Genomic DNA, 56,641 nt, shown 5'->3' on the forward strand with positions numbered 1-56,641 from the left:
TGATCCGCACCAATGATCCCGTCCTTCTCTCCTTCGCCGAGAGCCTGATGAAGGATGCCGGGATTCATTGCTTCGTGGCGGATCAGGCCATGAGCATTCTCGAGGGATCGCTCGGCATGCTGCCGCGCCGCTTCCTGGTCGAGGAGGATCGTGCCGATCAGGCCCGGCGCATCCTCATTGATGCCGGTCTCGGCGACGAATTGCGCCCGGCGCGCGGCTGAGGTTTACCATGGCCGGCCATTCCTCCGAAACCATCGATGCTTTCCATCGCGGCGCGTTTCACATCGTTCAGCCGAAGGGCAGGGGCCATCGGGCCGGCATGGACGCCATGCTGCTGGCGGCGCTGGTGGCAGACGAGCGTGGCATCCGCGTGGCCGATCTCGGCGCCGGCGCCGGCGCGGCCGGGCTTGCCGTGGCTTCGCGGCTGGAGCGTGCCGAGGTGGTGCTGTTCGAACGATCGGCGGAGATGGCGGAATTTGCTCGCAAGAGCCTCGCCCTTGCCGAGAACGAGCGCTTCTCACGGCGCGTTTCCGTCATCGAGGCGGATGTGACCCTGATCGGCAAGGAGCGCAACGCCGCCGGTCTGATGGACGACAGTTTCCACCATGTCATCATGAACCCGCCCTTCAACGATGCCAGCGACAGGCTGACGCCGGATGCCTTGAAAGCGCAGGCGCATGCGATGACCGATGGCTTGTTCGAAAGCTGGGTGAGAACGGCGGGCGCGATCATGATCCCCGGCGGCCAGCTGTCGCTGATCGCCCGGCCGCAATCGATCGCCGAGATCATCGCCGCCTGCGGCCGCCGTTTCGGCGGTCTCGAGATCACGCCGGTCCATCCGCGCGAGGGCGAAAACGCCGTGCGCATCCTGGTGACGGCGATCAAGGGTTCCAGGGCGCGGTTGGCGTTGCGCGCGCCTCTGGTGATGCATGGCGAGGGGACGCACAAGTTCTCCGACTTCGTCGACGATCTGAACAATGGCAGGGCGGCCTATCCGCGGAAGTGACCCGTGTCGCGGCGCCCGCCGCTGACGGCGCGACTCGCCCGCCGCAGGAATAACCCTCTCCGTTGTCATTCACTGCGACCGGCAGCTTTGGTATAATCCGCGATAACGGAGGAATATCCGCGATAGCGAAGATTGGCCGATATCGAGCGGACAGGTTTCCATTCTGTTGGAGGAAAGAATATTGGAACAATTTTTTATGTTGAACCGTATTTTTAGTCGCTCTAACTCAATTCTCATTGGGAGCCGAAATAAGGCTGAACACTGGAGATGACCGAGATGAACCCCGCCATGAACATGATGCCGATGATGAACCCGATGATGGGTGGAATGATGAACCCGATGATGAACGGCATGATGATGCCGATGATGAATCCCATGATGGGCGGCATGATGAACCCGATGATGGGTCAGATGCCGATGAATGGCATGATGATGCCCATGATGCAGATGATGATGAGCAAGATGACCTGCAAGATGACCCCGAAGGGCATGGTCTGCGAAATGATGCCGATGGAAGGCATGGACAAGGACATGTTCATGGAATGCTGCAAGCGCATGATGTCCATGATGTCGTCCGGCATGCCGATGATGATGATGTGCGGCAACATGATGATGTGCTGCATGATGGAAGCTGCCTGATTTCGTCAGGCAGCTGTCCGCTGGATAACAAGCAGACCTCCATCCGTCTCCGGCCGCCCTGCAAGGGGCGGCTTTTTGCTGCCGCAGGCTGGCGCCTCAGCCGCGGACTTCCTCGACATAGGTGGTGACGAGATAGAGCACGGCCTCGCTGCTGGTCATGTTGCGGTAGCTGTGCGCGACGTCGGCATCGAAGATCGCGGCGTCGCCCTCGCCGAGGATCTGCGCCGGATGCCTGCCGGCGACGATTTCCACCGTCCCGCGCGAGACGACGAGGTTCTCGATCGTGCCGTGGTGGTGCGCCTCGGCAAGCTCGGTATGATAGGGCGCGATGCGCAATTCGTAGAATTCGACCTTGCGCTCGCTTTCATAGGGAAAGAGCGCCCGCGTCTGGAACTTGCCTTCGGAGGCGGAGAGCACCTTGGCCTTGGCATGGGTCAGCACCTGCAGGGACGCGTCGTGCGGCTGCGCGATCAGCGAGCCGCAGGGAACGTCGAGGGCGGCGGCAATCTTCCAGAGAATGCTGATGGTCGGGCTGCTCTTGCCGGTTTCGATCTGGCCGAGCATGGCACGGCTGACGCCGGAGATCTTTGCCAGCCGATCCAGGGAATAGCCGCGGCGGGTACGCAGGCGCCGGAGGTTCTGGCCCGTCAGCGCCGAAATCTCGTCGACCGACTCGGGCCTCGGGGCCGCATGGAACGCCGCGACGGAATCAAGCGCCATAGTTCGGAATGCCGAGCGGCATCACCGGCACGAAGCCCATGAAGGGAACCCACATCAGAAAGGGCTGCTGCGGCCATGCGGATGCAGGAACGTGTTCCGACGGCGCGCTCCTGGCGCGGGCGTCACGGTAGGCCTGGAAATCGATGACATTGGCAGCCTGGCTGGACATGCGATGCTCCTGCAATTCGATGCCCTAACTCTATTTTTTTGATCGACTATTGTAGAGGGAGCAGGACCCAAACTTGGTGCATGAGGCGAAATGTTTTTTCGAGGCGGGGCACCAGGGGCGAAAGCTCATCCCCCGCTTTCACGATGAAAAAAACACGCCGGTCGGCGGGATAGGGCCATGAAAATGCAATGATCCATGTTGCGTTTGCCGTTTCCATGCATACATCACCGGCACAAACATCATGATTCAGGGACGACGAATGGCTGGTTTTTTCAGGCGCATGCTTCCGAAGCGGTTTCGCAAGGAAAGGGTGGTCGTTCCCGTGGTCCGGCTGAGCGGCGTCATCGCGTCCGGCGGCGGGCCGCTTAGGCAATCGCTCAACCTCGCCGGCGTGTCGCAGGCGCTGGAAAAGGCCTTCGACATGAAGGACGCGCCGGCCGTCGCGCTCGTCATCAATTCGCCCGGCGGTTCGCCGGTGCAGTCGCGAATGATCTATAACCGCATCCGCGATCTCGCCCAGGAAAAGCGGAAGAAGGTGCTGGTCTTTGTCGAGGATGTCGCGGCATCCGGCGGCTATATGATCGCGCTGGCCGGCGACGAGATCTTCGCCGACGCCACCTCCATCGTCGGTTCGATCGGCGTCGTCTCCGGCGGTTTCGGCTTTCCGGAGCTGTTGAAGAAGCTCGGCGTCGAGCGCCGCGTCTATACCGCTGGCGAAAACAAGGTGATCCTCGATCCGTTCCAGCCGGAAAAGGAAAAGGATATCGAATATCTGAAGAGCCTGCAGCTGGAGATCCACAAGGTCTTCATCGACATGGTGCGCGAGCGCCGGGCGGGGAAACTGGCCGCCGACGAGACGGTATTCTCGGGCCTTTTCTGGACGGGCGGACGCGGTCTCGAACTCGGCCTGATCGACGGGCTCGCCGATATGCGCCAGGAGCTGAAGAAGCGCTTCGGCGACAAGACCAAACTCGAACTGGTCACCGCGCCGCGCAGCCTCTTCGGCCGCCGCGCTCCCGGCATTTCGCTGCCGGGTATCGACAATGTCGGCGCCGGCCTGGCGGCCGGGCTTGCGGAAGCGGCGGAGGAAAAGGCATTGTGGGGACGGTACGGATTGTAATCGGGAGCGCTGCGTGATGCCGCAGATCATCTTCTTCGCCGTCGCCATCGGCGGTATCTGGTGGCTTTACCGCCGCTTCGTGCGCGACGCTCAAAGACTTGCCGAGAAATCCCGCCGCGCCGAGACGGAAAGACGAACAGGGGCGATCGGGACTTTGGTGAAGGACCCGAAGACCGGGGAATACCGGGTGAAGCGCGAGGATGAGTGACTATGGATAAGTCGGAACGGCGCAGTCAGGCCTTGGAGAAGCTGAAATCATTCGGACTGAAGCTTCCCGCCGATTGGAAATTCGATCGCGATGAAGCCAATGTGCGTAGCGACGGCACGGATATCAGCGTCGCTCCTTTACCCGAGACGTCCAGTCCGCGCCTGCGTAGCTGATGCAGATAATACGGACGACCTTGGTCGCATCGTCCACAGTGAAGCACACGACCGCTTTTTCTGAAGCGGGAATTGCCCTCAATGTTGGCCCCATGTCGGTGCGTATCGTGCCTATGTGCGGAAAGTCGCTAAGCCTATCGATGAATTCCGTGATTTCATCGGCCTTGGCTAGCCCAACGTCGATGCCTGCATAGTTGGAAATGAAATCGACGATGTCGAAGAGATCGTGTTCGACAAGCGGATGCTTGGTGATCGCATAGCGCATGAGCTAACTTATTTGGCGTATTTCTGGCGCAGCTTGTCTTTCACCCTGGAGGCCGTTTCCTTGCCATCCCAGGGCAGCCATTGATCCTCCGGCAATTCCATGCGCCGACGAATTTCATCCGCCATGCCGGACACCACGTCATCCGTGGTGCTATCATGATGTGTCGTCTGGTCAATCTGCTCGATCGCCGCTTCAACCAGGCTGGAAATTGACGGAAATACACCTTCCTCGACCATCTTCTCCGCAAGGCGGAGATGGTGTTCGGACAAGGTGATTTCGGTCTTGACGTTCATGATCTTGCTCCAAGGCGGCGCGGAGACGCATGGCCATATCTATACGTCATCTCTTGACCCTTGTCTTCCATCGTGGCACCTGTCGCGCCAACGTACACCAAGCAGATAGTAGCTGATCTCCATGACCGCCACCGTGCCCGACAACATGAACCCGAAGCGCTCCTTCCAGGCGTTGATCCTGACCCTGCACAATTACTGGGCCGACAAGGGTTGCGCGGTTCTCCAGCCTTACGACATGGAAGTCGGCGCCGGTACGTTCCATCCGGCGACCACGCTGCGCGCGCTCGGGCCGAAGCCCTGGAAGGCCGCCTATGTGCAGCCGTCGCGCCGTCCCTCGGATGGCCGCTATGGCGAAAACCCGAACCGTATGCAGCACTACTACCAGTATCAGGTGATCCTGAAGCCCAATCCGCCGAACCTGCAGGAGCTCTATCTCGGCTCGCTGAAGGCGATCGGCCTCGATCCGCTGGTGCATGACATCCGTTTCGTCGAGGACGATTGGGAAAGCCCGACGCTCGGCGCCTGGGGGCTGGGATGGGAATGCTGGTGCGACGGCATGGAAGTGTCGCAGTTCACCTATTTCCAGCAGGTCTGCGGCATCGAATGCGCGCCAGTCGCCGGCGAGCTGACCTATGGCCTCGAGCGTCTTGCGACCTACGTCCAGGGCGTCGACAGCGTCTACGACCTGAATTTCAACGGCCTCGAAGGCGACGAGAAGATCACCTACGGCGATGTCTTCCTGCAGGCCGAGCAGGAATATTCCAGGCATAATTTCGAATATGCCAATACCGAGATGCTGCATCGCCACTTCATCGATGCCGAGAAGGAGTGCCTGGCGCTTCTGGCCGCCGGCGCCCCCGGCGACAGCGACAATCAGCGTCTGCACAAATGCGTCTTCCCGGCCTATGACCAGTGCATCAAGGCCAGCCACGTCTTCAATCTGCTGGACGCGCGCGGCGTGATCTCGGTCACCGAGCGCCAGAGCTATATTCTGCGCGTGCGCACGCTCGCCAAGGCCTGCGGCGAAGCCTTCCTGCTGACGGATGCCGGCGGGGTGAACTGGGTCAATCAGGCGGCCTGAGCCGTGTCACCATAGCAAAATCGGGTGACAAGGGCCGCGAAGCTGCATAGTGTCCCCTCGGTTGCAATCGCAACGGGGGAATCGCGATGCTTATTATCCTGGCCATCATCGTCCTGGCCGCGCTCTATGCCGTTTTGGTCTATAACGGCCTCGTCCGTGCCCGCCAGGTGGCGGAGGAGGCCTGGTCCGGCATCGACGTGCAGTTGAAGCGCCGCGCCGATCTGATCCCCAATCTGGTCGAGACGGTCAAAGGCTATGCCGGACATGAGAACCAGACGCTGCGCGAGGTCATCCAGGCGCGCAATTCGGTTCAGGCCGTGCCCGCTGGCGATATTGCCGGTCGCGCCGCCGCCGAAGGTGTCCTCAGCCAGGCGCTGGGCCGTCTGATGGTTGTTTCCGAGGCCTATCCCGACCTGAAGGCCAATACGAATTTCGTCGAATTGCAGCGCACGCTGGAAAGCCTCGAGGGCGAGATCCAGATGTCGCGCCGTTATTACAACGGCGCCGCCCGCGATCTGAACGTCAAGGTCGAGAGCTTCCCCTCCAATCTCATCGCCGGCCCCTTCGGCTTTGCCAAGCGCGCCTATTTCGAGATCACCAACGAAGCCGATCGCGCCGTTCCCACCGTGAAGTTCTGAGATTCCGGCTATCGGTTTTTCGAGCAAGGCGGTAAAGGAGGCGACCGCAGGCCATCGGCCGCCTTCCTGACTGACCAAAGAGAATGATGATGGGTAGAGCCAAACTCACGATTATCCCGCCGGGCAAACCGCTTGTCGGCCGCGCCATGCCGCCGGGATCGAAGTCGATCACCAACCGCGCGCTGCTGCTCGCCGGCCTCGCCAAGGGCATCAGCCGGCTGACCGGCGCGCTGAAGAGCGATGACACCCGCTATATGGCCGAAGCGCTGCGCGCCATGGGCGTCACCATCGACGAACCGGACGATACCACCTTCATCGTCACCGGCAGCGGCAAGCTGCAGCCGCCGGCCGCGCCGCTGTTTCTCGGCAATGCCGGCACCGCGACCCGCTTCCTGACGGCCGCCGCCGCGCTGGTCGACGGCAAGGTCGTCGTCGACGGCGATGCCCATATGCGCAAACGGCCGATCGGCCCGCTGGTGGACGCGCTGCGCTCGCTCGGTATTGATGCCTCGGCAGAAACCGGCTGCCCGCCCGTCACCGTCAATGGCACCGGCCGCTTCGAGGCAAGCCGGGTCGAGATCGATGGCGGCCTCTCCAGCCAGTATGTCTCGGCTTTGCTGATGATGGCCGCCGGCGGTGACCGGCCCGTCGACGTCGAGTTGTTGGGCGAGGATATCGGCGCTCTCGGCTATATCGATCTGACGGTCGCCGCCATGCGCGCTTTCGGCGCCAGGGTCGAGCGCGTCAGCCCGGTCGCCTGGCGGGTGGAGCCGACCGGTTATCGCGCGGCGGACTTCCTCATCGAACCGGACGCCTCGGCCGCGACCTATCTCTGGGCGGCGGAAGTGCTGACCGGTGGCAAGATCGATCTCGGCACGCCGGCAAGCGAATTCTCGCAGCCGGATGCCCGCGCCTATGAGATGATTTCGCAGTTTCCGCATCTGCCCGCCGTCATCGACGGATCGCAGATGCAGGACGCCATTCCGACGCTTGCCGTTCTCGCCGCCTTCAACGAGACGCCGGTGCGCTTCGTCGGCATCGCCAATCTCCGCGTCAAGGAATGCGACCGCGTCCGGGCGCTGTCGAGTGGCCTGTCGCGCATCGTGCCCGGCCTCGGCACGGAAGAGGGGGATGATCTGATCGTCGCCTCCGATCCGAGCCTTGCCGGCAAGCTGCTGCCGGCCGAGATCGACAGTTTCGCCGATCATCGCATTGCCATGAGCTTCGCGCTTGCCGGCCTGAAGATCGGCGGCATCACCATTCTCGACCCCGATTGCGTCGCCAAGACCTTCCCCTCCTATTGGCGGGTTCTGGCATCGCTGGGCGTCGCCTACGACGAATAGTGCCACGCTCCCCAAGGGGCGTGGATTTACGGTCACGCTATGCGGCGCCTTCCATCGAGGGCGCCGCGGGGTTGCTTGGGGGTGTGATGACGCGCTGGCTTTCCGGGCTTTTGCCGGCCCTGCTTCTGCTTTTCTCGGCAATGGCGGCATCGGCGGCCGAACTCATCACGGCCTTCGATCAGGCGATTGCCCTCAGCCGCGACGGCTCGATGCGCGTCACCGAGACGATTGCGGTCAATGCCGAAGGCCGCGCCATCCGCCGCGGCATCTTCCGTGATTTTCCGCTGACCTTCCTCGATGCCGCCGGTCGCAGCGCCCTGGTGGATTTCGACGTCGTCTCCGTCGAGCGCGACGGCCAGCCGGAGGAGTGGCGACTTGAGCGGGTCGAGGGCGGAGAGCGCATCTATATCGGCCGCGCGGATCAGGATGGCAGGCAGTTCCTGCTGACTCCCGGCCCGCATGTTTTCCGGATCACCTACACCACGAACCGGCAGATCCGCTATTTCGACGATCACGACGAGCTCTACTGGAACGTCACCGGCAATGGCTGGCAATTCCCCATCCTGCGCGCTTCGGCAACCGTTACGCTGCCGGATGGCGTTAAGCCGCTGCAGCTTGCCTATTACACCGGCCCCCTCGGAGCCTCGGGCCGCAATGCAAGCGCCAGCGAACAGGGCGGCAAGGTCAGCTTCGTCACGACGCGGTCCCTGGCGCCGGCAGAAGGCCTGACGATCGCCATCAAGCTCGCCAAGGGCGCAATCCTGCCGCCGAGCAGCGGCCAGCAATGGCGCTGGTTCCTCGCCGATCATCTCGACGCGATCATCGCCATCGGCGGCCTGATCCTGCTGTTTTTCTATTATCTTAGGAGCTGGATCGCCGTTGGGCGCGATCCGCCGGCGGGCGTCATGGTCCCGCGCTGGGACCCGCCGGATGGCATCTCGCCGGCGCTGGTCAACTATATCGACAATCGCGGCTTTTCCGGCGCCGGATGGACGGCACTGTCGGCGACGGCGATCGATCTTGCCGTGCGCGGCTATGTCATTCTCGACGATCTCAAGAACAAGCTCGTCATCAAGGCGACCGGCAAGTCGGCCGGCCGCGATCTGGGCAGCGCCGAGAAGGTGCTGTTCGGCGCGCTCGGCCCCTTCACGCCGCTGGTGATCGACGCGGCGAATGGCGCGACGGTGCAGCGGATCGGCCAGCAGTTCCGCAGCGCCATCGAGCGCGACCATCGCGACGAATATTATAGGGCGAACCGGCTCTATGTCGTCATCGGCGTCGTATTGTCGCTGCTCATCCTGGCGGCCATCGTCATTTTCGGGCGCCTGCATGAAAACGCGCTGCCGTTGATCGTCTTCCCCGGTTTTCTCTCCATCGTCGTCACCGTCCTCGCCGGCGCCATAGGCCGGACCTTCCTGCGCCGGGACGCCGGTCTGGGGCGGCGAATTTTTTCCGTGCTGGTCTTTGCCTTCATCGGCTTCGTCATGGTTTCCGCCATCGCCGGCACCTTCGCCGCCGTCGTGGTGCCGCTGCTGCAGGCGGGTGAGCTGCCGCTGCTGGTCGGCGTCGTCGGCATCTTCGCGCTCAACGTCCTCTTCTTTTTCCTGATGGGCGCGCCGACGCCGATCGGGCGCAGGATGATGGATGGCATCGCTGGTCTCAGGCAATATCTGACGCTCGCCGAACGCGACCGCATGAACATGCAGGGCGTGCCGCAAATGTCGCCGCAGCATTTCGAGACGCTGCTGCCCTATGCGGTCGCGCTCGGCGTCGAAAAGCCCTGGTCGCACGCCTTCGAGGCATGGCTGGCGACGGCCGCCGGCGCGGCGGTTGCCGCAAGCTACGCCCCCGGCTGGTACATCGGCAGTTTCTCCGGCGGCAATCTTGGCGGCACGATCGGCGATTTTTCCTCCTCCATGGCCTCGACCATCGCCTCCACCATCCCCGCACCGACCTCCAGCTCCTCATCCGGCTTCGGCAGCGGCAGTGGCGGCGGTTTTTCGGGTGGAGGAGGATTCTCCGGCGGTGGTGGCGGTGGTGGAGGTGGAGGGGGCTGGTAGTGGTAATTGACACCTCCCCCTAGAGGGGGGAGGTCGCCGCGAAGCGGCGGGTGGGGGTGACAATTGGCTGGCCGAGGAGGTCGCCGCAATCACCCCACCCCGGCCTTCGGCCGACCCTCCCCCTCAAGGGGAGGGTGTTTGCGACGATGTTGGGTCTTGCTATTTCAAGAGGTTGGAAATCCTTTCATGCCCAAAAAGCCCTCCAAGCTCGATCGCTTCAAAATCGCCAACAGCCGGCGCCTGCGCGCTGGTTCAACCGACGCTGAAACCAAGCTTTGGAAGCATTTGTGGCGCATCCCCATCGAAGGCACCCATTTTCGACGACAGGTCCCCATCGGGCGCTATTTCGCGGATTTCGTTTGCCATCAGATAGGCCTCATTATCGAGCTTGACGGCAGCCAGCATGCGGAAGATGCGGCAAGGTGCTATGATGCCGAGCGCACGGCATTTCTCGAAAGTCAGGGCTATCACGTCGTCCGGTTTTGGAATGCCGAGGTAACAGACGAGATCGAGGCTGTTCTGGATACGATATTTGCCATTGTGCAGCAGCGACAAATTTTGCTAGCAGAGGCCGACCGTTTTCACCACACTCCGGCACACCGTGCCGACCCTCTCTCTCAAGGAGGGGGTGAGGAACCTTGACATGCCCGATCTCCTTCTCGAACTCCGCTCCGAGGAAATTCCCGCCCGTATGCAGCGCAAGGCTGCCGGCGACCTGAAGAAGCTGGTGACCGACGCGCTGGTCGAGGCTGGTCTGTCCTATGAGGGCGCCAGGGAATATTGGACGCCGCGGCGTCTCACGCTCGACATTCGCGGGCTGACGGCGCGCTCCGCCGACGTGCGCGAGGAGCGCAAGGGTCCGCGCACCGATGCCAATGAAAAGGCGATCGAAGGCTTCCTGCGCGGCGCCGGCCTGTCCTCCATTGCCGAGGCACAGGTGCAAAGCGACCCGAAGAAGGGCGATTTCTACGTTGCGGTGATTTCCAAGCCCGGCCGCGCCGCGGAAGAGATTGTCGCTTCCGTGATGCCCGATATCATCCGCAACTTCCCCTGGCCGAAATCGATGCGCTGGGGCAAGGCCTCCGTAAAGCCCGGCTCGCTGCGCTGGGTGCGCCCGCTGCAATCGATCGTCTGCGTCTACGGCACCGAGCATGAGGAAACCGTCGTCATCCCCTTCGAGATCGACGGCATCGTCGCCTCGAACGTGACCTATGGTCATCGCTTCCACGCGCCCGATGCGATCACCGTCAAGCGCTTCGACGATTATGTCGCGAGCCTGGAAAAGGCTTACGTGGTCCTGGATGCGGAGCGCCGCAAGGACATCATCCTGCATGATGCCCGCGACATCGCCTTTGCCAACGGCCTGGAACTGGTCGAGGACGAAGGCCTGCTGGAGGAAGTCTCCGGTCTCGTCGAGTGGCCGCAGGTGCTGATGGGCTCCTTCGAAGAAGACTATCTGTCAATCCCGTCGGAAATCATCCGTCTCACAATCAAGACCAACCAGAAATGCTTCGTCACCCGGCCGCAGGCCGGCGAGACGCTGTCCAACCGCTTCATCCTCGTCGCCAATATCCAGGCGACGGATGGCGGCAAGGAGATCATCCACGGCAACGGTAAGGTCGTGCGCGCCCGTCTGTCCGACGCGCTGCACTTCTGGAAGCGCGACCAGGGCGATCTGCCCGATCTCGAAACGCTGGAAGCCTCCGCTAAAAAATTCGGCCTCGATCTGAAGAAGCCGCTCGATCAGCGCATGGCCAAGCTCGACGCGCTCAATGTTACCTTCCATGCCAAGCTTGGCAGCCAGGGCGAGCGTGTTGCCCGCATCCGCGCGCTCGCCGCCGACCTTGCCAAGATCACCGGCGCCGATGCCGCCCTGGTCGACCGCGCCGTCGTGCTGGCCAAGGCGGACCTGCGCACCGAAGCCGTCGGCGAATTCCCCGAGCTGCAGGGCGTCATGGGCCGCAAATATGCTTCCCTGCAGGGCGAGAACGGCTCCGTGGCGACGGCCATCGAGGATCACTACAAGCCACAAGGCCCGTCCGACCGCGTGCCCGAAGACAAGGTTGCGATCACAGTTGCGCTCGCCGACAAGCTGGATACGCTCGTCGGCTTCTGGAAGATCGACGAGAAGCCCACGGGTTCGAAGGACCCTTACGCGTTGCGCCGCGCCGCCCTCGGCGTTGTCCGCATCCTGCTGGAGCGCGGCGTGCGCCTGCCGCTGCTTGCGACCACTGGGGATGCCGACCTGCTTGCCTTCTTCCATGACCGTCTCAAGGTCTATCTGCGCGATCTCGGCGCCCGCCATGACCTGATCGATGCCGTGCTGACGCCGGAGGCCGACGATCTCTTGATGGTCGCCCGCCGTGTCGAAGCGCTGACCGCCTTCATCACCTCCGAGGATGGCAAGAACCTGCTGGCCGGCACCAAGCGCGCCACGCAGCTTCTGGCGGCCGAGGAAAAGAAGGGCACCGTCGTCGCTGACGGCGTTTCGGAAGCACTCCTCAAGCTGGATGCGGAAAAGGACCTCTTCGCCGCCGTCAAGGCTGCTTCGGCCGAGGCTTCCGCCGCGATCGCCAAGGAAGACTTCCGCTCGGCCATGGCAGCCCTTTCCAAGCTGCGCGCGCCCGTCGACCGCTTCTTCGAGGATGTACTGGTCAACGACGAAGATGCCGCCATCCGCGCCAATCGCCTGGCGCTGCTGCGGCTGATCCGCGAGGCAACCGGCACCGTCGCCGACTTCTCCAAGATCGCGGGATAGGAAAGGGAGGCGCGATGACCGGAAAAATCCTCGTCAGCGCCTGCCTCATGGGCCACGCCGTCCGCTATGACGGCCGTGCCAAGCCGCTTCATCACCCGGCCATCGATCGCTGGCGTGAAGAAGGTCGGCTGGTGACCATTTGTCCGGAACTATCGGCCGGCATGGTCGTGCCGCGACCGCCGGCGGAAATTGCCGATGGCGCGGGTGGCGAGGACGTGCTTGCCGGCACCGCGCGCGTGATGGAGATCAGCGGCGGCGATGTGACCGAGGCCTTCCGTCAGGCTGCGGACAATGCCCTGGCGCTCGCGGAACAGACCGGCTGCCGCTACGCGCTGCTGATCGACGGCAGCCCATCCTGTGGGTCCGGCTTCATCTATGACGGTACATTTTCCGGCGGCCGGCATGCGGGCCATGGCGTCACCGCCGCCTTGCTGAAGCGGGCGGGGATCGAGGTCTATTCCGATCGTGAGATCGACCGGCTGGTCGAGCGAATTGCCGCAGCCGGGTGAGCCTCTTCGACATTTGCAAAAGGAAAAACCGCCGGGCGATCCCGGCGGTTTGTCGTTGTTCGTCGTGACGCGGCTCAGGCGGCGCGGCGATGATGGTCCATTGTCGAGCGGCCGTCGCTGACGCGGAAATCGCGGATCAGGCCGAGCAGGTCCTCGGTGTCGGCGGCGAGCGTTTCTGCCGATGCCGTCGTCTCCTCGGCCATGGCGGCGTTCTGCTGCGTGGCGGCGTCGAGCTGGTTCATCGACGATGAGATCGAGCGCAGCGTCGTATCCTGTTCCGAGGCGCTGTAGGCAATCTTCGAAACGATCTCGTTGGCTGCCTTGATCTGGCCGGAGATGCGCTTCAGCGCTTCGCCGGCCTCGCCGACGAGGCGGACGCCCTGGTCGACCTGGTCGGACGAGCGGGCGATCTGATCCTTGATCTCCTTGGCCGCCGCGGCGGAGCGCTGCGCCAGCTCGCGCACTTCCTGGGCAACGACGGCAAAGCCCTTGCCGGATTCGCCGGCGCGCGCCGCCTCGACGCCGGCATTGAGCGCCAGCAGGTTGGTCTGGAAGGCGATCTCGTCGATGACGCCGATGATCTTGCCGATCTCCTCGGACGACTTTTCGATGCCGCTCATCGCCTCGATCGCCTGGGCGACGACGGCATCGCTGCGCGAGGCTTCGGTGCTGACGGCATGAACCCGCTTGCTAGCCTCATGCGCGCCTTCCGCGGTCTGGCGGACGGCAACGGTCAGCTCGTCGAGCGCGGCCGAAGTCTCTTCCAGGCTGGCGGCCTGGCGCTCGGTGCGCTGCGACAGCTCGTTGGAAGCGCGGCGGATTTCTTCCTTGCTGATGCCGATGTCATTGCCCTTGGCATTGACCCGCGCCATGGCTGCCTCGAGATGGGAGAGCGCCTCGTTGAAATTGTTGCGCAGGCCGGCATAGCTGATGCCGAGATCGCCGCAGCGCACGGTCAGGTCGCCGCGTGCAAGCTGCTCCAGCGCTCTGCCGATGGTCGCGACGACGCGGGCCTGTTCCTCGGCCTCGTCCTGCTGCTGACGCAGGTTCTGTTGGCGCTCGCTGTTGATTTCCTCTTCCTGCGCGATCTGGCGTTCGGCCAGGGCATGGCGCTCGCGGATCTTTTCCTGCAGCGCAAGCGTGGCCCTGGCCATCAGGCCGATCTCGTTGCGCATGGCGGCATGCGGTATCGCGATGCTCACATCCTCGTCGGCAACCGCCTTGAGTGCGGCGTGAACCTCGGTGAGCGGCTTGGTAATGCCGCGGATGACGAAAAAGGCGGCAACGAGGACCATCGCGAAGAGCGCGAGGGCCGACCACAAGGTCGTCCAGATCTTCGCCTCGACCTGTGCGTCGAGATCGTCCATGTAGACGCCGGTCACGATAACGATCTTCCAGGGTTCGAAGGCGCGGGCATAAGCGGTCTTGCGGAAAGTCGCGTCGGCCGGTTGGCCAGGCTTATTGGCGTAGAAGTCGGAGAGGCCGCCGCCCTGCTGGCCGAGCTTGACCAATTCCTCACGATAATAGTGGCCCTTCGAGTCGGGCTGTCCCTTCAGGTTCACGCCCACTTTCGACTTGTCGTAGTGGAAGACCATGTTGACGTCGTAATCATAGCCGAAGAGATAGCCGTCCGGCGTATATTTCATGCTGCCGACGGTGGCATAGGCCTGAGCCTTGGCCTGTTCTTCCGTGAGCTTTCCCGCCTGCTCCTGAGAATAATAGAAATTCATGACGGAAATGCCGGATTCGACCTGCGTGCGCAGCATTTCATAGCGCTCGCTATAGATCGCCTCGGCCGATGAGCGGATTTGCAGATAGGTCGCCATGGCGAAAACGGCCATAAGCACGCCCAGGAGGGCGAAGAGCTGACGTGCGATCTTGAGATTCTTCATACATGCCTCGCAACAGGGTAGGGTAAGTACCGGCGCGGTTTCCTACCGCCTATGCGATCGCCTGAGAAAGTCCCAATACGCTTGCCGCTGCTCGAAAAGACATGCTGCTGTCCGGTCAAAGTAAAATCGCGGCTTATGTCTAAGAAAGCTTTAATCAAAACAGCGTGATGGGGAACTAAGTGGCTTTGGGTGCCAGATATGTTGCCGCGCGCCCGTCAATACTGGTCGAATTTCACCCTTATCTTGAGTCTCGGGCGAAGCTTCCGCAGGTCATCAATCAAAAACGAATGCGCCCCTGCTTCTCCCAGGGGCGCATTGGTCCGCCTTGCGACGGACCCCGTCGACCGAAACATTGGCCGGGCGGGGCAGGGAACGGGATGCCGACGCTATTGGCGGAGCTGGAAGCCGGAGAGCTCGAGCGGCGCGGGCGCCGGCGTCTTGACGGATTGGGGCAGGGCGGCGGTCGTTGCGGTCATGTCGATGCCGTCGGGCGCCGTGTTCGCGGCGGCCAGGGCCTCGGGCGTCGGCTTGGACATGAAGACGACCGGCGAGCCGCCCATCCACGCCTCGGTGCGCACCACCTTCTTCTGGCCGTCGACGTCGCGAATGACGATGGTCTGGGTGCCGGGCTTCAGCTCCGGTACGATATAGTCCTTCTTGACTTCCGGCGGCTTGATGGACGGGCAGTCGGTGCAGGCTCTGTCGATGATGCTGCCGGCGCTGACCTCGGTCTTGCTGTCGATCGGCTGGATCGACGATGCCAGGGCCGAGCCGGCGGCCAGCGCGAAAGTCAAGGTCAGGAAGAAGGCACGCATAACGACAACTCCATCTAAGATAGTGGAGAGATTAGCGTGTCTTTGTTTCCATCCCGTCAGGAGATTAGGTAAAAGTTTAGTGGAGGACGGATTTCGGGACAGTCGTTGCGTAAAACAAAAAGTTAGAGCGTTTCAGGCCCGTTCCCGCTCGATCGCCTGCCAGCCTATGTCGCTGCGGCTGAAGCCGTTTTCCCACTCTACCTTGCCGACAAGGGCATAGGCGCGCTTCTGCGCCTCGCCGACGGTCTTGCCGGTCGCGGTGACGTTCAGCACCCGGCCGCCGGTTGCGACCAGCGCGCCGTCCTTCAGGGCCGTGCCGGCATGAAACACCTTGGCGCCGTCGCTGTCGGCGGGCAGGGCGCCGATCGGCGTGTTCTTGGCGTAGGCGCCGGGATAGCCCTTCGAGGCCATGACCACGGTCAGCGCCACATCGTCGCTCCATTCGGCGCTGACCTGATCCAGCGTGCCGTTGGCACAGGCGAGAAGCAGCGGCAGCAGGTCGCTCTTCAGCCGCATCATCAACACCTGGCATTCCGGATCGCCGAAGCGGACATTGTATTCGATCAGCTCCGGTCCCTTGGCGGTGATCATCAGTCCGGCGAAGAACAGGCCGGAGAAGGGATAGCCGCTTTCGGCCATGCCGCGCATCGTCGGCTCGATGATGTCCTTCATCGTCCGCTCGACCATCTCCGCCGTCATGACCGGGGCGGGGGAATAGGCGCCCATGCCGCCGGTGTTCGGGCCGGTATCGCCGTCGCCGACGCGCTTGTGATCCTGAGCGGTGGCGAGCGCCAGCGCGTGCTTGCCGTCGCAAAGGCAGAAGAAGCTTGCTTCCTCGCCGTCGAGATAGGCCTCGATCACCACCTCGGCGCCGGCCTCGCCGAAGGCGCCTTCGAAGCAGTCATCGACGGCGGCAAGCGCCTCGTCGACCGTCATGGCGACCGTGACGCCCTTGCCGGCGGCAAGCCCATCGGCCTTGACGACGATCGGAGCGCCCTGTTCGCGGATATAGGCTTTCGCTTTCGGCGCATTGTTGAAGCGTTGATAGGCGCCGGTCGGGATATTGTAGCGGGCGCAGATATCCTTGGTGAAACCCTTGGAGCCTTCAAGCTGGGCGGCTGCGGCGGATGGGCCGAACACGGCAATGCCTGCGGCGCGCAGGTGGTCGGCAATGCCGGCGACGAGCGGTGCCTCCGGGCCGACGACGACGAAGTCGATGGCCTTTTCCTTGCAGAAGGCAACGACCGCGTCATGGTTCTCGATGTCGAGGGGGACAAGCGTCGCGTGGTCGGCAATACCCGGATTGCCGGGCGCGGCATAGAATTCCGTCATCAGCGGCGATTGTGCCAGTTTCCAGGCCAGCGCATGCTCGCGTCCGCCCGATCCGATCAACAGAACTTTCATGGCTTGCCCTCGTTCTTTGCGTTCATGTGCGCGGTTAAGGGGGGAGCGCCCAAAGGTCAAGCGGCAAATCCTGTGGAGGCCGGGGTTGCAACATTGCCATGCCTTTTTATGTCGCTAAAGCCTGATGCTGGTTTCGCGTGGTGATCCGTCTTCCGTTGCCCTGATTGGGGCGATCTCGCCGGAAACCGCTTCGTACTTTCCGGGATCGCGCCTATGGTCCCGTCATCGAGTTCAGTTCAGAGAGACATATGGCCGCCGACATTCGCTCCCTTGCCGCAACCATCGCCACCGAGATCAATTCGCGCCCGGATCAGGCCAAGGCCGCGATCGAGCTTCTCGACGAAGGTGCCACCGTGCCCTTCATCGCCCGCTACCGCAAGGAAGTGACCGGCGGTCTCGATGACGGGCAGCTGCGGACGCTGGCCGAACGCCTCGTCTATCTGCGCGAGCTGGAAGCCCGCCGCGCCGCGATCGTCGAATCGATCGTCGGCCAGGGCAAGATGACCGACGAGCTGATGGGCAAGATCGCCGTGGTCGCCACCAAGGCCGAGCTCGAAGATCTCTATCTGCCCTATAAGCCGAAGCGCCGCACGCGCGCCGAAATCGCCAGGGAGCGCGGTCTTGGCCCGCTCGCCGACACGATCCTGACCGATCGCTCCCGGGAACCGGCGGCGCTGGCCGAGGGCTTCCTCACCGCTGACGTGCCCGATGTGAAGACGGCGCTCGAGGGCGCGCGTGACATCATCGCCGAAGGGATCGCCGAAAATGCCGACCTGCTCGGCAAGCTGCGCACCTACATGAAGGCGAATGCCGCCCTGAAGGCCAAGGTGGTGGACGGCAAGCAGGAGGCCGGCGCGAAATTCTCCGATTATTTCGACCATCAGGAGCGCTGGGCGACCGCCCCCGGCCATCGCGCGCTCGCCATGCTGCGTGGCTGGAACGAGGAGGTTCTGACGCTGACCATCGAGGTCGATGTCGATGCCGTCTCACCGAACAAGCCGGTCGAACGGATGATCGCCACCGCTTACGAGATCGGCGCGAGCCGCCCCGGCGACCGCTGGCTGACGGAGGTTGCGAGCTGGACTTGGCGCGTCAAGCTCTCCATGTCGCTGTCGCTCGATCTGATGCGCGATCTGCGCGAGCGCGCCGAGGAGGAGGCGATCCATGTCTTCGCCCGCAATCTGAAGGATCTGCTGCTGGCAGCGCCCGCCGGTTCGCGCGCCACCATGGGCCTCGATCCGGGCATCCGCACCGGCGTCAAGGTCGCCGTGGTCGACGGCACCGGCAAGCTCCTGGAGACGACCACGGTCTATCCTTTCCCGCCGAAGAACGATGTGCGCGGCACGCAGGCGACCTTGGCGGCGCTCATCCGCAAGCACAAGGTCGAGCTGATCTCCATCGGCAACGGCACCGGCAGCCGCGAGACAGAGAAGCTCGTGACCGACATGCTGGCCGATCTGCCGGCGCCGAAGCCGACCAAGGTCATCGTCTCGGAAGCGGGCGCATCCGTCTATTCGGCCTCCGAAACCGCGGCGCTGGAGTTTCCGGGTCTCGACGTCTCGCTGCGCGGCGCCGTCTCCATCGCCCGTCGCCTGCAGGACCCTCTGGCCGAGCTGGTGAAGATCGAGCCGAAGTCGATCGGCGTCGGTCAATATCAGCACGATGTCGACCAGCAGAAGCTGTCGCGCTCGCTCGATGCCGTGGTGGAAGATGCGGTGAATGCCGTCGGCGTCGATCTGAATACCGCGTCGGCGCCGCTCTTGGCCCGCGTCTCCGGCCTCGGCCCGTCGATCGCCGATGCGATCGTCAAGCACCGCGACGGCGAGGGCCGCTTCGAGACCCGCCGCGATCTGCTGAAGGTCGCCCGTCTCGGACAGCGCACCTTCGAGCAATGCGCCGGCTTCCTGCGTATTCCCGACGGCAAGGAGCCTCTGGATGCCTCCTCGGTGCATCCGGAAGCCTATGGCGTCGCCAAGAAGATCGTTGCCGCCTGCGGCCGCGACCTGCGCAGCCTGATGGGCGACACGGCGATGCTGAAGGCCGTCGATCCGCGCAAGTTCATCGATGAGAAATTCGGCCTTCCGACGGTGCGCGACATCATCGCCGAGCTGGAAAAGCCGGGCCGCGATCCGCGCCCGAGCTTCAAGACCGCGACCTTCGCGGAGGGGATCAACGAGATCAGCGATCTCAAGCCCGGCATGGCTCTGGAAGGCACGGTGACCAACGTCGCCGCCTTCGGTGCCTTCGTCGACATCGGCGTTCACCAGGACGGGCTCGTGCATGTCTCGCAGCTGGCCGATCGCTTCGTGAAGGACCCCCATGAAGTCGTCAAGGCGGGCGACGTCGTGAAAGTGAGGGTTGTGGAAGTCGACGCCAAACGGAAACGAATCAGTCTCACAATGCGCAAAGATGGCGGCACTGTGGCGGGCGCATCCGGACGTGAGTCGCGCGAGCAAGGCAGTGTGCGCAACGCTGGCGATAGGAACAACAGTCGTCCGAATGCGCCGCAACAGGGTAGTTTCGGCGCGGCCCTGGCGGACGCATTCAAGCGAAAATAAGCACTTAGCGGGAGATTGTGCAAGAATGTCACACTCTGGCAGCGTTGTTGCCGGAGCGCTAAAGAGTGCGAAAAGGTGCGCTTGCCACAATGTTGTAAGGCGTTAGAGTCTGCTTCATTGTCATGTCATAACATTCGAGGCGTCCATGGCGTCGGCACTGTTCTCTCTTGTCAAGAAACTCGTCCGCAAAGGCTCCCTGAAACTTACGCTTGCTTCCGGCGAGACGCATATGATCGGCGATGGCTCCGGCGAAATGGTCGCCGTCCGTATTGCCGACCAGCAGGCGGAAGACGCGATCGCGCGCGATCCGACCCTGAAGCTCGGCGAAATGTACATGGAAGGACGCTTCATTCTGGAGCAGGGGGATATCTACGAATTCCTCTCCATGGTGAAGCAGAACACCACCAACGAAATCTTCGATCTGCGCATGGCCGCATTGCTGGTCGGCCGCATCGCCTGGCAGCAGATCAAGAGCCGCTCGCCGATCAACCGCAACAAGTACAATGTTGCGCATCATTACGACCTGTCGGCCAAGCTCTTCGATCTCTTCCTCGATGAGGACTGGCAATATTCCTGCGCCTATTTCAACCCGCCCGGCATCAGCCTGGACGAGGCGCAGGTGGCAAAGAAGCGGCATATCGCCGCCAAGCTGCTCGTCGAGCCCGGCCAGCGCGTTCTGGAAATCGGCTCCGGCTGGGGCGGCATGGGCATGTATCTTGCCGAAGCCAATCCAGGCCTCGATTTCACCGGCATCACGCTGAGCGAGGAGCAGCTCAAGGTCTCGCGCGAACGCGCCGCCAAGCGCGGCCTGTCCGATCGCGTCCGTTTCGAGCTGCAGGACTATCGCTATCTGACCGGCAAGAAGTTTGATCGCATCGTCTCGGTCGGCATGTTCGAACATGTCGGCATCGGCGACTACGGAAAGTTCTTCCGCAAGGTTTCCGAGCTTCTCGACGACAATGGCGTCATGCTGCTGCACTCGATCGCCCGCCCGAAACCGAGCTTTGCGACCAACGCCTTCATCGAGAAGTATATTTTCCCGGGCGGCTACATCCCCTCGATCGGGGAGACGACGCCGCCGCTGGAAAAGGCCGGACTGCTGGTCAAGGATATCGAAGTCCTGCCGATGCATTACGCCTATACGCTGCGTCACTGGCGTAACCGCTTCGTGGCGCGCAAGGCGGAAGCCGTCGCGCTTTACGACGAGAATTTCTTCCGCATGTGGGAGTTCTATCTCGCTGGCTCGGAAATGGGCTTCCGCTGGGATGAGCTCTTCATCATGCAGATCCAGATCGCCAAGAACCAGTTCGCCGTGCCCGACAACCGCAATTATATTGCCGAGCGCGAGGCGAAGCTCAGGGAGTTCGAGGCGAGCCGGGCGCCGCTGGAGAAGGTGACGTTCTAGGCATTTGCCCTTGTTTGGAAGGTTGCCGGCCCTGAAAAATCATGGGGCCGGCGTTTTGTCTCTGCGTGGTCAAACATCGGGGTGCTATTTGACCACCTTGATCGCAATATCAGTCGTTAGTCCTGATATGTGAAAGGTTGCCCGGTCGGTGCCGATGAACCCTGGATCGGAGCGATAGAAGACAGCGGCGCCTTGAACCGATTTGTTGCTACACACTCGATTGAAGCCCTCTTTAATTGTGTCGGCGCGACCGGAGCGTACTTCAAAACTGACGTTACCATGCTCCGGGTATCTGACGGTTTCCGGATAGGTGTAGGATACAAATTTACAGTCCTTGGTTCCCTGGAACATCATGAGAAGTGATGTTTTCTTACCGGAGACAGCTGTTACCGCACGTCGCTCTTGTCTCCCTCCGCCGAGCGGCCCGCTGGCACAGCTTGAAAGCGCGGCGGCGATAACGGCGAGCAAGATACCGCCGCGGATCAGATAGCTGTTTTGCATTTCGCCCCTTTCAAAATCGCACCGGACCATGGCCCATGATTCGGTGTTTGATTTTCGGCCTCGCCGTCGCCTCTTGACTGCGGATGCGATGCGACGATGGCCCGGTTATTTGCCGACATGAATCACGAATGTTCTGTCTTGCACCGTGCCGTCCGTATTCAGCCCTGTGAGACGTGCCGTGAATTGATCGGTTCCGACGAAGCCGGGGTTGGAGGTGTAGAAGATATTGTTCCCCTGGACGGATTTGCCGCTACAAAAATACGCGTTGCTGCCCTTGGGGAACTTCGCTGCAACCGGACCATGCTCGATATCGATCCTGCCATGGGCAGGTTGCTTGATGATGCCGGTGTAAGGAAAACCCGCAAAGGTACAATCCGGCTTCACCAGCGAGGCGCCTGTGATCCGTGTCTTCTTGCCGGGTGCAGCCCTGCCTGAAAACTGGCTCTGCTTGGCGCCGCCGATTGGCGCGGACACGCAGCCTGAAAGCGCCATGCCGGCGCTGAGGAAAGCGCTGAGATAAATCAAAGATCTGGGCTTCATTCCACTCTCTCGTTTAATTTTTATATTGGAAATTCATTGTCTATGCCTGAGCCCTGGGGCGCGTTTTGATTGAGTAGCGCATGCCGGAATTAAATCGCTGCGACAGATCGGCGCAAGCCGGTTACCAACGCAGGTCCCATCGAAAATTTTGCCGCCAGCCCTCGATCCGATCACGCTTGGTTAAGAGAGCGGTAATGCGATCCGGATAATTTGAAGCAACTCTCGGGGTGCGTGTATGGCTCCGTTGTATTGCGTATGATGGAGTTGCCTGTGTTTGCGAAGTCGCGTCTGTTTTTCACTTTCGGCTTGTTCGTTGCGTCCGCCGGTGCGGCTTCGGCCGGGGATGGCCAGTACCTCTGGTCGGGCAACTGGTATCTAAGCGTCGGCGCGGCCGGTTTCTCGGCGCCGAAGTTTGAAGGCAGCAAGCACAATAAACTGCAGTGGTCGCCGCTGATCTCCGTCGGCAGGCAGGGTCCAGGCCCGCGCTTCTCCTCGCGCAACGACAATCCATCCTTTGCCTTGGTCGAGAGCGACGCCTTCCGCGCCGGTATCGTTGGCAAGTTCGTGCCGAGCCGCGATAGCGGCGACGGTCACGAGCTGAAGGGCCTGAAGAAGGTAAAGTGGGGCGTCGAGGCCGGCGGCTTTGCCGAGGCCTATCCGACCGACTGGCTGCGCGCCCGCGTCGAAGTTCGCCAGGGCATTCGTGCCCATAGCGGCATCGTGGCCGATGCCGCCGTCGACGCCTTCACCGACATCACCCCGGAACTGCGCCTGTCCGGTGGCCCGCGCATGACGCTCGCCTCCAACGATTATTTCAACACCTACTACGGCGTGAATGCCCGCGAGGCGGCGGCATCCGGCCTCAGCCGCTACAATCCGGGCGGTGGGGTGAAATCCGTCGGTGCCGGCGGTGCGTTGACGTGGAAGCCGACCGAGAACTGGACCACCAGTACCTTCGTGGAATATACGCGCCTGACCGGCCCGGCCGGCGACAGCAGTCTCGTGCGTGAACGCGGCGACCGCAACCAGCTCCTGGTCGGTGTTTCCGCCAGCTACAAGTTCAACTTCACGATGAACTGAGAAAAGCGTGGGGCTCCGGCTCCATTGCTTGACCACGGACGCCGGATGTCACTACTACTCACTCATGCAAAAGACAGGCGACATCAACGGGCGCGTCGCTGACGCGCCGTCCGGCAACTGGGTTTACCGCATCCTGCCTCCGGGGCTCTGGCCCTATGCGCAGCTGGCGCGCTGGGACAGGCCGATCGGCTGGGAACTGCTGATGTGGCCGTGTTTCTGGTCGGCCGCACTGGCCGCCAATGCCGCTGCCGCAGCGGGCCAGTCGCCCGGCTTCCTGCTGATCTATCACCTTTTTCTCTATTTCATCGGCTCGGTCGCCATGCGCGGCGCCGGCTGCACCTATAATGATCTGGTCGATCACGATATCGACATGGAAGTGGCCCGCACGCGCTCGCGTCCGCTGCCTTCCGGCCGCGTGACCCGGCGTCAGGCCAAGATCTTCATGGCGCTGCAGGCGCTGGTCGGATTGCTGGTGCTGCTGCAGTTCAACGGGTTCGCCATCGTTCTCGGCGTGCTGTCGCTCGGTATCGTCGCGCTTTATCCCTTCGCAAAGCGCTTCACCGACTGGCCGCAATTCTTCCTGGGCCTTGCCTTCTCCTGGGGCGCGCTCATGGGCTGGGCCGGCCTGTTCGGCGGCCTGTCGCTCGCTTCCGTCTTGCTCTATGCCGCCGCCATCCTCTGGACGATCGGCTACGACACGATCTATGCCCATCAGGACAAGGAGGACGACGAACTCGTCGGCGTACGCTCCACCGCCCGGCTCTTCGGCGACAAGACCCGCCTCTGGCTGGTCGGCCTTTATGGCGCGGCGCTGGTGCTGATGCTGCTATCCTTCGCGCTGGCCGGAGCCGGCTGGCTTTCCTATATCGGCCTTCTCATCGCCGGCGGCATGTTCGCCTATCAGATCGCCGTGCTCGACATCAACGATGCGCAGCAATGCCTGGCCCTGTTCAGGTTCAACGGCAAGGTCGGCCTCATCATCTTTTCCGGCCTCTTCCTGTCGTTCCTGTTGCTTGTCGTCTGAGCAAACGGAAAACCCGGCGTGGGGCGCCGGGTTCGATCCAATGAAAGTGGCCGATCTCAATGCCGCGCGATGATCTCGCGGCCTTCGATCTTCATCTTGATGCCGAGCTTGCCGGTCGAACGGCGTACCAGGAAGCGCGGGCGGCGCTCGGCGAAATAGGAATGGCGGCGGCGCGGCTGGGCGTCGCGGGCGGCAACCCCGCCCAGATGCTCTTCCAGCGGACGGGCAACGCCATCGGCTTCGATCATCAGCATGGGGATGCGGAAGGCTTCCGACCACGAGCGCCAGTCGGCGGCGATGTCGCTCAGGTCATGGGCAACGAGAAGGGGGATGCAGAGATCCGGATCGGAATGATGCAGCTCCAGCGTCACGGTGACTTCGCCGTCGCCATGGTCGATGGCGCGGGCGGCGACGCCCTTGAAGGCGCGCTTCGGCAGGGCGACCGACAGCGGCAGGCCGCTGGACGGCAGGATCTTGCGCAGCACGGCGCCGCGCTCGTCGATCGTGATGGTGACGTCACCCTCGGCACCCCGCATGGCATAGCTGACCTGTTGCGGAAAGCGCGCCGGATCAAGCCGCAGTGTGTTTCCAGCCCAATCGGGCTTCAGGACGGTATTTGTCATCTAATCTCTACCCTTGCTTTACCTGAGAGCCGGTTTTCCGGTCTTCTTACGGAGAACGTCATGTCCTCTCGTTGGGTTCAGATTAGGCGGCGTCCCTTCCAGACAGCTTAAAAATCGCGGTTAAGAAAACTTTGCATCCTCAAATGGTTAGCAAAACTGAATCGATCAGGGTTTCCATAAAATGAACGCACGGCCAAAGCGGTCGTGCCGATCCGGCACACGCAATGGCTGAAGTATTGTAAGTCTCGGGTAAGGTTTCAGTGCAATACTATCGAGAGATTCGCTCGGTTTATATTAGAGATTTATTGGGAATCGCACTGATGGTATCCACCTATGTTGGTTACACGACCGCTACCAGAAGCATGGCGACGTCGCTCAATCAGGTGGCATCCCAGTCGCAGAACAAGCGTCAGATCGATTATTACAATGCCAATATCGGCAAGGTGAAAACCGTCGACGACTTCATGGACGACTACCAGCTCTATAGTTATGCCATGGAAGCCTACGGCCTGTCGGACATGACCTATGCCAAGGCCTTTATGAAACAGGTCTTGACCAGCGATCTCAGCGATTCCAGCAGTTTTGCCAACAAACTGACCGACCCGCGCTACAAGGAAATCGCCGCGGCGTTCAATTTTGGCACGAGCAGCTCCTCGGCGGCGCAAACCAGCACCCAGGAAGACGATCTGATCGGCCTCTACAAGCAATCCTTCACGACGGAGGAAACCGCTGCCCAGACCGAAACCAGCTATTACAACCTGCATATCAGCGATGTTAAGACCGTCGACGACCTGCTCGGCAACAGCCGCCTCAGAGACTATGTGCTGAAAGCTTACGGCCTCGACCCGACCTATACGTCGAATTCCTATCTGAAACAGGTTCTGACGAGCGATGTCAGCGATCCCGACAGCTTCGTCAATCAGAATGGCAGCACGGCGACCAAGGCGCTGGCCGCCGAATTCAATTTCAATGCCGACGGAACGGTGAAGACGTCGACGTCGGATGACGACACAGCCTATTACGAAAGCCAGATCGGCTCGATCACCTCCGTGGATGAGCTGACCTCCAATCCCCGGCTGTTCGAATATGTCAAAACCGCCTTTGACATCCCGACCTATATTACCGCCAGCCAGTTCAACGCCGCCGCCGAGAACGCGACCACCGCCGAAGCGAAGGGGCTGACCGATGTCATGGCGCAGTTCAATTTCCAGAGCGACGGCACCGTCGCCGATGGCGAAGAGGCGCAGACCTCTGCCCAGATAAGCGCGACGACGGATGGCTATACCGCCAACTACAAGGGTGGCCCGCAGACGCTTGGTCAGATGACCGATGTCACCAGCGCCTATAACGGCACGGTCCCGTCCTTCACGACGACGGTCGGCGCGACCGACAACGATCTCTATTACAAGGATCATATCGGCTCCATCACCTCGGTCGACGAACTGACCTCGGACAGCCGTCTCCTGAATTACATCAAGACCGCCTACGGCATTGCCGCGGATACGCCGGCCGTCGTGTTCAAGAACGCCTTCGCGAGCTCGTCGACGGCCTCCATCTTCGGCCTCACCGATGTCGTCGCGGCATTCAACTTCCAGTCGGACGGGACGCTGGCGAGTGGCGATGTCGCCCAATCCCAGGACGAGATCGACGCGGCCTCGACGGCCTACATGCAGAATTACCAGGCGTCGCAGACATCCCTGACCACCGATGCCGTCAACAATTACAAGACCCGCATTGCCGACGTGAAGACCATCAAGGATTTCTTCGCCACCAATTCCGAGGCCGATAGCGACTCGTCCAATGACAGTCTCCCCGAGCTCTATGACATGGCGCTGCGGGCCTACGGCATCAGCTCGAGCGAAATGACGAAGACGCAGATGCAGAAGATCCTCGAGAGCGATCCCTACGATCCCAAGAGCTATGTCAGTTCGCTCAAGGACGACCGCTTCACCAATCTCGCCAAGGCCTTCAACTTCGACAGCGACGGCAAGCTGGAGGCGCCGGTCCAGGCGCTGTCGCAGACGCAGATCAACAACTACATCTCGGATTATTCCAGCCAGAGCACCTTCGGGTTGACGGGTGCCGAGAAGACGAAGGCCGCCAGCGACGCCAAGGATGCCGGCACCTATTTCGCCACCAATATCGTCAAGGTCACCAGCGTCAGCGATCTCCTCGCCGACAGCAAGCTCACCGATTTCATCCTGAAGGCCAACGGCATCGATCCGAAAACGGTCAGCACAGCAACCTTGAAGAAGGCTTTTGCATCCGATCCGAGCGATTCCAAGAGCTTCGTCAACACGGACGACGGTGCGCAATTCAAGAGCATCGTCGAAGGCTTCAATTTCGACACGGATGGAAACCTGACCAACACCAAGCTGGGCACCGCGCAGAACACGGGCACGGTCGCGCAGACCAACGATCTCTTCCTGCGCCAGACCCTCGAGGACCAGGAAGGGGAGACCAATCCCGGCGTGCGCCTGGCGCTCTATTTTCAGCGCAAGGCGCCGGACATCACCTCCATCTACGATATCATGGGTGACAGCGCGCTCTATCAGGTCCTCACCACGACCTTCAGCCTGCCGAGCTCGATGTCCTCCATGGATGTCGATTCGCAGGCAAAGCTCCTCAACAAGGTCATCGACATCACCGACCTGCATGACCCGGACAAGGTCAACAAGCTCCTGCAGCGCTTCTCGGCCATGTACGATCTGACGAACAACACCAGCTCCTCGTCGTCGCCCGCACTGTCCATCCTGACGAGTTCGTCCTCCAGTACCGGCATCAGCGCCGACACTCTGCTGTCGATCGCGCAGCTTTCCTCCCGTTAAAGGACTTGATCGCGAACATATAGGGTGGGCGCGATCTCGGCGACCGCGGTGCTGCTCCGCTGTCCCGACGGCTGGCGTCTCATTTTAGGAAGCTTTGCGAAGAGATTTTAAGGCGGTGTTAAGATTTATTTAAACGCCTTAACCTAAAAAGGCGCCTATACAGAGCCGCTTTTACGCCCCGAATCTCCTTAAATTGCATAGCAATGTCGATCATTCATACCTTCAGCAAGAAGAGCGGCCGTCTTGTCGAACTGACCTTCAGTTCCGGCGCCCGCGCACGCCGCATCGTGACATCCGGCCGGCGGAACAGGCAGGCGAAATCTCGCATTCTCGCCTTGGCGGGCATCCTCGCGAGCGCCTATCTCGTCATCTGCGGAAAGGTTGTCTATCTCGACTGGCAGCCGACGGTCGAGACGACGAAGATCCCGTCCGGCTCGACGATCGCATGGCGCCCCGACATCGTTGACCGCAACGGCGCGCTCTTGGCAACCGACATCCGGACGGTGTCGATGTTCGCCGAGCCGTTTCACATCGTCGATGTCGACGAGGCGGTGGAGAAGCTTTCCGGACTATTCCCCGACCTCGACAAGAAGACGCTGTATCAGAAGCTTTCCGACAGGCGCTCCCATTTTGCGTGGCTGCGGCGTCAGCTGACGCCGAAGGAGCAGAGCGAGGTTCTGGGCCTCGGGATCCCGGCAATCGGTTTCCGCCCCGAGGTCAAGCGTTTCTATCCCGGCGGGCGCACCGCCGCCCATGTCCTGGGCTATGTCGATATCGACAATCACGGCGTCGCCGGGATGGAGAAGTATCTTGACGAGCAAGGTCTTTCGGACCTCACCTCCGCCGGCATGGCAAGCCGCGACAGCCTGCAGCCCGTCCACCTGTCGATCGACCTGCGCGTTCAGAATATCGTTCATGATGTCGTGACGGATGCGATCGGCCGATATCAGGCTCAGTCGGCCGGCGCGGTCATCCTCGATATCCATACCGGCGAGGTGCTGGCCATGGCATCGGTTCCCGATTTCGATCCGAATGACCCGCAGGCGGACGTCAAGGGCTGGCTGAATCGCATGTCCGATGGCACCGATGAAATGGGCTCGGTGTTCAAAACCTTCTCGATCGCGATGGCCATCGACACCGGCACGGTCAAGCTGAGCGACACATTCGATGCCAGTACACCCCTGCACTATGGCGGCTTCACCATCCACGACGACCGTGACGTTCCCAGACGCGTGCTGTCGATCCCCGAAATCTTCCGCTATTCGTCCAACGTCGGCACCGCCAAGATGATGGACAAGGTCGGAATGGACGTCCAGAAGGCCTATCTGACCCGCTTCGGCTTGCTCTCGAGGATGCAGACGGAGCTACCCGAGGTGAAAGCTCCAAGCCAGCCGAAAGTGTGGAAGAAGATCAACTCGATCACCGCCGCCTTCGGCCATGGCGTTGCGACCACGCCGATGCAGACGGCCGTTGCCGGAGCCGCCCTGATCGACGGCGGCGAACTGATCGAGCCCTCCTTCCTGCCGCGGACGCAGGAGGAGGCCGAGAAGACCGAAAAGATGATCGTCAAGAAGAGCACCAGCGACGTCATCAGATATTTGTTCAGGCTGAACGGCGAACAGGGCACCGGCCGAACCGCCGATGTCCCCGGCTTCCATGTCGGCGGCAAGACGGGCACGGCGAACAAGGTGATCAACGGCGTCTATTCGCACAAGCTGAGCTTCAATTCCTTCCTCGCTGCTTTTCCGATGGAAAACCCTAGATATGTGGTGCTGTCCTTCATCGACCAGCCGCTGACGGGCCTGCACAATTTGAACCTCGCCACCGAAACGGCGGCACCCATGGTTCACGACATCGTCAGCCGCGCCGCGCCGCTCCTCGGCGTCGAGCCGAATTTCGGACAGAACCTGCTGACCTCCTATTGATCCTCGGGACGGAGCCCGGCGGCAATGGCTCCCGGCAAATTCTTCGGAAAATCATGACCGATTCGCGCCACTATCCCACACGGTGCGTGGAGGTCGGCCCGCACCCTGCCGCCGTGCCGACATGGCGCGTTCCGTAAGCCCTGGGAATGCGGAATAAGCGCATTCGACGACGCTCGGAAGGAACTTATTAACCGTCTTTGCCCTATTCGATTTGGGAAGCCATCGGCAATATCAATGACTGGGTTGCAGGTCTCATGCGTCTTTCCCGAACGAACATTTCGAATGCGGTAAATGGCTTCCAGCCGGAGGGTGAGCCCGATCCGGAACAGGTCGCGGAAGAAGCCCGCCGGGCCGAGCAGATCGCCGCCCGCCGCGCATTCCTGGAAGAAAAGATCCGCGTCGCCCGCGAGGCCAAGCGCCAGGCCGAGGAGCGCCGGCGCGCCGAGGAACGGCGGCTTGCCGAAGAGGCGCGGCTGCGGATAGCGGCGGCCCCCAAGCCGGTCGTCGAAGCCCTGCAGGCGAGCACCGCGACAAGCCAGGCTATCATGCCGGTAACGCCGCATGGGATCTCCGCCGAGGAGCTTGCCTCGCCCGGCTGGCAGAACGCCTTCCTGATGGGGCCGAATGTCCGCTTCACCCGGACGCGCGAGAACGAGATCGTCAGCCGGCGTCCGCCCGCCGAACCCGCACCTACGGCCGCACCCGTGCCGCCGGCCGTGAACCATGCCGCAATGCGGGTCATGGAGCCGCTGGTGATCGCGCAGCCGGTCGCGGCTTCCGCGCCGCCGGCAGCAGAGCCGCCGGCCGAATTCGATCTGCCCCCATGGGAAGACATGCCGTTTTCGGCCGCAGCCTATCATCCCGCCGTAATTCAGAACTCTCCGGCCGCCGCGCCGGACGCATTGGAGATGACCGTCATCGCTACCGCATTCCATAAGGCCCCCGCGATCGCGCTGGATGCCTCGCCGTCATTGCCGAAAGTTGCAGAATCCGTCGCCGCGCCCGTGGTCGAGTCGCGGCTTGCCCATCTCTCCGATTTCGCCTTCTGGGATGCCATGCCCTTCGAGGGAGAATTCGTGTCCGCCATCAAGGGTGCGCTGGTTCAGCCGGCGCTCGTTCCCGAGATCCAGGCCGAGGTCGAATCGATCGTCGCGAAATTCCGTGTGGTCGAATGCCGCCGCCCGGCAACCGTCGTGGATATGCCGCAGGACATCGTCGTTTCGCCGGATGCCGCAATCGTCGCTCCGGTCGAATCGCAGCCGCTGCCGGTCGGCAATCTCGTGATGGACGAGCTTGCCGCGCTGGAGGCCATTGCTCTGGCGCCGACTGTCCCGGCCGCAATCGAAATGGTCGCTCCTGTTGTCGTAAAGCCGGACACGATCGAGCCCGCCGCCTTTGTGCCGCCCGCCTTCGTCACCGCCGTCTTCGCCAACGCGCCTGAGGCCGTTGTCGAACCGCAGGTCGCTCCGGCCCCGAGCAAGCCGTCGCCGGCTCCGGTCATGGTCGTCGCGCCGATGCCGGTCAAAGTCTCCGCGCCTCCGGCTGTCGCTCCGGTCGCCGAGGCAAAACCCGCCGTCGCCGCCGTCGAGGCCGCCAAGCAGCGGCTGATCGATCCGCCGCCGTCGCAGATCACGCCGCGCAGGCCCAATGCCATAACCCCGCCGGAATGGCGGCCGATCGCCCGCAGCGGCGAGGGCGACTATGAATTGCCGCCGCGCGAATTGCTGCAGGAGCCCGTCGCCCGTTCCGGCGTGATCATGACGCAGGAGACGCTGGAGCAGAATGCCGGCCTTCTGGAAAGCGTGCTGGAGGACTTCGGCGTCAAGGGCGAGATCATCCATGTCCGTCCCGGCCCGGTCGTCACGCTCTATGAATTCGAGCCGGCCCCCGGCGTCAAATCCTCGCGCGTCATCAACCTCGCAGACGATATCGCCCGTTCGATGTCGGCGCTGTCGGCCCGCGTCGCTGTGGTCCCCGGCCGCAACGTCATCGGCATCGAACTGCCGAACGTCAATCGCGAGACCGTCTATTTCCGCGAGATGATCGATTCGCCCGATTTCGAGAAGAGCGGCTACAAGCTGGCGCTCGGCCTCGGCAAGACGATCGGCGGCGAGCCCGTGATCGCCGAGCTCGCCAAGATGCCGCATCTGCTTGTTGCCGGCACCACTGGTTCCGGTAAATCGGTTGCCATCAACACGATGATCCTGTCGCTGCTCTACCGGATGACGCCGGAACAGTGCCGCCTGATCATGGTCGATCCGAAGATGCTGGAACTCTCCGTCTATGACGGCATCCCGCACCTGCTGACCCCGGTCGTCACCGACCCCAAGAAGGCCGTCATGGCGCTGAAATGGGCGGTGCGCGAGATGGAGGATCGCTATCGCAAGATGTCGCGCCTCGGCGTGCGCAACATCGACGGCTACAACAGCCGTGTCGCCTCCGCCAAGGAAAAGGGCGAGACGATCCACATCATGGTCCAGACCGGCTTCGACAAGGGCACCGGTGCCCCGATCGAGGAGAACCAGGAGATGGATCTGACGCCGATGCCCTATATCGTCGTCATCGTCGATGAAATGGCCGACCTGATGATGGTCGCCGGCAAGGAGATCGAAGGCGCGATCCAGCGTCTGGCGCAGATGGCGCGTGCCGCCGGCATCCACCTGATCATGGCGACGCAGCGTCCGTCGGTCGACGTCATCACCGGCACGATCAAGGCGAACTTCCCGACGCGCATCTCCTTCCAGGTGACGTCGAAGATCGACAGCCGCACCATCCTCGGCGAACAGGGTGCCGAACAGCTCCTCGGCCAGGGCGACATGTTGCATATGGCCGGTGGCGGCCGCATCTCCCGCGTTCACGGCCCCTTCGTCTCGGACGAGGAAGTCGAGAAGGTCGTCGCCCACCTGAAGCTGCAGGGCCGTCCGGAATATCTCGACACGGTCACCGCCGACGAGGACGAAGAAGACGAGGAAGAGGATACCGCGGTTTTCGACAAGGGCGCCATCGCCTCCGAAGACGGCGACGATCTCTACGAACAGGCGATCAAGGTCGTCATGCGCGACAAGAAGTGCTCGACCTCCTACATCCAGCGCCGCCTCGGCATCGGCTACAACCGCGCCGCCTCGCTCGTCGAGCGCATGGAAAAGGACGGCCTGGTCGGTCCCGCCAACCATGTCGGCAAGCGCGAGATCATCTCGGGCAACCGCAATGGCGGCGGCAATGCGGGCAATGAGGATTTTGATTGAGTAAATAGCCTGTCGTTGGGGGAGGGGCTCACGATATCCTTCGCTTGCCGCTCAGGATACCCCCTCATCCGGCCTGTCGGCCACCTTCTCCCCGCTGGGGAGAAGGAATACGGCCGGCCCTTGGGAGCAAACAGAGCGTGCTCCTCCCGAAATTTTCTTCTGCAAAGAGTCCGATGTGGTCCCCCTCCTTCTCCCCAACGGGGAGAAGGTGCCCGACAGGGCGGATGAGGGGGCCGAGGGATGATCCCGAGGGCCTTGAGCGCCAAGCGAAAGGCAGCCTTGCGGTGCAATGTCCCCTCAATCTGCCCGTTCCGCGAGTTCTTTTCCCCTTTGACGAAAAGGTATTCAAACCCGCAAAACTTTCCCCGGATTCATCACCCCCGCCGGATCGAACGCCGTCTTGATGCGGCGCATCAGGTCCATCTCGATATCGGAGCGGATCGAGGCCAGCTCGTCGCGCTTCAGCTGCCCGATGCCGTGTTCGGCCGAGATCGAGCCGCCGTGCTTCAGCACCAGGCCGTGCACGATCTTGTTCATGTCGTGCCAGCGGCCGATGAACTCCGCCTTGTCGGCGCCGACGGGCTGCGAGATGTTGTAGTGGATATTGCCGTCGCCCATGTGGCCGAAGGCGCAGATGCGGGCGCCGGGCAGGGCGGCGAGCACGGCGGTCTCCGCCTCGGCCATGAATTGCGGGATCTGCGCCACCGGTACGGAAACGTCATGCTTGATCGAGCCGCCCTCTGGCTTCTGCGCATCCGACATGCTCTCGCGCATGTGCCAGATGGCCTTTTGCTGGGCTTCCGAGCTGGCGATGGTCGCATCCTGGATCAGGCCGTCCTCGTAGCCCTGTTCGAGCAGCGCCGTCATCATCCGCTCGGCGGTCTCGGCCGAATCGGAGGTCGAGATATCGATCAGCACATACCAGGGATGCACGGTCTCCAGCGGATCGCGCACGCCAGGAATATTGCGCACGGTGAATTCGACGCCGATGCGCGGCATCAGCTCGAAGCCCGTCAACGCCGTCCCGCAAAGCCCGGCGGCGTTCTTGAACAGGGTCAGCGCGTCCTCGACCGACTGGATGCCGGCAAAGGCCACCTGATGGCCAAGCGGTTGCGGGAAGAGCTTCAGCACCGCGCCGGTGATGATCCCGAGCGTGCCTTCGGCGCCGATGAAGAGATCGCGCAGATCGTAGCCGGTGTTGTCCTTCTTGAGGCGGCGCAGGCCGTTCCAGATCTCGCCGGTCGGCAGGACGACCTCGAGGCCGAGGCAGAGCTGGCGCATGTTGCCATAGGCGAGAACGGCAGTGCCGCCGGCATTGGTGGAGAGGTTGCCGCCGATGCGGCACGAGCCTTCCGAGCCGAGCGACAGCGGAAACATGCGGCCGTGCTCGGCCGCCGCCCTGTGCACCTCGGCGAGGATGCAGCCGCCGTCGACGACCATGGTGTTGCCGACCGGATCGATGTCGCGGACACGGTTCATCCGCTCCAGCGACAGGATGATGTCGGAGCCGCCCTCGCGCGGCGTCTGCCCGCCGACAAGGCCGGTATTGCCCGTCTGGGGAACGATGGCCGTGCCGGTCTCGCTGGCAAGTTTCAGGATCGCCGAAACCTCTTCCACCGAGCCGGGCTTCAGGAGCAGCGGCGAGGCGCCATGATAGAGCCCGCGGTTTTCCACCAGATGCGGGGCGAGATCCCCCGCTTCCCGCAACGCATGCTTTTCTCCGACGATGGCGGCAAAGCGATCGAGAAGGGCGGAGGAGGGGGCGGCGCTGCTCATGGCGTATCCTTTTGCCGAATTGCGTGTGGTCGGATTTACTCTCTGGGCGCGGCCGCGCGGCGCAGCCGGTCGTTGATGGCCTCGCCGAGCCCCTCGTCGGGAATATGCGAAAAGGCAATCGTCACGGCGCCGCTGGCATCGGCGCGCTTCATGAAATCGAAGAGGTTTGCGGCGGCTTCCGAAAGATCGCCGGAGGGGCTCAGGTCCAGCACGGCAATGGCACGTTCGATGCCGGCAATGTCGGGCGTTCCGAAGCGGATCAGCGCCTCGTTTGCGGAGATGTCCGTCGCGTCGAGCCGCACGGCTGCGCCTGGCGCATAATGCGAGGCGAGCATGCCCGGCGCCTCGATGGCGGCCGAGGCCTTCTTCTTGCGCTTCAGTGCCTTGCCCGCCACCCGCTCGATCTCGCTAGCCGCAAGGCCGCCGGGCCGCAGGAGGCGTATCTCGCCATCCTCGACCTTGACGATGGTCGATTCGACGCCGACGACCGAGGCACCGGCATCGAGGATGAGTGAAATCCGCTCCCCAAGGTCGTCATCGACATGATCGGCGCTGGTGGCGCTGATCTTGCCGGATGTATTGGCGCTCGGCGCGGCAAGCGGACGGTCGAAGGCGCGGATCAGCGCGCCGGCAAAGCCTTGCGGCACGCGAATGCCGACCGTGTCGAGCCCGGCCGTTGCCAGCGGATGAATGCCGCTTTCCGGCCGCAACGGCAGCACCAGCGTCAGCGGGCCCGGCCAGAAGGCCTCGGCCAGCTTGCGCGAGATCGGATCGAAGACCGCATAGCGCTCGGCCATGGCGAGATCGCTCATATGGCAGATCAGCGGATTGAAGCGCGGCCGCCCCTTCGTCTCGTAGATGCGGGCAATGGCGGCCGGATTGGTGGCGTCGGCGGCAAGCCCGTAGACCGTCTCGGTCGGCAGGCCGATCGGCAACCCCTCGGCGAGCGTGGTCGTCGCCTCGGCTATCGCCGTCTCGGGGTTCTCAAGGATGTCGATATGTCGTGCCATGGCCGGACCGGTTGCAGTTCAGGCCGTTCTTATGCTTTTCAAGTTTGGGGATCAATGATCAAAGCTCGCGAATGATGCCGCAATGTCGCTGGTGACCTGTCGCGCCCGGCGGCGAAAAGGAGCTCTTCGTCGTGGTCCCTGATTGTATCGCCGCCGCTGCCGGTACTGGGTCCGCGACGATTGCGTTGGCAGCTCGCTTCAAGCGGGTGGGATTCGCGTGGAAACCTGCCGTCGAAGGGCCTGTCGCAATTAAGATAAAGCGTCATGTCCCGGAATTGCTCCCTTCGAAAAAGCGCATCCTGTCCGTAAAGCTAACGGCTTGAATTGTCTTTCGATATCGCTGTGTCCCTCGCCTGTCGGCCAGGCTTTGTTCCCCTGTCGCCAATTTCGAAGCCGATGTCGCATTGCAGCAGAGCGGCGGCAAGGGTGGGGATTATGATGACATCAATCTCAAGGTGCCGCCTGCTAGGGAGGCGGAGAATTGGGAAGCCGGTCGAAATCCGGCGCTGCCCCCGCAACGGTGGTGGAGTGAGGCATGGCGGATAAAGCCACTGGGCCGGGAGGGCCTGGGAAGGTGCCATGGGGTCCTGGAAACAGGGCCGCTCCAGAGCCCGGAAACCAGCCTTGGGGACATATGGTTTACTGACCGCGGCGGGCGGTCGGGACATTGCTTCCGGCCGTCCAGAACCGGCCGCGCATGTCCTCTGCCTGCTTTTTGGTATTGAGCAAGGAATAGGGCACATGGACACACGCACCAACGTTTTGCGGCAATTGAAGAACCGTCGCGAAGGCTTCAGCCTCGAGCAGCCTTTCTATACCGATCCCGACTATTTCAAGCTCGACATGGAGATGATCTATTATCGCGACTGGCTGTTCATCGGCCATGATTGCGAGGTGTCGCGCGCCGGCAATTATTTCACCGTCCAGATCGGCGATTACCCGGTCGTCGTGGTCCGTGGCCGCGATCAGGTGATCCGCGCCTTCCATAACAGCTGTCGCCACCGCGGCTCGCGCGTCTGCAACAGCGAGCGCGGTTCCTCGGCCAAGCTCGTCTGCCCCTATCACCAGTGGACCTACGAGCTGAACGGCAGCCTGCTCTTTGCCCGCCACATGCCGGAGGATTTCGACAAGGAGCAGTTCTCGTTGAAGCCGGTTCATTGCGAAACCGTCGGTGGCTACATCTTCATCTGCCTTGCAGAACAGGCGCCGGACTTCGCGCCGTTCCGCGCCATGGTCGAGCCCTATCTCGTCCGTCATCGCCTCGGCGAGACCAAGGTCGCCTTCGAGAGCACGATCATCGAGAAGGGCAACTGGAAGCTCGTGTGGGAAAACAATCGCGAATGCTATCATTGCGCGGCCAACCATCCCGAACTCTGCCGCACCTATCCGGAAGCGCCGAGCGCCACCGGCGTACAGGGCGCCAAGGACGATCCGGTGATCGCGGCGCATTGGGCGAAATGCGAGGCGGCGGACCTTCCCAGCGAGTTCCGCATGTCGCCGACCGGCCAGTTCCGTGCCGCCCGCATGCCGCTCATCCAGGATGCCGAGAGCTACACCATGTCGGGCAAGCGCGCCGTTCAGCGCCCGCTCGCCAATGATATGCTGGAAAGCCATATCGGCACCTTGCTGCTCTTCCACTATCCCACGACCTGGAACCATGTGCTCGCCGACCATGCGATCACCTTCCGCGTGCTGCCGCTCGGCCCCGAGCAGACGCAGGTCACGACCAAATGGCTCGTCAACAAGGACGCGGTCGAAGGCGTCGACTATCGTCTCGACGAACTCACCCATGTCTGGACCGAGACCAACGATCAGGACCGCCGGATCGTCGAGGAAAATGCCTTCGGCATCCGCTCGCCCGCCTACGAGCCCGGCCCCTATTCGCCGGAAGACGAAGGCGGCGTCATGCAGTTCGTCGAATGGTATTCGAATTTCATGATCAACCGGCTGCAGGGCGATCAGGCCAAATTGTCGGCGGTTGCCTGAGCCATGAACATGACCGTCTCCCTCCGCCATCAGCACCTGGATCAGATGCAGCCCTGGAGCGACAGGCAGCATCTGCTCGAATGCCTCTCGGCAACCCCGGAAGCGCCCGATGTGATGACCTTCACATTCCGCTCCGACAAGGACAACTGGTTCCGCTATCTGCCCGGCCAGTTCGTCACCCTGGAGCTGCCGACGGCTCCGGAGCCGGTCATGCGCACCTATACGCTCTCCTCCACGCCGTCGCGGCCCTTCTCGGTCGCAGTCACGGTGAAGGCGCAGAAGGACAGCATCGGCACGCGCTGGATGTTCGAGAACCTGAAGCCGGGCATGCGCATCAAGGCTTTCGGTCCGCTCGGCGACTTCACCCACATCCGCCATCCCGGCGAGAAATATCTCTTCGTCTCGGCCGGCTCCGGCATCACGCCGATGATGGCGATGACGCGCTACATGTCCGACACCGCGCCGCTGTCCGACATCACCTTCGTCAACTGCGCGCGCAGCCCATCCGACATCATTTTCCGCTCGGAGCTGGAATATCTCGCCCGCTTCATGCCAAATCTCGATCTCGGCTTCATCGTCGAGGGCTGCGGCCGCACCGATCTCTGGTCGGGCCTGAAGGGCCGCATCGACAAGGCGAAGATCGCGCTGCTGGCGCCGGATTTCATGGACCGCACGATCTTCTGCTGCGGCCCGGAAGTCTTCATGGATGCGGTGCGCTCCATGCTCGAGGCTCATGGCTTCGACATGTCGCGCTACCACCAGGAAAGCTTCCAGCCGGCGCAGGCGGCAACGCCGCTCGCCGAGGTCAGCGACGACGCATCGGCCGAGGCGGCCACCTCGATCCGCTTCACCATGGCCGGCAAGGATGTCGCCTGTGCGCCGGGCCAGACGATCCTGCAGGCGGCGCGGGGCGCCGGCGTGCGGATCGGCGCGGCCTGCGAATCCGGCCTGTGCGGCACATGCCGGGTGCTGAAGCTTTCGGGCGAAGTCGAGATGAACCACAATGGCGGCATTCTCGATGACGAGGTCGACGAGGGCTACATCCTCGCCTGCTGTTCCCGTCCGAAGACGGATGTGCAGATCGAAGCCTGAGGCATGGTGATGAAACGATAGGGCGCTTCGACGAGGCGCTCTATCCCATTGCCTTCATGCAATTCCCGATGACAAGCTGCTGCGCGCTTTTCCCGGAATTGCCCTAGAAATCCTGGTAGTTCAACTCATTGATCTCGACCGCCGGCCGTTGCGGCGTCGAAGCCGTGACCACGGGGTCGATCAGCAGCGAAGCCAGCGTCTGCAGCGGCTCGACGCAGCTCGGCGCCTTGGCGATCAGCTCGGGCGCCGGCATCGGCTTGGCGGGCAGCAGCTCGCCCTGCGGCCAGATCTTGGCGAGCTGCACCTTCGTCATCGCCGCCACATTGACATCGATGTCCGTCAGCGTTCCCGGCACCCTGTAAGGGCAGCTCTTTTCCGAGCAATTGTCGGAGGAGACGAACTGCCAGAGGGCGTAGCTGTCCCAATTGCCGAGCGGGAAGGTGCCTTTTACGTCGGTCTTGTAGCGTGCATACCAGAGCGGCAGCCGCGCCAGGATCGGATAGTCCTGGCGGTGGTCGGCAATGAACTGCGCGGTATTGTGATTGGTATAGAGGATCGGATAGCGCCCGGTCCGCACCTTGATATGACCGACGAAGATCTGCGCGTCGGCAAGCGACATGAAGCGCGTCTGATCCAGCCCCTCGAGGTCCAGCACCATCAGCTCGTCCGGTTTCGGATCGGCATAGTCGAGAAAATGATTGGCCTGATCGACCGGATTGCCCGGGCGTCCCAGATGATAGGCGCCCCACAGAAGGCCGTTGGTTTTCGCCAGCAACCGCCGCGTCTGGTAAAGCTCGCGGCTCACCGCATATTTGCGCCACATGGTCTTGCAGTGCGCGAAGGTGTCACCGGCGTGATCGCCGGTGCAGCTAAAGCTTTCGGGGAGGCCGTCGGACGCCTTGGAGATGAAGGCGGCGATACGCTTGTCCTGCAGCAGCTTTTCCCAGTCGATGGTGTTCAGCTCGTAGGCGTCGACGATGAGGGCGTTTTGTGGATCGGTCCAGGGTTGGATTTCGCCGGCCGCAAGTCTCGAGGTCAGTCCCAGCAGGGCCAGGACGATCAGGAAACTGCAAATCAGAGGGTAAGTCTGCCGGTATCCCTTCATGAAACAAGGGTAAATAGCAGTGGTTAATCCTGGGTTAAGAATGTGCTCGCTACAAATTGACCGTGGAGCCTGTGCATAAGCCCTTAAATTGGTGCATATTTAAGGGAGAGACCAAATACCGCCGCGTCCAGGCGCAATCTGGGGACCTGCGGCGCGCAGGGGGAACCGTCCCCTCGACGGAACGTTAATCGCTGAGCACAAGACAAGCCAGGAATGGAGATACAAATGCTTGGTTTCCGTGCAAGAGTTGCCACAGTCGCTCTTTCGGCCGCCGTGGCTCTGACGAGCTTCACGCCGTCCTTCGCAATGCAGATGCCTGCCGCACCCGTTGCGGCGGCGGACAAGGCCGCTCCGGAAGGTGTCCAACAGATCCAGTGGCGCCGCTATGACGACTATGGCGGCTATCGCGGCGGCTACTATCGCCGCCACTACTATCGCGAGGGCTGGTACGGCGGTCATCGTGGCTACCGTGACTATCGTCGCGGCTATCGCTATCACAACGGCTACTGGTTCCCGCTGGCCGCCTTCGGCGCCGGCGCCCTGATCGGCGGCGCGATCGCCAGCCAGCCGCGCTACGTGGCTCCGCCGCGCGCCGCTGGGGTCAATCCGCGCCATGTCGACTGGTGCTATGCGCGCTATCGGTCCTATCGGGCCTACGACAATACGTTCCAGCCGTATAACGGCCCGCGCCAGCAGTGCTATTCGCCCTACTACTGAGCGAGCCAGGCTCTTGAACCAGAACCGTCCGGCCATCCGCCGGGCGGTTTTTTGTTGGTGGACGTCGGCGTCAGAGAATGTTGACCCGCTTCAAGAGCCACCAGGCAAGCAGCATCGAGGCGATGATCAGCGCGACGGCGTATTCTGTCCCGCCGCCGCCGCTCGAAAACGGCAGATTGGACGTGTTCATGCCGAAGAAGCCGGTCACCAGGGTCGGCGGCAACAGGAAGGCGGTCATGATCGACAGGATGTAGAGGTGCCGGTTGATCTCGGAGGACAGCTTCGAATCGATTTCCTCGTGCAGCAGGCGGGCACGCTCCTGCAGGGCATAGACGTCGTGGTCGACCGCCTCCAGCCGCCCGGTCAGCCGGCCGGCGACATCCTCGAAGCCGAGCGGCATTTCATCGTCGTCAGAGGCCGCCGCCCGCCGCATCAGCGTCAGCACGGTGCGCAGGTGCCGATGGAGCCGCACGATGGTACGGCGCACCGGCGGCAGCCGCCGTCGTTCGTCGCGTGGCGCGTTGTCGTAGACGAAGTCCTCGATGAGGTTCAGTTCCTCGGTGATCTCGATGACCAGCGAGATCAGCGTGCGCTGGAATTCGATGACCAGCAGCTCGAACAGATCGAGCGGACTTTCGAATTTCGCAGCGTTCTTCTCCACCGCCATCCGCGCCCGCTCGACGCTGCGCAGCGGCTGCAGGCGCGTCGTGATGATGAAACGGTCGGTCAGGACGAAATGCAGCCAGCCGATATCGCTGGTTTCCTGGTCGAACTCGCGCTGGAAATCGACCAGGGTTCCGAACAGCATCTGCTCGTCGACGGTGATCGTCGCATGGGTCTCGTGGGTGGTCAGCGCCGTGCGCGCCGGCTCGTTGAGCCCTGGGATGTCTTCAAGAAAAGCCGCGACGCGGGCATCGACGAGATTGAGATGCAGCCAGACGAAGCCTTCGCCGTCGAAGAGGCCGGGGCGCTGGATATCCTCGGACAGCCGCTCGGCCTTTCCCGCGCCGGGGCGGAAGCGATAGGCCCAGACAAAGCCGGGTATCCTGTTGGCTGTCATGATCGTGTGCATGGTCGGGCGGTTCGCATCATCAAGGGAGTTGCCATAGTCATTGTTCATGACGATTGTTTATGCAAGGCCGGGTCGATGTCTCAAATCTTGCCTTTTTGCCGTGCCTGAACGGTTCGCGCGAGCGATCAGCAATTTTGATGTGGCAATTGCCGGCTAAAAATTGACGCTTACGTAAAAATCAATTAGCTATAGGACATAGGCAGCCGATGGCATGGATGAGGTAGGCTTTCGGCATCGTCACTGCGGAGGAGATATCATGTACAAGGCGCCCGTTGAAGAAATCGCGTTCACGCTGAAGCATGTCGCTGGCCTGGAACAGGCAATGGAAGAGGGGCGTCTGGGCGATCTCAGCGGCGACGTCGTCGATGCCATTCTGACGGAGGCCGGCCGGTTCGCCGAGGATGTGATGGAACCGCTGGCCGAGATCGGCGACCGGCAGGGCGCCAAGCTCGTCGACGGCAAGGTGGTGCTGCCCGATGGCTGGGAGAAGCTTTATCGCGACTGGATCGCCGGCGGCTGGAACGGGTTGACCGCGCCGGAGGAATTCGGCGGGCAGGGCTTGCCGCATATGCTGAATATCGCGACGCTGGAAATCTGGAATTCCGCCTCCATGGCCTTCGGCCTGGCGCCGACCTTGACCATGGGGGCCGTCGAAGCCCTCATCGCCCATGGCTCTGAAGATCTCAAAGGCAAGTATCTGTCGAAGCTGGTTTCCGGCGAATGGGCCGGCACGATGAACCTGACAGAGCCGCATGCGGGCTCGGACGTCGGTGCGCTGCGCACCCGCGCCGAGCGCCGCGATGACGGCACTTATCGCCTCTTCGGCCAGAAGATCTTCATCACCTGGGGCGATCACGAGGCGGCTGAAAACATCGTTCATTTCGTGCTGGCCCGGCTTCCGGACGCGCCGGCGGGCACGCGCGGCATTTCCCTGTTCCTGGTGCCGAAATTCCTCGTCAACGACGACGGCTCGCTCGGCCCCCGCAACGACTATTTCGCCCATTCGCTGGAGCACAAGCTCGGCATTCACGGCTCTCCGACCTGCACGATGATCTATGGCGACGGCAAGTACGGCGCTGAAAAGGGCGCGGTCGCCTGGCTCGTCGGCGAGGAGAACAAGGGGCTCGCCTGCATGTTCACCATGATGAACAATGCCCGCCTCGCCGTCGGCATTCAGGGTGTGGCGATCGCGGAAGCGGCGACGCAGAAGGCGATCGCCTATGCCCGGGAGCGCACCCAGGGCCGGGCGCCGGGCACGACGGCATCGGGTATGAGCCCGATCATCGAACATCCCGATATTGCCCGCATGCTGCTGACGATGAAGGCGCTGACGCAGGGCTCGCGCGCCATCTGCTATGCCTGCGCCGAGGCGATCGACATGTCGCATCGCGATGCCGGCAAGGCGCGGCATTGGCAGGAGCGCGCCGCCCTTCTGACGCCGATCGCCAAATCCTTCTCCACCGATGCCGGCGTCGACGTCGCCTCGCTGGGTATCCAGGTGCATGGCGGCATGGGCTTCATCGAGGAGACGGGGGCTGCCCGCCTGCTGCGCGACGCCCGCATCGCGCCGATCTATGAAGGCACCAACGGCATCCAGGCCATCGATCTCGTCACGCGTAAGCTGACCATTGCCGATGGCGAGCATGTGCGCGGCTTCATCGGCGAATTGCGCGGGATCGCCGACGCCGTCGCCAAATCCAATCTCGATGGCTTCGGCGAGACCGCCGACCGGCTGAATGCCGCCATCGCCGATCTCGAAACGGCCAGCGACTGGCTGCTGGCGCGGCAGGCAGAAGGCCATGCGGCCGAGGCGCTGGCCGGGGCGACGCCCTATCAGCGGCTGTTCGGGCTCGTGCTGACGGGAAGCTATCTCGCCAAGGCGGCGTTGACGGACGTTGCCGATGGCGAGGGCGAGAAGCGCATCGCGCTTTGCCGTTTTGCCGCCGAGAACATGCTGGCCGAGACGGCGGCGCTTGCCGACCGCGTCGTGACTGGCGCTTCCAGCCTAGAAGCCGCGCGTATCGCTCTTGCCTGAGGAAAAATCCGTGACCGACCACATCCTGATCGAACGCCCCGAAACTGCGCCGCATGTGCAGGTGATCCGCTTCAACCGGCCGGAAAAGAAGAATGCCATCACCCGAGGCATGTATCAGGCGATGACCGATGCCCTGAAGGCGGCAAACGACGATCCGGACATCCGCGTCACCGTCTTTCTCGGCACCGAGGGCTGCTTCTCCGCCGGCAACGACATGGCCGACTTCCTGGCCTTCGCCATGGGCGGCAGCATGGGCCGCGAGGTACTGGATTTCCTGGGCGCGCTGGCGACGGCGAGAAAGCCCATCGTTTCCGGCGTCGATGGCCTGGCGATCGGTATCGGCACGACAATCCATCTGCACTGCGACCTGACGATTGCCTCCGACCGCAGCCTGTTCAAGACGCCGTTCGTCGATCTCGCCCTCGTCCCCGAAGCCGCCTCCAGCCTGATTGCGCCGCGCGTGATGGGCCACCAGCGCGCTTTCGCCCTGCTGGCGCTCGGAGAGGGATTTTCGGCCGCGGATGCCAAGGATGCCGGCCTGATCTGGAAGGTGACGACGCCGGAGACACTGGAGGCCGAAACCCTGTCGTTCGCCGCCAGGCTCGCGGCCAAGCCGCCCGAGGCACTGCGGATCGCCCGTGACTTGATCCGCGGTTCGACGACGGACGTTCTCGCCCGCATCGGCGAGGAGGCTGCGCATTTTGCGGCACAGCTCAAGAGCGCGGAAGCGCGGGCGGCGTTTGAGGCGTTCATGAAGCGGTGAGCGGGGTGATCCTCACCACGAGGGTCGGCCACCGGGTTTCCACCAGAAGCGCTTACTTCTCCAGTGCCGCCACCACCTCGACATGCGATGTCCAGAGGAATTGGTCGATCGGGGTCACCCTGGTGATGCGGTAGCCGCTGTCGGTGAGCAGGGCGAGATCACGGGCGAGCGTCAGCGGGTTGCAGGAGACGGCGACGATCTTCTTGACCGCCGAGCGGGCGAGTTCCTTGCTTTGGAATTCCGCGCCAGCGCGGGGAGGGTCGAAGACGACGGCGTCGTAATTCTTCAGCTCCTGCGCCATCAGCGGGCGGCGGAACAGGTCGCGCCGTTCGATGGTGACGGGCTTCAGGCCCTGCGTATTGCGGGCGGCATGGTCGAGAGCAGCCAAGGGCTTCTCCTCGCCTTCGACGGCGTGCACGCGGCCGATGCGCGCCAGGCGCAGCGAGAAGGTGCCGCTGCCGGCGAAGAGATCGGCGATCCGCTTCGCCTTGCCGACATGGGCGGCGACCAGCTCGGCCATGGCGTCTTCCGCCGGCTTTGTCGCCTGGGTGAAGGCGCCTGGCGGCGGCGAGACCAGCACGCCACCGAAATCGATCATCGGCTTCACCGGCTCGACCAGGATTTCACCGTTCAGCGAGACGCGGGCGATGCCGCGAAGGGACAGTACCGTTTCGATGGCGCTGCGCCGCTGCTGGTCGGAGAGCTTCTTGATGCCGTCGATGGCGAGGTCGAGGCCGGACAGCGTTTCGAGCACGGAGATGCGGAAGGCCTCGGCATTGACGGCGACCGCGGCGCCGACCGCGCGGATTGCCGGCAGCCGCGAGATGATCCCGGCCGCGGCGATCGGACATTCCTCGATGGCGACGATATGATGGCTCTCGGCCTGATTGAAGCCGATCAGCATGCCCTTCTCGGTCTTGCGCGCGGCAAAGACGACACGGCGGCGCTCGCCGGGATGGGCGGCGATGATCTCGTCCACCTCCGGCGTCAGCCCCTTGGAGCGCAGCGCATCGGCCACGAGCTGACGCTTGAAGGCGCGGTAGGGTGCATCGGCATAGTGCTGGAGCGTGCAGCCGCCGCAGGTGCCGTTGAGGCCCTCGGGGCCGAAGTGCCGACAGTGCGGCTCCCGGCGCTCGGGCGAGGCCGATGCGATCGACATCAGCGTGCCCTGGTGCTTGATCCGCGCGATGGCGACGGTCTCGCCGGGCAGCGTGAAGGGCACATAGACCGGCCCGTCGGCACTTTGTGCGATGCCGTCGCCCTGGGCGCCAAGCTTCTGGATGGTGACGGTTTCGGTGCTCATGGCTTGATCCCTGCGAGAAGAAATTCCTGGTTGCCGTCGCCGCCCGTGATCGGCGAGGGGATAAGGCCGAGGCTGCGCCAGCCCATATCCTCGATGAACCAGCGCTCCAGTTCGGCGGCAACGGCGGGTGCGGAGGCCGGGTCCTTCAGCAGACCGGCCTTGCCGATCGCGTCGCGTCCGGCTTCGAATTGCGGCTTCACCAACAGCGCCGCGCGCGCCTGCGGTTCGGCCAGCGCGAGAGCCGGGGCAAGCGCCAGCTTCAGCGAGATGAAGGAGACATCGGAGACGATGAAGCTCACGGGTCCGCCTATATCCTCGATGGTCAGATTGCGGGCATTCAGCCCCTCGATATTGGTCACGCGCGGATCGCCGGCGATGCGCGGATGCATTTGCCCATGGCCGACATCGATCGCGGTGACATGCGCGGCACCCCGCTCCAGCAGGACTTCGGTAAAGCCGCCGGTGGAGGCGCCGACATCGAGACAGTGCCGGCCTTGCGGATCGAGCTGGAAGTGATCGAGCGCGGCAACGAGCTTCAGTGCCGCGCGGGAAACATAATCCTGGGCCGGATCGTCGATGGCGATCGCGGCATGTTCGGTAAACAGGGCGCCCGGCTTGGTCACCAGCTTGCCGTCGACGGTTACCGTGCCGCGCTGAATGGCGTCGCGCGCCCGCGATCGGCTGGCGAAAAGCGAGAGCGTGACGAGAAGCTGGTCGAGGCGTTGCGGTTCGGACATGGGCTGTCCATGCCGGGCAATGGCCGAGGTTGCAAGCGTTTTGTGCCGCGGCCGCCGTTTGCGGCCTCCTCATGGGCGGGAAACTGCTTCGGAAAACGGCGGCCTGCGTTTGATCCTGGGCGAAGTTAAATGATTTTAAAGTTAGAGCGTCTACTTATGCGGGGGATTGCGATTGTCCGTTTTCGAGACAGTCGCCTGCCATGACGGCTTCGTGCTTTCGCGCACCAATCAATGCCTCTTCCTTGAATTTTCGAACATTCGAACCGCGCACCTCCCGGTGGTTCGGCGATGTTCGTAAGGACCAGCGCTCAGGAGGCGCTTGCCCATGTTTGCGAAGAATCTCTCCTTGAATGGCAAGCTTGCCATCACCTTTGCCGCGCTTATCGCCATTTTTGCCTGCGTTTCAGCACTCGTCTACGCCAAGGAAGAGGCGTCCGCCGCCGCCGCGATCGAGCGCGCCAAGTCGCAGCAGCTCGTCAACCTGATCGATGATTCCCAGCAGGCCATGCTGGAACAGGCGGTCAACCTGCGCGGCTTCCTGCTGTTTCGAAGCGACAGCACCTATGGCGATATCTTCGCCAATCGCGACCGCATGCTGAAGGGCATCTCGGCGGCCAAGGTTGCCGCCGCAAACGAGCCGGCGCTTCTGCAGTCCATCGACAATATGCAGAAGGCTGCCGATCTCTATTTCCATCAGCTGGCCGAGCCGCAGGCAAAGGCTCGCAAGGAAACGGAGATGCCGATCGACCAGATCGTCAACATCGGCCGCAACGAGACCAAGGGTCAGCTTGACGGCTTCCGCGAGGCTGCCGCGAAGATCAAGGAAGCGGCCCGCGCCAAGGCCGGCGAGCTGACGGCGATCCAGGAAGGTGCCAACAGCGACCTGCGCCTGACGCTGATCATCGGCGGCATTGTCGCCTCGATCGCAGCCGCCGTGCTGGCCTGGCTGCTGTCGCGCACCATCGTCCACCCGATTGTCGGCATGACCGCCGCTATGGGCCGGCTCGCCGGTGGCGAGCATGCTATCGACGTTCCGGCCGTCGGCCGTGGCGATGAAGTCGGCCGTATGGCCGATGCCGTTCTCGTCTTCAAGGATGCAGCGATCGAGAAGCTGCGCCTTTCCGGCGAGACCGAGCGCATGCGCGGTGATGCCGAGCGCCAGCGCCAGCTGAGCGACGAGCAGAAGGCGCGCGAAGACGGTGAAATCCGCTTCGCCATGGAGGCCCTGGCAAGCGGCCTTTCGACTTTGGCCGCCGGCGATGTCGCCGCGCGCCTCGACCGTGCCTTCGCGCCGCAGTTCGACAGCGTCCGCGCCGACTTCAACAATGCCGTCGAGAAGCTGGAAGCCGCCCTGCAATCCGTCGGCACCAATGCCGCCGCGATCAATGCCGGCGCGACGGAGATCCGCTCGGCTGCCGACGATCTCGCCCGCCGCACCGAACAGCAGGCCGCCGCCGTCGAAGAGACCGCTGCAGCCCTCGAAGAGGTGACGACGACGGTCCGCGACTCGGCCAAGCGCGCCGAGGATGTCGGCCATCTCGTTGAACGCGCCCGTCAGGGTGCCGAGAAGTCCGGCGAGGTGGTGCGCAAGGCGGTCTCCGCCATGCAGCAGATCGAAAAATCCTCGGGCGAGATCAGCAATATCATCAGCGTTATCGATGACATCGCCTTCCAGACCAACCTTCTCGCGCTCAACGCTGGCGTCGAGGCTGCCCGCGCCGGTGATGCCGGCAAGGGCTTCGCCGTCGTCGCCCAGGAGGTGCGCGAACTGGCGCAGCGCTCGGCCAATGCCGCCAAGGAGATCAAGGCGCTGATCACCACCTCGAGCGATCAGGTCAATACCGGCGTCTCGCTCGTCGGCGAGACCGGCAAGGCGCTGGAACTGATCGTCTCGGAAGTGCAGGAGATCAATCGTCACGTCGGCGCGATCGTTACGGCGACCCGCGAGCAATCGACCGGCCTGCAGGAGATCAACACCGCCGTCAACAACATGGACCAGGGCACGCAGCAGAATGCCGCCATGGTCGAAGAACAGACGGCGGCAAGCCATGCGCTCGCCCGCGAGGCGGCATCCCTCAACGAACTCCTGCAGCAGTTCCGCCTCAGCGGCGGCAGGCCGGTGGAGGCCAAGCGCCCGGTGGCGGCGTCGACGCAATCGAGGCCGGCCGCCTCGCCGGCACGCGCGCTTGGCCGCACCGTCGCCAAGGCGTTCGGCGGCAAGGCAACGGCGGCAGCCGCTGCTCAGGACGAGTGGGAAGAGTTTTGATCTATCACCCTCCCCTCGATGGGGAGGGTCGGCACATCGTGCCGGGGTGGGGTGATGGCGGCATAGGCCGAAGTCTCATTTCTTTTCGTGGGATATCACCCCCACCCGCCGCTTTGCGGCGACCTCCCCCTTCAAGGGGGAGGTTAATCTATCCAGCAGCTCCGATAATCCGGCTGCGTCCCAACGCCTTGAACACCGTCTGAACGATGCCGGCCCGGTCGAGACCGGCCTTGGCGTTCATGACCTCGGGCTTGGCCTGTTCCATCCAGACATCGGGCATGACCAGCGAGCGGATCTTCAGGCCATTGTCGAGCAGGCCTTCGCTGGCGAGGAACTGCATGACCTGGCTGCCGAAACCGCCCACCGAGCCTTCCTCGATGGTGATCAGCACTTCGTGATGGCTGGCAAGCTGGCGGATGAGGTCGTGGTCGAGCGGCTTGGCAAAGCGCGCGTCCGCAACCGTCGTCGGCAGGCCGGCGGCATCGAGATCCTCGGCGGCGGCCAGACTGTCGGCGAGCCGCGTGCCGAAGGACAATAGCGCCACCTTCGAGCCCTGCTTGACGATGCGGCCCTTGCCGATTTCAAGGATGTCGCCGCGTTCCGGCAGCTCGATACCGACACCTTCACCGCGCGGATAGCGGAAGGAGATCGGTCCGAGATCATAGGCGGCGGCGGTGCGCACCATATGCTTCAGTTCCGCCTCGTCGGCGGCTGCCATGACGACGAAACCGGGCAGGGTGGCGAGGAAAGCGGTATCGAAGGAGCCGGCATGCGTCGGTCCGTCGGCGCCGACAAATCCGGCGCGATCGATCGGGAAGCGCACCGGCAGGCCCTGGATCGCCACATCATGCACCACCTGGTCGTAGGCGCGCTGCAGGAAGGTCGAATAGAGCGCGGCGAACGGCTTGAAACCCTCGGCGGCAAGGCCGGCGGCGAAGGTAACGGCATGCTGCTCGGCAATGCCGACATCGAAACAGCGCTTCGGGAAGAATTCCTGCAGCTTGTCGAGGCCGGTGCCGTTCGGCATGGCCGCGGTGATGCCGACGATCTTGTCGTCGAGCGCCGCTTCCTGCACGAGCGCGTCGGCAAAGACGCTGGTATAGCTCGGCGCATTCGGCTTCACCTTGGCCTGCGCGCCGGTGATGACATCGAACTTGTTGACGCCGTGATACTTGTCAGCCGCCGCTTCGGCCGGCGCATAGCCCTTGCCCTTCTGCGTGACGACATGGATCAGGACCGGACCCTGCGCATTGTCGCGGACATTGCGCAAAACCGGCAGCAGATGCTCGAAGGAATGACCGTCGATCGGGCCGATGTGATAAAAGCCCATCTCTTCGAACATCGTGCCGCCGGTGACATAGCCGCGCGCATGCTCGACGGCGCGGGTGATGGCGCGGTCGACATTCTTGCCGAGATAGGCGGTCAGTTTTTTGCCGAAATCGCGGAAGCCCATATAGGTGCGGCCGGAGGCGAGGCGGGCCAGATAGGCGCTCATCGCGCCCGTCGGCGGGGCGATCGACATGTCGTTGTCGTTGAGGATGACGATCAGCCGGGCGTCGAGCGCACCGGCATTGTTCAGCGCCTCATAGGCCATGCCGGCCGACATCGCGCCGTCGCCGATGACGGCGATCACCCGACGGTCGGTCTTGTCGAGTTCGGAGGCGACGGCCATGCCGAGACCGGCAGAGATCGACGTCGACGAATGCGCCGCGCCGAAGGGATCATATTCGCTCTCGGCACGGCGGGTGAAGCCGGAAAGCCCGTCCTCCTGGCGCAGGGTGCGGATGCGATCGCGCCGGCCGGTCAGGATCTTGTGCGGATAACATTGGTGCCCGACATCGAAGATCAGGCGGTCGTTCGGCGTGTCGAAGACATTGTGGATGGCGATGGTAAGCTCGACGACGCCGAGGCCGGCGCCGAGATGTCCGCCCGTGCGCGAGACCGCATCGATCATCTCGTCGCGGACTTCGCGGGCGAGTTGCGGCAAGTCCCGGTCGTCCAGCTTGCGCAGGTCGGAAGGATAGTGGACCTGGTCCAGCAGGGGCGTCTCTGGCATTTGTGTCAAGGCTGGAGCCTCTTTCTTGCTATTCTTGGGCGGCAGCCCGCCTTTACGTCAAAACAGATTGCGGCAAAAGCCGACGAATTCAAGGAGTGCCCGAACAAGAAACATGTGGCACTGTTATGAACGCGTTAGCTCTCCGGCAAGGGAATGAACTCTTCCTCGTCCCCCGGCACGATGTCGAAACGGCCGGTGCGCCATTCTTCCTTGGCCTTTTCGATGCGCTCCTTCGAAGACGACACGAAATTCCACCAGATATAGCGCTTCGAATTCAGTGCCGCACCACCAAAAAGCATCAGATGACAGTCTTTTTCGGCCGCTTCCAGCGTTAAGGCATCGCCGGGGCGGAAGATCAGGAGTTGATCCTGCTCGAAACGGTCTCCGGCGACGATGAGCGAACCGGAGAGAATATAGACCGCGCGCTCCTCATGCGCTGCCCCAAAAGGAAACTTCGCGCCGGGCCGAAGCTGAAGATCGACATAAAGCGTGTCGGAAAAGACCTTCACGGGCGAAGTTACGCCCTCGAAGCTGCCGATCACCACACGCCCCGTCGCGCCGCCGTCGTTGATCAGCGGCAGGTCGCTCTTTTCGGTATGCGCAAAGGCCGGATCGATCTCCTCCTTGTCGTCCGGAAGTGCCAGCCAGGTCTGCAGGCCGGACATGGCGAGCGGGTGGCCGCGCAGATTGTCCGGCGTGCGCTCGGAATGGACGATGCCGCGCCCGGCCGTCATCAGGTTGATGTCGCCGGGACGGATGACCTTCTCGGTGCCGAGGCTGTCCATGTGGCGGATTTCGCCGTCGAAGAGATAGGTGACGGTGGAAAGCCCGATATGCGGATGCGGACGCACGTCCAGCGCCTCGCCGGGGCGCAGCACCGCCGGCCCCATGCGGTCGAAAAAGATGAACGGCCCCACCAGCCGCCGCCGGCTGCTCGGAAGCGCGCGGCGCACGGAAAAGCCGCCGAGATCGGTGGTGCGCGGAATGATCAGATGCTCGATGGCATCGCAGGCGAAGATATCGCCGGGCTGCGGGTCTTTTCCGGGGAAGAAGGACATGACGAGCACTCCATTCGGTTGAAGCGCAACCTACCGGGAAAGCTTGGGAAACTCAAATTTTCCCGTCTACCCTCTTACTGCCCGTCCAGCGGCTCGGTGCCCTGCGGCTTACCGGCGCGGTCGAGCCTGATCTTCTCGATCCGGTTTTCCGCCGCCGACAGCAGTGTCTCGCAATGCTTCTTCAGCGCTTCGCCGCGCTCATAGATGGCGATGGATTCGTCCAGCGCCACGTCGCCGCGTTCCAGCCGCGCCACGATGCTTTCAAGCTCCGCCACGGCCTTTTCAAAGGAATAGCCGGACACATCCAATTTGGCGCTTTCGCTCATCGTCAACCCTTCATCATGCGCAGAATATGCATGCCCGCCGATTCGGCGAGCCCTTCCAGATCATAGCCGCCTTCGAGCAGGCTGACGACCCGGTTCTTGGCGCTGCGGTCGGCCGCCTCCAGAATCCGCCCGGTCGCCCAGTCGAAATCCTCGCCGGTGAGGTTCAGTTGCGCCAGCGGATCGCGATGATGGGCATCGAAGCCGGCCGAGATGATGATGAGGTCGGGACGGAAATCATGAAGGGCGGGCAGCACGCGCGATTTGAACGCTTCGCGGAAATGATCGCCGCCGGTGTTGGGCGAAAGCGGCGCGTTGACGATGGTGTTGTGCGTGCCGCGCTCGTCCTTCTTGCCGGTGCCCGGATAGAGCGGCATCTGGTGGGTGGAACAGAAGAGCACGGATGGATCGTCCCAGAAGATATCCTGCGTGCCGTTGCCGTGATGCACGTCCCAATCGACGATGGCGACCCGCTCCGCCCCATGGGCCTTCTGCGCATGACGGGCGGCAATCGCCGCATTGTTGAAGAAGCAGAAGCCCATGGCCTTGCTCTTCTCGGCATGGTGGCCGGGCGGGCGGGCCGCGACGAAGACATTGTCGGCGGCCCCCGAAAAGACGTCGTCCACCGCCGCCGTCGCGGCGCCGACACCGTGCAGGATCGCCTGCAACGTCTTGGGGCTGGCATAGGTATCGGCTTCCAGCTGGTTGATCTCGCCATCATCGCCGCGGTCCGGCATCGAGCGCAGGACGAAATCCAGATGCTCTTCGGGATGGGCGAGCAGGACGGTGTCCTCATGGGCGGCCGGCGCCTTGCGCCTATCCAGCCGCTCGAAGTTCGGGTGTTCCAGGGCGATGTTCAGCGACCGCAGCCGGTCCGGCCGCTCCGGATGGCCCGGCGGGACGATGTGCTCGAGAAAGATCGGGTGTTCGTAAAGACGTGTGCTCATGCGACCCATCTATAGAGGAGATATGACGCCAGTTACAGCACATGGGCGCTATCACCACAATGTCAACAAATCATCGTAACCAGGCGAGGACACGCGCCCGTTTACTTCCTGGGGCGCGGTGCTAAGCTTTCATGGGCGCTGGCGGCGCTGGCCGAGGTTTTACATCATGACGACGACTGTAGAGCGATCCGATGTCATCGAGATACGGGTGCCGCCTCGCGATGTCGACAGGCACGGGCAGATGTTCATCGCCGCCTATATCGCGCAGGCGGAAACGGCGCTGTCGAATTTCTGGCGCACCCGGCCGCTGGTGAAGGACGAGCCGGCCTATCTCGCCACCAAGGCATCCTGCGCCTTGCACCGGGCCCTGCGTTACGACGATCTCGCCCGCTTTTCGGTCAGCGTCAACAAGATCGGCGGCAAATCCGTCGGCTTCGCCGTCACCGTCGAGACCGAGGAGGAGCTGGCGGCCGAAGTCGAGATACTCTGGCTGGCCGTGCGCGGCGAGGAGCACGAGCCGGTAGCATTGCCCGACGATACCCGCGACTGGCTCTACAAATATCTCGTTTGAGCCTCAGTTGCGCTGCGGCAGCAGCGGATAACCGGCCATGACGGCGCGGCCGACGAGGGCGGCGACGACCGCCTTGACGAGATCGCCGGGGATGAAGGACAGCGAGCCGATGAACGCCTTGCTGAAGCCGATGCCGACGACGATCGCCAGCCAGGCGATGCCGAAGGCATAGAGCACCACGACGCCGCCGGCGACGGATGCGATGAAGAAACCGATGGCCTGATTGATCGCCGTCTGCTCCGGCTTCACCAGAAGTTCGGAGAGATAGCCGGTGACGTAGGCGGCAAAGATCCAGCCGATGATGAAGCCGGCCGTCGGACCGGCGAAGACCGAAAGCCCGCCATGGCCACCGGCCAGGACCGGCAGGCCGATCGCGATCAGCACGATGAGGATCAGGACGGCGACGGCGCCGCGTTTGGCGCCGAGCACGACACCGGCGAGCATCACGCCGAGCGATTGCGCCGTGATCGGCACGGAAATGATGCCGATGGAGATCGGCGGCAGCAGGCCGAGCGCCACGATGATGGCGGCAAAAAGCGCGGAAAGGACGAGGTCGCGGGTCGTCATGGCAGGTTCCCTTGAGAAACGGTTCTTGTTCAATGCCGCCGAATGCCCCTCGCGTCAATCGCAGCGGCGATATTGTCGGCATCGCGCAATGTCAGGATGATCAGCGGCACCAGCGTCGTGGCGATGCGGATCTTGATGCCGCGTGCCTCGTGCGCCTCGCGGATGGCGCGGTAGCGGTCGATGATCTCGGGTACGAAGCGCACGACGAGGCCGACGGCCAGGCCGATATCGGCGGCCTTCAAGAGCCCCATTCGCTCCAGCGGCGTGGCAAGCGCGGTGATCTCGTCGATGAAGGCGGCCATCGAGGTGGTTGCCGTGACCGCTCCGGCGAAAAGCACCAGGGCGACGAGCCGCAGAATGGCGGCGACGGCGGCGTGGAATGGATTGAAGATCAGGCTGAACAGCGCCACGACGGCCATGGAAAACAGCATCGGCCGCAGCCGCCGCAGCGCTTCGCCTGCCGGCATGCCGCAGCGGAAATACAGAAGGGCGCCGACGCCGACGGCGACGGCGAGCAGCGGGATCGAATCGATCAGGAACAGGACGATGCCGAGGACTGCCAGCGCGCCGAGCTTCAGCCGCGGCGTCAGCCGATGCATCCAGGTGTCGGCATCGACATGCAGCGTCTGCATCAGGCGGCAAGCTCCCTGTATCGGGCGATGGCTTCGGCCGGCGGCGCATCGGCGGCAAGCCGGCCCTGATGAAACAGCAGCACGCGGTCGAAATCCTCGATCAGCGGCAGGTCGTGGCTGATGACGATGACGTTTTCCGGCAGGCCTGCGATGGTTTTCTGCACCAGTGCCCGGTTCTTGAGGTCGAGCTGGTTGGTCGGCTCGTCGAGGATGAGCAGCTCCGGCCCGGTGACCAGCACGGAGCAGAGAGCGGCCAGCTGCAATTCCCCGCCCGAAAGCTCGTGCGCCCGCCGCGCCGCCAGATGAGGCACGCCGAAGCGGCCAAGGATGGCATCCACCGCCTGATCGATTTCGGCCTTGCCGTGCCCGCGCGCCTTGAGACCGAAGGCGATGTCGTCGCGGACGATGGGCAGGATGATCTGGTTCTGCGGCGACTGGAAGATGTAGCCGACCTTGCCGAGCACCGACTTGGCATCTTCGACCGTATCCAGCCCCTCGACGGTGACGCGGCCGGTGGTCGGCTTGGCCAGACCGTTAATCAGCCGCGCGAATGTCGTCTTGCCGGAGCCATTGAGCCCGATCACGCCGATGCGCCGTTCGCCGAGCGTCAGGCTGAGCGGGAAAAGCGCGGTGCGTGCGCCGAAATCGACGCCGGCATTGTCGAAGCGGATATCCAAGCGGCTCGCCCTGTTGCGTGATGCTATCGCGGTCCTATAGCCGATTGCCGCGAATTATCAAATCGGCACCGGTTGGAAAGCATGGGAATTTATGCCTATGATCCGGGAATGACGAATCTGCTGTCGAATCGGGATGCCCGCCGCGTTTTCCTTGCCAAGCAGGGACTCGCCAATCCGCCGAACCGCGCCCTGACCAAGGCGGGGTTGCTGCAGCTCATCCACGATATCGGCTTCGTGCAGGTGGACAGTATTTCCACCGTCGAGCGCGCCCATCACCAGATCCTGTTTTCGCGCAACCAGACCTATCGGCGCGAGCATCTGACCGAGTTGCTCGAAAAGGACGGCGCGCTGTTCGAGAACTGGACGCATGACGCCTCTATCCTGCCGAGCGCCTTCTTCGTCTATTGGAAGCATCGCTTCCGCCGCGAGGACGAGGCGATCATCGCACGCTGGCGCAAATGGCGCGGGGAGGGGTTCGAGGCGGCCTTCGACGAGACCTACGAGCGCGTGCTGAAGAACGGTGCCATCACCGCTCGCGAGGTCAAGGCGGAGGATCACGTCTCCGGCGGCTGGTGGAACTGGCATCCGAACAAGACGGCGCTCGAATATTTCTGGCGCACCGGCAAATTCGCCATTGCCGGTCGCACCAATTTCCAGAAGGTCTATGATCTCGTCGAGCGCGTCCTGCCGAGCCATTTCCATGAGCCGGAAGTAGAACATGACGAATTCGTCGATTGGGCCTGCCGCAGCGCGCTGCAGCGTCTCGGCTTCGCCACCTCGGGCGAAATCGCCGCCTTCTGGGATCTGGTGACGCCGCAGGAGGCCAAGAGCTGGGTCGAGACGCATCGCGACGAATTGACCGACGTACTAATCGAGCCCGCTGCCGACGGCAAGCCGCGCCCGTCCTTTGCCTTCCTCGATTTCCACGAGACGCTGGACGACCACGCGGAAGCACCGGCGCGCATCCGCGTCCTCAGCCCCTTCGATCCCACGCTGCGCGACCGCAACCGCACCGAACGCCTCTTCGGCTTCTTCTACCGCATCGAGATTTTCGTGCCCGAGCCGAAGCGAGAATACGGCTATTACGTTTTCCCGCTCTTGGAAGGAGACCGTCTGATCGGACGGA

General features: G+C 62.8%; 50 protein-coding genes and 1 riboswitch (2 of these 51 only partly in view). Of the genes, 27 read left to right on the forward strand and 23 right to left on the reverse strand.

Features of this window, described 5'->3' with window-relative positions:
* The 3 genes from FHX11_RS07030 to FHX11_RS07040 form a co-directional block, all read left to right on the forward strand.
* Positions 1 to 221: the 3' portion of a DUF2007 domain-containing protein gene (locus tag FHX11_RS07030; protein ID WP_184356440.1), read on the forward strand. Its footprint begins 10 nt before the window's first position; the window shows 221 of its 231 coding nt (coding positions 11-231); its start codon lies off the left edge, out of view; it ends in the stop codon at positions 219 to 221.
* A gap of 8 nt (positions 222 to 229) precedes the next feature.
* On the forward strand, positions 230 to 1,006 hold the full coding sequence (locus tag FHX11_RS07035; RefSeq protein WP_184356442.1) for a methyltransferase: 777 nt from the start codon (positions 230 to 232) through the stop codon (positions 1,004 to 1,006).
* Between the two features lie 267 nt (positions 1,007 to 1,273).
* Positions 1,274 to 1,645: a hypothetical protein gene (locus FHX11_RS07040; RefSeq protein WP_184356444.1), complete on the forward strand. Its 372-nt coding sequence runs from the start codon at positions 1,274 to 1,276 to the stop codon at positions 1,643 to 1,645.
* Positions 1,646 to 1,741: 96 nt separating this feature from the next.
* Here the strand turns inward: FHX11_RS07040 and FHX11_RS07045 are convergent, their stop codons facing one another.
* The gene (locus FHX11_RS07045) at positions 1,742 to 2,365 is read right to left on the reverse strand and encodes an XRE family transcriptional regulator (protein WP_184356446.1); all 624 of its coding nucleotides are present in this window, start codon (positions 2,363 to 2,365) and stop codon (positions 1,742 to 1,744) included.
* Positions 2,355 to 2,534, reverse strand: coding sequence for a hypothetical protein (locus tag FHX11_RS07050; RefSeq protein WP_184356448.1), 180 nt, complete (start codon positions 2,532 to 2,534; stop codon positions 2,355 to 2,357). The genes FHX11_RS07045 and FHX11_RS07050 overlap by 11 nt, the downstream gene beginning before the upstream one ends.
* 259 nt (positions 2,535 to 2,793) lie before the next feature.
* On the opposite strand from FHX11_RS07050, the gene FHX11_RS07055 reads away from it, so the two are divergent.
* Positions 2,794 to 3,654 carry a S49 family peptidase gene (locus FHX11_RS07055; protein WP_184356450.1) on the forward strand — a complete coding sequence of 287 codons (861 nt, stop codon included), beginning with the start codon at positions 2,794 to 2,796 and terminating at the stop codon, positions 3,652 to 3,654.
* Positions 3,655 to 3,670: 16 nt separating this feature from the next.
* Positions 3,671 to 3,862, forward strand: coding sequence for a hypothetical protein (locus tag FHX11_RS07060; protein WP_184356452.1), 192 nt, complete (start codon positions 3,671 to 3,673; stop codon positions 3,860 to 3,862).
* A gap of 123 nt (positions 3,863 to 3,985) precedes the next feature.
* Here FHX11_RS07060 and FHX11_RS07065 read toward each other — a convergent pair whose 3' ends face one another.
* Together FHX11_RS07065 and FHX11_RS07070 are read right to left on the reverse strand one after the other, a co-directional pair.
* Positions 3,986 to 4,300 (reverse strand): type II toxin-antitoxin system RelE/ParE family toxin, encoded by a 315-nt coding sequence (locus FHX11_RS07065; RefSeq protein ID WP_184356454.1) that lies wholly within the window; start codon positions 4,298 to 4,300, stop codon positions 3,986 to 3,988.
* Between the two features lie 8 nt (positions 4,301 to 4,308).
* Positions 4,309 to 4,593, reverse strand: coding sequence for a hypothetical protein (locus FHX11_RS07070; protein WP_184356456.1), 285 nt, complete (start codon positions 4,591 to 4,593; stop codon positions 4,309 to 4,311).
* 121 nt (positions 4,594 to 4,714) lie between these two features.
* Here FHX11_RS07070 and FHX11_RS07075 point away from each other — a divergent pair, with 121 nt between their 5' ends.
* The 7 genes from FHX11_RS07075 to FHX11_RS07105 all read left to right on the forward strand — a co-directional run bounded on the left by FHX11_RS07075 (position 4,715) and on the right by FHX11_RS07105 (position 12,982).
* Positions 4,715 to 5,674 carry a glycine--tRNA ligase subunit alpha gene (locus FHX11_RS07075; protein WP_184356458.1) on the forward strand — a complete coding sequence of 320 codons (960 nt, stop codon included), beginning with the start codon at positions 4,715 to 4,717 and terminating at the stop codon, positions 5,672 to 5,674.
* An 86-nt stretch (positions 5,675 to 5,760) separates the two neighbouring features.
* Positions 5,761 to 6,312 carry a LemA family protein gene (locus tag FHX11_RS07080; protein WP_184356460.1) on the forward strand — a complete coding sequence of 184 codons (552 nt, stop codon included), beginning with the start codon at positions 5,761 to 5,763 and terminating at the stop codon, positions 6,310 to 6,312.
* Positions 6,313 to 6,398: 86 nt separating this feature from the next.
* Positions 6,399 to 7,655 (forward strand): 3-phosphoshikimate 1-carboxyvinyltransferase, encoded by a 1,257-nt coding sequence (locus FHX11_RS07085; RefSeq protein ID WP_184357510.1) that lies wholly within the window; start codon positions 6,399 to 6,401, stop codon positions 7,653 to 7,655.
* A gap of 86 nt (positions 7,656 to 7,741) precedes the next feature.
* A complete protein-coding gene (locus tag FHX11_RS07090; protein WP_184356461.1) occupies positions 7,742 to 9,715 on the forward strand; it encodes a DUF2207 domain-containing protein in 1,974 nt (657 codons plus the stop codon).
* 186 nt (positions 9,716 to 9,901) lie between these two features.
* The gene (locus FHX11_RS07095; RefSeq protein ID WP_246780916.1) at positions 9,902 to 10,357 is read left to right on the forward strand and encodes a DUF559 domain-containing protein; all 456 of its coding nucleotides are present in this window, start codon (positions 9,902 to 9,904) and stop codon (positions 10,355 to 10,357) included.
* 1 nt (position 10,358) lies between these two features.
* The gene (glyS, locus tag FHX11_RS07100; protein ID WP_184356463.1) at positions 10,359 to 12,473 is read left to right on the forward strand and encodes a glycine--tRNA ligase subunit beta; all 2,115 of its coding nucleotides are present in this window, start codon (positions 10,359 to 10,361) and stop codon (positions 12,471 to 12,473) included.
* Positions 12,474 to 12,487: 14 nt separating this feature from the next.
* Complete coding sequence (locus FHX11_RS07105) at positions 12,488 to 12,982, forward strand: DUF523 domain-containing protein (protein WP_184356464.1); 495 nt, start codon at positions 12,488 to 12,490, stop codon at positions 12,980 to 12,982.
* Positions 12,983 to 13,056: 74 nt separating this feature from the next.
* Here FHX11_RS07105 and FHX11_RS07110 read toward each other — a convergent pair whose 3' ends face one another.
* From FHX11_RS07110 to purD, 3 genes are all read right to left on the reverse strand, one after another.
* Positions 13,057 to 14,874, reverse strand: a complete 1,818-nt coding sequence (locus FHX11_RS07110; RefSeq protein WP_184356466.1) for a methyl-accepting chemotaxis protein — start codon at positions 14,872 to 14,874, stop codon at positions 13,057 to 13,059.
* Between the two features lie 386 nt (positions 14,875 to 15,260).
* A complete protein-coding gene (locus FHX11_RS07115) occupies positions 15,261 to 15,689 on the reverse strand; it encodes a plant virulence effector HPE1-like domain-containing protein (protein WP_184356468.1) in 429 nt (142 codons plus the stop codon).
* Positions 15,690 to 15,821: 132 nt separating this feature from the next.
* Positions 15,822 to 17,093 (reverse strand): phosphoribosylamine--glycine ligase, encoded by a 1,272-nt coding sequence (purD, locus tag FHX11_RS07120; protein WP_184356470.1) that lies wholly within the window; start codon positions 17,091 to 17,093, stop codon positions 15,822 to 15,824.
* Positions 17,094 to 17,341: 248 nt separating this feature from the next.
* On the opposite strand from purD, the gene FHX11_RS07125 reads away from it, so the two are divergent.
* Complete coding sequence (locus FHX11_RS07125; RefSeq protein WP_184356471.1) at positions 17,342 to 19,651, forward strand: Tex family protein; 2,310 nt, start codon at positions 17,342 to 17,344, stop codon at positions 19,649 to 19,651.
* Between the two features lie 145 nt (positions 19,652 to 19,796).
* A complete protein-coding gene (locus FHX11_RS07130; protein WP_184356472.1) occupies positions 19,797 to 21,056 on the forward strand; it encodes a cyclopropane-fatty-acyl-phospholipid synthase family protein in 1,260 nt (419 codons plus the stop codon).
* 84 nt (positions 21,057 to 21,140) lie between these two features.
* On the opposite strand, the gene FHX11_RS07135 is transcribed toward FHX11_RS07130, so the two are convergent.
* Together FHX11_RS07135 and FHX11_RS07140 are read right to left on the reverse strand one after the other, a co-directional pair.
* On the reverse strand, positions 21,141 to 21,557 hold the full coding sequence (locus FHX11_RS07135; RefSeq protein WP_184356474.1) for a hypothetical protein: 417 nt from the start codon (positions 21,555 to 21,557) through the stop codon (positions 21,141 to 21,143).
* A 105-nt stretch (positions 21,558 to 21,662) separates the two neighbouring features.
* Positions 21,663 to 22,082 (reverse strand): hypothetical protein, encoded by a 420-nt coding sequence (locus FHX11_RS07140; RefSeq protein ID WP_246780917.1) that lies wholly within the window; start codon positions 22,080 to 22,082, stop codon positions 21,663 to 21,665.
* 273 nt (positions 22,083 to 22,355) lie between these two features.
* Between FHX11_RS07140 and FHX11_RS07145 the strand changes: the two genes are divergently transcribed.
* Together FHX11_RS07145 and ubiA are read left to right on the forward strand one after the other, a co-directional pair.
* Positions 22,356 to 23,177 (forward strand): MipA/OmpV family protein, encoded by an 822-nt coding sequence (locus FHX11_RS07145; protein WP_184357512.1) that lies wholly within the window; start codon positions 22,356 to 22,358, stop codon positions 23,175 to 23,177.
* 64 nt (positions 23,178 to 23,241) lie between these two features.
* The gene (gene ubiA, locus FHX11_RS07150) at positions 23,242 to 24,201 is read left to right on the forward strand and encodes a 4-hydroxybenzoate octaprenyltransferase (protein ID WP_184356478.1); all 960 of its coding nucleotides are present in this window, start codon (positions 23,242 to 23,244) and stop codon (positions 24,199 to 24,201) included.
* Between the two features lie 56 nt (positions 24,202 to 24,257).
* Here the strand turns inward: ubiA and FHX11_RS07155 are convergent, their stop codons facing one another.
* A complete protein-coding gene (locus FHX11_RS07155) occupies positions 24,258 to 24,824 on the reverse strand; it encodes a DUF6101 family protein (RefSeq protein ID WP_184356480.1) in 567 nt (188 codons plus the stop codon).
* A 320-nt stretch (positions 24,825 to 25,144) separates the two neighbouring features.
* On the opposite strand from FHX11_RS07155, the gene FHX11_RS07160 reads away from it, so the two are divergent.
* From FHX11_RS07160 to FHX11_RS07170, 3 genes are all read left to right on the forward strand, one after another.
* Positions 25,145 to 27,652, forward strand: a complete 2,508-nt coding sequence (locus FHX11_RS07160; RefSeq protein ID WP_184356482.1) for a DUF1217 domain-containing protein — start codon at positions 25,145 to 25,147, stop codon at positions 27,650 to 27,652.
* Between the two features lie 203 nt (positions 27,653 to 27,855).
* Positions 27,856 to 29,577, forward strand: a complete 1,722-nt coding sequence (locus tag FHX11_RS07165) for a penicillin-binding protein 2 (RefSeq protein WP_184356484.1) — start codon at positions 27,856 to 27,858, stop codon at positions 29,575 to 29,577.
* 254 nt (positions 29,578 to 29,831) lie between these two features.
* The gene (locus tag FHX11_RS07170; protein WP_184356486.1) at positions 29,832 to 32,822 is read left to right on the forward strand and encodes a DNA translocase FtsK; all 2,991 of its coding nucleotides are present in this window, start codon (positions 29,832 to 29,834) and stop codon (positions 32,820 to 32,822) included.
* Between the two features lie 345 nt (positions 32,823 to 33,167).
* Here FHX11_RS07170 and FHX11_RS07175 read toward each other — a convergent pair whose 3' ends face one another.
* Together FHX11_RS07175 and FHX11_RS07180 are read right to left on the reverse strand one after the other, a co-directional pair.
* Entirely contained in the window at positions 33,168 to 34,598 is a 1,431-nt protein-coding gene (locus FHX11_RS07175) for an FAD-binding oxidoreductase (RefSeq protein WP_184356488.1), read from the reverse strand.
* Between the two features lie 35 nt (positions 34,599 to 34,633).
* Entirely contained in the window at positions 34,634 to 35,608 is a 975-nt protein-coding gene (locus FHX11_RS07180) for an L-threonylcarbamoyladenylate synthase (RefSeq protein WP_184356490.1), read from the reverse strand.
* A gap of 436 nt (positions 35,609 to 36,044) precedes the next feature.
* A riboswitch (cobalamin riboswitch) is annotated at positions 36,045 to 36,250 on the forward strand.
* 99 nt (positions 36,251 to 36,349) lie between these two features.
* Here FHX11_RS07180 and FHX11_RS07185 point away from each other — a divergent pair.
* The gene (locus tag FHX11_RS07185) at positions 36,350 to 37,594 is read left to right on the forward strand and encodes an aromatic ring-hydroxylating dioxygenase subunit alpha (protein ID WP_184356492.1); all 1,245 of its coding nucleotides are present in this window, start codon (positions 36,350 to 36,352) and stop codon (positions 37,592 to 37,594) included.
* A gap of 3 nt (positions 37,595 to 37,597) precedes the next feature.
* Positions 37,598 to 38,686 carry a hybrid-cluster NAD(P)-dependent oxidoreductase gene (locus tag FHX11_RS07190; protein WP_184356494.1) on the forward strand — a complete coding sequence of 363 codons (1,089 nt, stop codon included), beginning with the start codon at positions 37,598 to 37,600 and terminating at the stop codon, positions 38,684 to 38,686.
* Between the two features lie 103 nt (positions 38,687 to 38,789).
* Here FHX11_RS07190 and FHX11_RS07195 read toward each other — a convergent pair whose 3' ends face one another.
* Entirely contained in the window at positions 38,790 to 39,791 is a 1,002-nt protein-coding gene (locus tag FHX11_RS07195) for a GH25 family lysozyme (protein WP_184356496.1), read from the reverse strand.
* A 225-nt stretch (positions 39,792 to 40,016) separates the two neighbouring features.
* Between FHX11_RS07195 and FHX11_RS07200 the strand changes: the two genes are divergently transcribed.
* The gene (locus FHX11_RS07200) at positions 40,017 to 40,508 is read left to right on the forward strand and encodes a BA14K family protein (RefSeq protein WP_184356498.1); all 492 of its coding nucleotides are present in this window, start codon (positions 40,017 to 40,019) and stop codon (positions 40,506 to 40,508) included.
* A 70-nt stretch (positions 40,509 to 40,578) separates the two neighbouring features.
* On the opposite strand, the gene FHX11_RS07205 is transcribed toward FHX11_RS07200, so the two are convergent.
* A complete protein-coding gene (locus FHX11_RS07205) occupies positions 40,579 to 41,580 on the reverse strand; it encodes a transporter (RefSeq protein ID WP_184357513.1) in 1,002 nt (333 codons plus the stop codon).
* 256 nt (positions 41,581 to 41,836) lie between these two features.
* Between FHX11_RS07205 and FHX11_RS07210 the strand changes: the two genes are divergently transcribed.
* Positions 41,837 to 43,615 carry an acyl-CoA dehydrogenase gene (locus tag FHX11_RS07210; RefSeq protein WP_184356500.1) on the forward strand — a complete coding sequence of 593 codons (1,779 nt, stop codon included), beginning with the start codon at positions 41,837 to 41,839 and terminating at the stop codon, positions 43,613 to 43,615.
* Between the two features lie 10 nt (positions 43,616 to 43,625).
* Positions 43,626 to 44,378 (forward strand): crotonase/enoyl-CoA hydratase family protein, encoded by a 753-nt coding sequence (locus FHX11_RS07215; protein ID WP_184356502.1) that lies wholly within the window; start codon positions 43,626 to 43,628, stop codon positions 44,376 to 44,378.
* 52 nt (positions 44,379 to 44,430) lie between these two features.
* Here FHX11_RS07215 and FHX11_RS07220 read toward each other — a convergent pair whose 3' ends face one another.
* Positions 44,431 to 45,681 carry a class I SAM-dependent RNA methyltransferase gene (locus FHX11_RS07220; RefSeq protein WP_184356504.1) on the reverse strand — a complete coding sequence of 417 codons (1,251 nt, stop codon included), beginning with the start codon at positions 45,679 to 45,681 and terminating at the stop codon, positions 44,431 to 44,433.
* A complete protein-coding gene (locus tag FHX11_RS07225; RefSeq protein ID WP_184356506.1) occupies positions 45,678 to 46,418 on the reverse strand; it encodes a TlyA family RNA methyltransferase in 741 nt (246 codons plus the stop codon). The genes FHX11_RS07220 and FHX11_RS07225 overlap by 4 nt, the downstream gene beginning before the upstream one ends.
* 325 nt (positions 46,419 to 46,743) lie before the next feature.
* Between FHX11_RS07225 and FHX11_RS07230 the strand changes: the two genes are divergently transcribed.
* The gene (locus tag FHX11_RS07230; protein WP_184356508.1) at positions 46,744 to 48,684 is read left to right on the forward strand and encodes a methyl-accepting chemotaxis protein; all 1,941 of its coding nucleotides are present in this window, start codon (positions 46,744 to 46,746) and stop codon (positions 48,682 to 48,684) included.
* A gap of 148 nt (positions 48,685 to 48,832) precedes the next feature.
* On the opposite strand, the gene dxs is transcribed toward FHX11_RS07230, so the two are convergent.
* From dxs to FHX11_RS07250, 4 genes are all read right to left on the reverse strand, one after another.
* The gene (gene dxs / locus FHX11_RS07235) at positions 48,833 to 50,749 is read right to left on the reverse strand and encodes a 1-deoxy-D-xylulose-5-phosphate synthase (protein WP_184356510.1); all 1,917 of its coding nucleotides are present in this window, start codon (positions 50,747 to 50,749) and stop codon (positions 48,833 to 48,835) included.
* Between the two features lie 125 nt (positions 50,750 to 50,874).
* A complete protein-coding gene (locus tag FHX11_RS07240; protein WP_184356512.1) occupies positions 50,875 to 51,798 on the reverse strand; it encodes a pirin family protein in 924 nt (307 codons plus the stop codon).
* Between the two features lie 74 nt (positions 51,799 to 51,872).
* Positions 51,873 to 52,124, reverse strand: a complete 252-nt coding sequence (locus FHX11_RS07245) for an exodeoxyribonuclease VII small subunit (protein ID WP_184356514.1) — start codon at positions 52,122 to 52,124, stop codon at positions 51,873 to 51,875.
* A 2-nt stretch (positions 52,125 to 52,126) separates the two neighbouring features.
* Entirely contained in the window at positions 52,127 to 53,068 is a 942-nt protein-coding gene (locus FHX11_RS07250) for a histone deacetylase family protein (protein ID WP_184356515.1), read from the reverse strand.
* A gap of 166 nt (positions 53,069 to 53,234) precedes the next feature.
* On the opposite strand from FHX11_RS07250, the gene FHX11_RS07255 reads away from it, so the two are divergent.
* Entirely contained in the window at positions 53,235 to 53,639 is a 405-nt protein-coding gene (locus FHX11_RS07255) for a thioesterase family protein (protein ID WP_184356517.1), read from the forward strand.
* A gap of 3 nt (positions 53,640 to 53,642) precedes the next feature.
* Here the strand turns inward: FHX11_RS07255 and FHX11_RS07260 are convergent, their stop codons facing one another.
* Genes FHX11_RS07260 through FHX11_RS07270 form a run of 3 tightly spaced genes read right to left on the reverse strand, consistent with a single transcriptional unit; the run spans position 53,643 to position 55,515 of the window.
* Positions 53,643 to 54,206, reverse strand: coding sequence for a biotin transporter BioY (locus tag FHX11_RS07260; protein ID WP_184356519.1), 564 nt, complete (start codon positions 54,204 to 54,206; stop codon positions 53,643 to 53,645).
* A 29-nt stretch (positions 54,207 to 54,235) separates the two neighbouring features.
* Positions 54,236 to 54,838, reverse strand: a complete 603-nt coding sequence (locus tag FHX11_RS07265; protein WP_184356521.1) for an energy-coupling factor transporter transmembrane component T — start codon at positions 54,836 to 54,838, stop codon at positions 54,236 to 54,238.
* Complete coding sequence (locus tag FHX11_RS07270; protein ID WP_184356523.1) at positions 54,838 to 55,515, reverse strand: ABC transporter ATP-binding protein; 678 nt, start codon at positions 55,513 to 55,515, stop codon at positions 54,838 to 54,840. The genes FHX11_RS07265 and FHX11_RS07270 overlap by 1 nt, the downstream gene beginning before the upstream one ends.
* A 108-nt stretch (positions 55,516 to 55,623) precedes the next feature.
* On the opposite strand from FHX11_RS07270, the gene FHX11_RS07275 reads away from it, so the two are divergent.
* Positions 55,624 to 56,641: the 5' portion of a winged helix-turn-helix domain-containing protein gene (locus tag FHX11_RS07275; RefSeq protein WP_184356525.1), read on the forward strand. It continues 173 nt past the right edge of the window; 1,018 of the gene's 1,191 nt are visible here — the first part of the coding sequence; its start codon is at positions 55,624 to 55,626; its stop codon lies off the right edge, out of view.

It is taken from the genome of Rhizobium sp. BK602, assembly GCF_014195095.1.
Lineage (GTDB): Bacteria > Pseudomonadota > Alphaproteobacteria > Rhizobiales > Rhizobiaceae > Rhizobium.

Coding starts and splice junctions, on each gene's coding strand:
- FHX11_RS07035 (WP_184356442.1), top strand. CDS start 230: ATGGCCGGCCATTCCTCCGAAACCATCGATGCTTTCCATCGCGGCGCG.
- FHX11_RS07040 (WP_184356444.1), top strand. CDS start 1,274: ATGACCGAGATGAACCCCGCCATGAACATGATGCCGATGATGAACCCG.
- FHX11_RS07045 (WP_184356446.1), bottom strand. CDS start 2,365: ATGGCGCTTGATTCCGTCGCGGCGTTCCATGCGGCCCCGAGGCCCGAG.
- FHX11_RS07050 (WP_184356448.1), bottom strand. CDS start 2,534: ATGTCCAGCCAGGCTGCCAATGTCATCGATTTCCAGGCCTACCGTGAC.
- FHX11_RS07055 (WP_184356450.1), top strand. CDS start 2,794: ATGGCTGGTTTTTTCAGGCGCATGCTTCCGAAGCGGTTTCGCAAGGAA.
- FHX11_RS07060 (WP_184356452.1), top strand. CDS start 3,671: ATGCCGCAGATCATCTTCTTCGCCGTCGCCATCGGCGGTATCTGGTGG.
- FHX11_RS07065 (WP_184356454.1), bottom strand. CDS start 4,300: ATGCGCTATGCGATCACCAAGCATCCGCTTGTCGAACACGATCTCTTC.
- FHX11_RS07070 (WP_184356456.1), bottom strand. CDS start 4,593: ATGAACGTCAAGACCGAAATCACCTTGTCCGAACACCATCTCCGCCTT.
- FHX11_RS07075 (WP_184356458.1), top strand. CDS start 4,715: ATGACCGCCACCGTGCCCGACAACATGAACCCGAAGCGCTCCTTCCAG.
- FHX11_RS07080 (WP_184356460.1), top strand. CDS start 5,761: ATGCTTATTATCCTGGCCATCATCGTCCTGGCCGCGCTCTATGCCGTT.
- FHX11_RS07085 (WP_184357510.1), top strand. CDS start 6,399: ATGATGGGTAGAGCCAAACTCACGATTATCCCGCCGGGCAAACCGCTT.
- FHX11_RS07090 (WP_184356461.1), top strand. CDS start 7,742: ATGACGCGCTGGCTTTCCGGGCTTTTGCCGGCCCTGCTTCTGCTTTTC.
- FHX11_RS07095 (WP_246780916.1), top strand. CDS start 9,902: ATGCCCAAAAAGCCCTCCAAGCTCGATCGCTTCAAAATCGCCAACAGC.
- glyS (WP_184356463.1), top strand. CDS start 10,359: ATGCCCGATCTCCTTCTCGAACTCCGCTCCGAGGAAATTCCCGCCCGT.
- FHX11_RS07105 (WP_184356464.1), top strand. CDS start 12,488: ATGACCGGAAAAATCCTCGTCAGCGCCTGCCTCATGGGCCACGCCGTC.
- FHX11_RS07110 (WP_184356466.1), bottom strand. CDS start 14,874: ATGAAGAATCTCAAGATCGCACGTCAGCTCTTCGCCCTCCTGGGCGTG.
- FHX11_RS07115 (WP_184356468.1), bottom strand. CDS start 15,689: ATGCGTGCCTTCTTCCTGACCTTGACTTTCGCGCTGGCCGCCGGCTCG.
- purD (WP_184356470.1), bottom strand. CDS start 17,093: ATGAAAGTTCTGTTGATCGGATCGGGCGGACGCGAGCATGCGCTGGCC.
- FHX11_RS07125 (WP_184356471.1), top strand. CDS start 17,342: ATGGCCGCCGACATTCGCTCCCTTGCCGCAACCATCGCCACCGAGATC.
- FHX11_RS07130 (WP_184356472.1), top strand. CDS start 19,797: ATGGCGTCGGCACTGTTCTCTCTTGTCAAGAAACTCGTCCGCAAAGGC.
- FHX11_RS07135 (WP_184356474.1), bottom strand. CDS start 21,557: ATGCAAAACAGCTATCTGATCCGCGGCGGTATCTTGCTCGCCGTTATC.
- FHX11_RS07145 (WP_184357512.1), top strand. CDS start 22,356: ATGGAGTTGCCTGTGTTTGCGAAGTCGCGTCTGTTTTTCACTTTCGGC.
- ubiA (WP_184356478.1), top strand. CDS start 23,242: ATGCAAAAGACAGGCGACATCAACGGGCGCGTCGCTGACGCGCCGTCC.
- FHX11_RS07155 (WP_184356480.1), bottom strand. CDS start 24,824: ATGACAAATACCGTCCTGAAGCCCGATTGGGCTGGAAACACACTGCGG.
- FHX11_RS07160 (WP_184356482.1), top strand. CDS start 25,145: ATGGTATCCACCTATGTTGGTTACACGACCGCTACCAGAAGCATGGCG.
- FHX11_RS07165 (WP_184356484.1), top strand. CDS start 27,856: ATGTCGATCATTCATACCTTCAGCAAGAAGAGCGGCCGTCTTGTCGAA.
- FHX11_RS07170 (WP_184356486.1), top strand. CDS start 29,832: ATGCGTCTTTCCCGAACGAACATTTCGAATGCGGTAAATGGCTTCCAG.
- FHX11_RS07175 (WP_184356488.1), bottom strand. CDS start 34,598: ATGAGCAGCGCCGCCCCCTCCTCCGCCCTTCTCGATCGCTTTGCCGCC.
- FHX11_RS07180 (WP_184356490.1), bottom strand. CDS start 35,608: ATGGCACGACATATCGACATCCTTGAGAACCCCGAGACGGCGATAGCC.
- FHX11_RS07185 (WP_184356492.1), top strand. CDS start 36,350: ATGGACACACGCACCAACGTTTTGCGGCAATTGAAGAACCGTCGCGAA.
- FHX11_RS07190 (WP_184356494.1), top strand. CDS start 37,598: ATGAACATGACCGTCTCCCTCCGCCATCAGCACCTGGATCAGATGCAG.
- FHX11_RS07195 (WP_184356496.1), bottom strand. CDS start 39,791: ATGAAGGGATACCGGCAGACTTACCCTCTGATTTGCAGTTTCCTGATC.
- FHX11_RS07200 (WP_184356498.1), top strand. CDS start 40,017: ATGCTTGGTTTCCGTGCAAGAGTTGCCACAGTCGCTCTTTCGGCCGCC.
- FHX11_RS07205 (WP_184357513.1), bottom strand. CDS start 41,580: ATGCACACGATCATGACAGCCAACAGGATACCCGGCTTTGTCTGGGCC.
- FHX11_RS07210 (WP_184356500.1), top strand. CDS start 41,837: ATGTACAAGGCGCCCGTTGAAGAAATCGCGTTCACGCTGAAGCATGTC.
- FHX11_RS07220 (WP_184356504.1), bottom strand. CDS start 45,681: ATGAGCACCGAAACCGTCACCATCCAGAAGCTTGGCGCCCAGGGCGAC.
- FHX11_RS07225 (WP_184356506.1), bottom strand. CDS start 46,418: ATGTCCGAACCGCAACGCCTCGACCAGCTTCTCGTCACGCTCTCGCTT.
- FHX11_RS07230 (WP_184356508.1), top strand. CDS start 46,744: ATGTTTGCGAAGAATCTCTCCTTGAATGGCAAGCTTGCCATCACCTTT.
- FHX11_RS07240 (WP_184356512.1), bottom strand. CDS start 51,798: ATGTCCTTCTTCCCCGGAAAAGACCCGCAGCCCGGCGATATCTTCGCC.
- FHX11_RS07245 (WP_184356514.1), bottom strand. CDS start 52,124: ATGAGCGAAAGCGCCAAATTGGATGTGTCCGGCTATTCCTTTGAAAAG.
- FHX11_RS07250 (WP_184356515.1), bottom strand. CDS start 53,068: ATGAGCACACGTCTTTACGAACACCCGATCTTTCTCGAGCACATCGTC.
- FHX11_RS07255 (WP_184356517.1), top strand. CDS start 53,235: ATGACGACGACTGTAGAGCGATCCGATGTCATCGAGATACGGGTGCCG.
- FHX11_RS07260 (WP_184356519.1), bottom strand. CDS start 54,206: ATGACGACCCGCGACCTCGTCCTTTCCGCGCTTTTTGCCGCCATCATC.
- FHX11_RS07265 (WP_184356521.1), bottom strand. CDS start 54,838: ATGCAGACGCTGCATGTCGATGCCGACACCTGGATGCATCGGCTGACG.